We start from the raw sequence: 54,230 nt of genomic DNA, 5'->3' as shown, positions 1-54,230 counted from the left end.
GGACATCGTGGGCAACAACATCCCGGTGTTCTTCATCCAGGATGCGATGAAGTTTCCCGATTTCATCCACGCGGTGAAGATGGAGCCGGACCGCGGCTTTCCGCAGGCGGCCAGCGCGCACGACACCTTCTGGGATTTTGTGACGCTGGTGCCCGAAACCATGCACACCATGATCTGGGCCATGAGCGACCGCGCCATTCCGCGCAGTCTGCGCATGATGGAGGGCTTCGGCATCCACAGTTTCCGCCTGATCAACGCGCAGGGCGAATCGACCTTCGTGAAATTCCATTGGCGCCCCAAGCTGGGCCTGCAATCCACCGTGTGGGACGAAGCCGCCAAACTGCAGGGCGCCGACAATGATTTCCACCGCCGTGACCTGTTCGAGGCGATCGAGGCCGGCCAATATCCCGAATGGGAGTTTGGCGTGCAGCTGTTCACCGAGGAAGATGCGGCTGGTTTCCCGTTCGATCACCTGGATCCGACCAAGCTGATTCCCGAAGAGCTGGTGCCGCTGCGCATCGTCGGCCGCATGGTGCTGGACCGCTGGCCGGACAATCTGTTTGCCGAAACCGAGCAGGTGGCGTTCTGCCCCGCCAACGTGCCGCCGGGCATCGACTTCTCCAACGATCCGCTGCTGCAGGGGCGCCTGTTCAGCTATCTGGATACGCAGTTGTCGCGCCTGGGGGGCAGCAATTTCGCGCAGATTCCGATCAATGCGCCCAAGTGCCCGTTTCACAACAATCAGCGCGACGGCCATCTGCAGATGCAGGTGCACAAGGGCCGCGTGGCCTACGAACCGAGCAGTTTGCAGGCCGATGCGCCGCGCGCCAGCCTGCAGCAGGGCTTCCGCAGCTATGCCCAGTTGGACGATGGCGTAAAGGGCCGCGTGCGCGCCGAGAGCTTTGCCGATCACTATTCGCAGCCGCGCCAGTTCTGGAACAGCCAGCTGCCGGTGGAGCAGGCGCACATTGCGTCGGCGCTGGTGTTCGAGCTGTCCAAGGTGGAAACCGCGCATGTGCGCGAGGCCATGGTGGGCCATCTGCGGCACATCGATGAAGGCTTGGCGCAGCGCGTGGCCGACGGACTTGGCATGACGGAACTTCCGGCCGCACCGCCCGCGAAGGTGCCGCCGCAGGATCTGCCGCCGTCTCCGCCGCTGCAGCTGATCGGCAAGGCGAAGGACACGCTGCAGGGCCGCACCATCGGCATCCTGGTCAGCGATGGCTCCAACCAGGAGACGGTGGCCAAGGTGCGTGCCGCCGCCGAAAAGGAAGGCGCGATGGTCAAAATCGTGGCGCCCAAGCTCTCCGTCAAGCTCAAGGATGGCAGCCAGCTGGTAGCCGATGGCCAGCTGGCCGGTACGCCGTCCATGGTGTTCGATGCCGTGGCCAGCGTGCTCAAGCCGGAAGAGGGCGAGCGTCTGGCGAAGGATGGCGCGGCCGTGGAGTGGTTCGCCAACGCCTACGGCCACCTCAAGGCGATCGCGGCCTGCAAGGGCACACGCGTGATTCTGCACAAGGCCAACGTTGAGGACGATGCGGGCGTGGTGGAGATCGATGACGTGGAGGGCTTCATCGCCGCTGCGAAGACGCGCCAGTGGGAGCGCGAACCCAAGGTGCGCACCCTGGCATAAGCGGGGGCGCAGAAGAACGCAGTGGGGTCGATACGATGCCTCTGCCAAGGAGAACCGCATGGCAGACTCTGAAGCTCCCGATATTGCTCCGGGCAGCAGCCCGCCTCCGCCACGGGTGGTGTGGAAGGGCGCGATCAGCTTCGGCCTGGTGCACATTCCGGTGGCGCTCTACGCAGCCACCAGCAGTTCCGGCGTGGACTTCGACTGGCTGGACCGCCGCACCATGGAGCCGGTCGGCTACAAGCGCATCAACAAGAAAACCGGCAAGGAAATTGCTGCTTCCGACATTGTCAAGGGAGTCGAAGTGGAGGATGGCCGCTACGTCGTTCTGAGCGCCGAAGAGATCAAGGCGGCTTTCCCAAAATCGACCCAGACCATCGAGATCGAGACCTTTGTCAAGGCCGATGAGATCCCGCTGGTCTATCTGGAACGTCCCTACTATCTGGCCCCGATCAATCGGGGGGAGAAGGTCTATGCGCTGCTGCGCGAAGCCTTGCAGCAGAGCGGCCGCGTGGGCGTCGCCCGGGTGGTGATTTCGGCGAAACAGCATCTGGCGGTGCTGATGCCGACCGGGCGGGCACTGATCCTTAATCTGTTGCGCTGGGGCGGGGAAATCCGTTCCTGGGAGGAACTCAAACTGCCGCCCGCCGATGCCAAGGCGGCGGGACTGAAGGATGCGGAAATCAAGATGGCGCGCCAGCTGATCGACGACATGACGGCGCCCTGGGATGCAGACGCCTTCCGGGATTCCTTCCGTGATGAAATCATGCGGCTGGTGCAAGCCAAGGCCAAGGCGGGCGAGCTGGAGCAGGTGGACAAGGTGGAATCCGACCCAGCGTCTACTTCGCGCGGCGGAGCCGAAATCATCGATCTGACCGAACTGCTCAAGCGCAGCCTGCAGGGCGGCGGCAAGGAAAAAACACCGAGCCAGAGCAAGGATGCCGCCGATGCCGGCATGCCCAGCGGCACCGGACGTGCCAGCCCCCGAAAGACAGCGACGAGCAAGAACAAGGAGGCTGACGATGCCCCAGCCACGCGCACCACGGCAAGCCGCACGCGCAAACGCGCCTGACTTTGACAAGCCTGCCAAGCCGCAGAGTCCTGGCCGGCGCAAGCCCGCTCCGGAAACGCCAGGACGCCAGCGTCCCCAGCGGGAGATGCCGCGACGCGAAGCGCCGGATCCGGAAATTCCCGACCGGAAGGAACCGGAGCCGGAAATAGCCGACCCCGATACGCCCTTGGCGCGCTACCAGGCCAAACGCAATTTTGCGCGCACGCCAGAGCCCCGCGGCAGCGTTGCCGACACCAAGGCTGGCACGCTGCAATATGTGATCCAGAAACACTGGGCCAGCCATCTGCATTACGATCTGCGCCTCGAAATCGACGGCACCATGCACAGCTGGGCCGTGCCCAAAGGCCCCAGCCTCGATCCGCATGACAAGCGCCTGGCCATGCAGGTCGAGAACCATCCCATGTCCTACAACACCTTCGAAGGACAAATCCCTCCCGGCCAGTATGGGGCGGGCCGCGTCATCATCTGGGACCGTGGCAGTTGGGAGCCGGAAGGTGACGTACACGCCATGCTGCGGCAGGGGCAACTCAAGTTTCGCATCCACGGTGCCAAATTGCACGGGCGCTGGGCGCTGGTGCGCATGAAGAAAGACACCAATGCCGCCAAGCCGGCCTGGCTGCTGATCAAGGAAAAGGATGAGCACGCGCGCGCTGCTGCCGAATACAGCATCGTCGATGCGGAGCCTGATTCGGTGGTGCAGACCGCACTCGATCTTGCTGACTCCTCCAGCGATGACAGGGGCAGCAGCACCAGCAGTAATACAAGTAGCCGCAAGGGGACACCGGCCGACCCGCTCCCCGAAGCTCTGTCGCCGCAGCTGGCCACCCTGGTCAGCGCGCCCCCGGACGCCCTGGCCGACTGGCTCTGGGAACTCAAGTTCGACGGCTACCGCCTGCTCGCGCGCATCGACCAGGGCAAGGCACGGCTCTTCACGCGCAACGGGCTGGACTGGACGCACCGCATGCCCGAACTCGCTGCAGCGCTGGCACGCTTGCCGGTCCGGCAAGCCTGGCTCGACGGCGAAGTGGTTGCCGTGGATGACGAGGGCATGCCCGACTTCGCCGCCCTGCAAAATGCCTTTGACGGGGCAGGCACCAAGGCGCTGGTGTATTACCTGTTCGACCTGCTCCATCTCGATGGCACCGACTGGCGCACCCAGGCGCTGCGCCTGCGGCGCGAGCAGCTCGACCTGATACTGATGGACGCCGACGAAGAGTGCCTGCGCCTGTCACAGGCCTTCGAAGCTGCTCCTGCCGACCTGATCGCCAGCGCCTGCCGCATGGGCATGGAGGGCATCATCGGCAAGCGTCGCGAAGCGCACTACACCAGCGGCCGCAACCAGGACTGGATCAAGCTCAAGTGCGGCCAGGGCGAAGAACTGGTGATTGCCGGCTACACGGAAGGGCAGGGCGCACGCGCCGATTTGGGCGCCCTGGTGCTGGCTGCGCACGATGCCAAGGGGGCCCTGCGGCATGCCGGCAACGTCGGCAGCGGTTTCGATACGCGCACGCTCGCCATGCTGCAGCAGCGCCTGCAAGCGCTGGAAATCGCGGAAAGCCCCCTGACCGACAGCCCGCGCCTGCCAGGCAGGATTCACTGGGTCCGCCCTGAGCTCGTCGCGCAAGTTACTCATGCCGGCTGGACGCCGCAACGCAAGTTGCGCCACGGCGTCTTTCGTGGCCTGCGCGAAGACAAGCCCGCCGCCGAAGTGCATTTCGAACGGGCGATCGCACCACCGAAAGAAGAACCAGGACAGGCCGAACACCCGCAGGTCTCGGCAGCCACACGATCGAAGGCGCAGCGCACCGCGTCCACCGGCACAACTCGCGCAAAACCCGCTCCAGCCAGCTTCTCCGGCATCACCATCACGCACCCCGATCGCGTCATCGACAAAAGCACCGGCCTGCAGAAAATCGATCTCGCCCGCTACTACCAGACCGTCGCCCCTTTGCTGCTGCCGCACCTGGACCGGCGCCCGGTGGCGCTGGTACGCGCGCCTGACGGCGTTGCCGGCGAACTGTTCTTCCAGAAACATCTCGAACGCATCACCTTGCCCGGCGTCGTCCTGCTGGATCCCGCGCTCGATCCCGGCCACGCCAGCCTGCTCGAAATCGAGAACGAAGCCGGCTTGATGGGCGCGGTGCAGATGAACGTGATCGAACTGCACACCTGGAATGCACGCCACGACCGCATCGAACGCCCCGACCGTTTCACGCTCGACCTCGATCCCGGCGAAGGCGTGCCCTGGGAGCGCGTGCAGGAAGCGGCCCGGCTCGTGCATACGCTGCTGACCGAACTGGGCCTACAGCCCTTCCTCAAGACCAGTGGCGGCAAGGGCCTGCACGTCGTGACTCCCATCAAGCGTCTGCACGACTGGGACACCGTCAAGGGTTTCAGCAAGCTCCTCGCCGAACATCTCGCCCGCCTGATGCCCGATCGTTTCAGCGCCCTCAGTGGCCCGAAAAACCGCGTCGGCAAGATCTACCCCGACTACCTGCGCAACGGCCGCGGCGCCACCACCGTAAGCGCCTGGTCGGCACGCGCCCGGGCGGGGCTGGGCGTGTCCGTTCCCGTCAGCTGGAATGAGTTGGACAAGCTCACTGGCGGCGCTCACTGGACGGTGGCGACTGTGGAAGACCGCCTGCGTCTGGGCAACGGCCCCTGGGCGGATTACAAGCAGTCGGCTCGCTCCATCGGCGAGCCGCTGCGGCAATTGCAGGCCATCGCCAAGGGATAACATCCGGCCTTTGCTCGCCCATGTGATCCGCTCTTGGTCAAATCCCGCGTCCGGAATAAAATACACGGTTACGCCCAGCGCCGGTCCATTCCTGCGCAGGCACCCCTTTCCAGCCTCTGGATCAACACCACGAACCGCTGACGCCATGACCGACACCACCACCGCCCCCAAGAAAGTCTTCATCAAAACCTTCGGCTGCCAGATGAACGAGTACGACTCGGACAAGATGGCCGACGTGCTCGGCGCAGCCCAAGGCTACGAGAAGACCGACAACCCCGAGGATGCCGACCTGATCCTGTTCAACACCTGCTCCGTGCGCGAAAAGGCGCAGGAAAAGGTCTTCAGCGATCTGGGCCGCGTCAAGCACCTCAAGGCCAAGGGCGTCAAGATTGGTGTCGGCGGCTGCGTCGCCAGCCAGGAAGGCGAGGAAATCATCAAGCGCGCTCCCTTCGTCGATGTGGTGTTCGGCCCGCAAACCCTGCACCGCCTGCCCGAACTGCTCACCCAAAGCACCGCTCAGCAAAAGGCCCAGGTCGACATCAGCTTCCCCGAAATCGAGAAGTTCGACCACCTGCCGCCGGCACGCGTGGAGGGCGCCAGCGCCTTCGTCTCCATCATGGAAGGCTGTAGCAAGTATTGCAGCTACTGCGTCGTGCCCTACACGCGCGGCGAGGAATTCAGCCGCCCGTTCGAGGAAGTGCTGGTCGAAGTCGCCGGCCTGGCCGAGCAGGGCGTCAAGGAAATCACGCTGCTGGGCCAGAACGTCAACGCCTACCGCGGCAAGATGGGCGACAGCGACGAAATCGCCGACTTTGCCCTGCTGATCGAATACGTGGCCGAAATCCCCGGCATCGAGCGCATCCGCTACACCACCAGCCACCCCAACGAATTCACCCAGCGCCTGATCGACGTCTACGCCAAAGTGCCGCAACTCGTCAGCCACCTGCACCTGCCCGTGCAACACGGCAGTGACCGCATCCTGATGGCCATGAAGCGCGGCTACACCGCGATGGAATACAAGAGCATCATCCGCAAGCTGCGCGCCGTGCGCCCGGACATGTCCATGAGCAGCGACTTCATCGTCGGCTTCCCCGGCGAGACGGAAGAGGATTTCCAGAAGATGATGCAGCTGATCGACGACGTCGGCTACGACAGCTCCTTCAGCTTCATCTTCAGCCCGCGCCCCGGCACGCCCGCCGCCAACCTGCATGACGACACCCCGCACGAAGTCAAGCTCAAGCGCCTACAGCAACTGCAGGCCAAACTCGAAGAAAACGTGCGCCGCCTCAGCGCCAGTCGCGTCGGCACCGTGCAGCGCATTCTGGTCGAAGGCCCCTCGCGCAAGGATCCCAATGAGCTGATGGGCCGCACCGCCTGCAACCGCATCGTCAACTTCCCCGCCGGCCCGCAGCGCGACCGCCTGATCGGGCAGATGCTGGACGTGCGCATCACCAGTGCGCTGCCGCATTCGCTGCGTGGCGAAATCGTTGTCGCATAACGGCCAAGGCGCTGCACCGCGGTTGAGATAAGGGAGTTCAGTGCGCCGGCTCGAACGGATGCACCAGGATGTCTGCATCCGGAAACGAGGCCACCAGCTTCAGCTCGCCCCCCAGGGCCCTGACGTACTCGCGCAAAGTGCTGACGTACATGTCATCGCGGCGCTCCAGCTTCGAGACAGCGGCTTGCTCCACGCTCATCGCCTTGGCCAGCTGGACTTGCGTCACTTTCCGCGTCTTGCGCAACTCCTGCAGTTGCATTTCGACGAGCATTGCCTCGGCGCGGGCTGCTGCGCGTGCCTGGGATTCAGGCGACATCCCGGCACGCAATTCGCTGAATTTCCTGGCCATTGATCTGTCCCTCCTTCTTCAAAGTCTGGATGTGCGTGTCGTAGAGCCTGTCAGCGATAGGCACATGCACTGCATACCAGCGTTCGTCACCCGTCTTGTCCCCGCCCAGCAACAGGATGGCGCAGCGGCGAGGGTCAAACGCATACAAAATCCGGTACGGCCGACCTTCATGCTGAATACGAAGTTCACGCATGTGGGAATGCTTTGACCCCGCGATTCCCGAGGTGTGCGGAAAGCCCAGGTTCGGTCCTCTTTCCTCCAGAAGCCGCACTGACGCATCAATGGACTCCTGTTCGGTCTCGTCCAATCCGGCCCACCACTCACCGAGTTCATCGGTGTATTCCACTTCCCATTTATTGGGCATTATTCCTCCTGACGACTATTCCGTCAAGGGAATATCAAAATATGGAAAATAATAAAAAAGCCGTAATTATGCAATGGGCGACGGGGTCTTTTCATGGTCCATCCGTTCGCAACAGAATGTATTGCCACCGCCGCGCGCCGACAAATTCACACTGCTCCCAAAGGATGATTTCCGCCGCCAATTAGAATGCTGCGTATGTCATCCGTTTCACCCGAGTCCTTGGTCGAGCCGTCCGTGCCGCTGGTACAGCTGCAGCATGTCCATTTCGGCTACGGCGGCCCGCGCAAGATCCTTGAAGATCTCTCGCTGGACGTGCCGCGCGGCAAGGTCACGGCCATCATGGGCGCCTCCGGCGGCGGCAAGACCACCGTGCTGCGCCTGATCGGTGGCCAGCAACGTGCCCAGCAGGGCCAGGTACTGTTCGACGGGCAGGACATCGGCAAGCTCAGCCAGACCGAGCTCTACGCTGCCCGCCGCCGCATGGGCATGCTGTTCCAGTTCGGCGCGCTGTTCACCGACATGAACGTGTTCGACAACGTGGCCTTCCCGCTGCGCGAGCACACGCGCCTGCCCGAATCCATGATCCGCGACATCGTGCTGATGAAGCTCAACGCCGTCGGCCTGCGCGGCGCGCGCGACCTGATGCCGAGCGAAGTCTCCGGCGGCATGGCCCGCCGCATCGCCCTGGCCCGCGCCATCGCGCTCGATCCCGAACTGGTCATGTACGACGAGCCCTTCGCCGGTCTCGATCCGATCTCGCTCGGCACCATCGCGCGCCTGATCCGCGAACTGAACGACGCCATGGGCCTCACCAGCATCATCGTCTCGCACGACCTGGTGGAAACCTTCCTGATCGCCGACCACATCGTCATCCTGGCCAATGGCGGCGTCGCCGCGCAAGGCACGCCGGAAGAAGTCCGCAACAGCAGCGATCCGCTGGTGCACCAGTTCGTCAACGCCCAGCCCGAAGGCCCGGTGCGCTTCCACTACCCCGGCCCCACCCTGGGCGAAGACTTCGGCCTCGCCCGCCAGAAAGGCCGCCCATGAGCATGCTCAATCCCGCCGACATCGGCTACGCCGTCCGCCAGCAGATCGTGCGCCTCGGCACCGGCGCGCGCCTGTTCGCGCGGCTCATCACTTCCTTGGGCGCCTGGCGCCGCTTCGGCCTGATCCGCGATCAGGTGCACTTCCTGGGCAACTACTCGCTCTCCATCATCGCCATCTCCGGCCTGTTTGTCGGCTTCGTGCTGGGCCTGCAGGGCTACTACACGCTCAAGAGCTTCGGCTCGTCCGAATCGGTTGGTCTGCTGGTGGCGCTCAGCCTGCTGCGTGAACTGGGCCCGGTCGTCACCGGCCTGCTGTTCGCCGGCCGCGCCGGCACCTCGCTCACCGCCGAAATCGGCCTGATGAAGGCCGGCGAGCAACTCGACGCCATGCAGATGATGGCCGTCGATCCGGTGCAGCGCATTCTGGCGCCGCGCTTCTGGGGCGGTGTCATCGCCATGCCGATCCTGGCCGCCATCTTCAGCGCCGTCGGCATCATCGGTGCCTGGCTGGTCGCCGTGCAGCTCATCGGCCTCGATCCCGGCTCCTTCTGGAGCCAGATGCAGAACGGGGTCGACGTCTGGAAGGACGTGGCCAACGGCGTCATCAAGAGTTTCGTGTTCGGCATCGCCGTCACCTTCATTGCCCTGCTCGAAGGCTACAGCGCCCGGGCCACGCCCGAAGGCGTGTCGCGCGCCACCACCCGCACCGTGGTGGTGGCATCGCTCACCGTGCTCGCGCTCGACTTCCTGCTCACCGCCATGATGTTCAGCATCTGACCGCATTCCAAGGAAAGCTTCCATGCAACGTTCCAAAATCGATATCTGGGTCGGCCTGTTCGTGCTGCTGGGTGCAGCCGCACTGCTGTTCCTGGCCCTGCAAGCCGGCAACTTGCTCAGCCTCAGTGGTGGCGGCGGCTACCAGGTGCAGGCCCAGTTCCAGGACATCGGCGGCCTCAAGCCCAAGTCTGCCGTCAAGAGCTCCGGCGTGGTCGTCGGCCGCGTCAAGAGCATCGACTTCGACGACAAGACCTACCAGGCCACCGTCACGCTCGACATGAACGAGCGCTACCACTTCCCCAACGACAGCTCGCTCAAGATCATGACCAGCGGCCTGCTGGGCGACCAGTACATCGGCATCGAGGCCGGCTACAGCGACACCAACTGGAAAGCCGGAGACAAAATCACCAACACCCAGTCCGCTGTCGTGCTCGAGAACCTGATCGGCCAGTTCATGAACAGCAAGGCGCTCGAAGCCGGCACGCCGCCGGCCGGTAGCGAAAGTGCCGAGCCGGCCACAGACGCAACACCGGCGGATGCCGAAGCCGCGCCCGCAGCGTCTGCCGTGCACGGTCAGGCAAGCGCCGATGATCCGGCCACCGCTGCAGGCGCTGCCTCTGCGGCAAGTGCAGCCGCACGCTAAGCAACTGCGATCCCAGAAAGTCCCGGCGCCGCCGCTCACAACCGCGTTTCGAGCCCCATCATGAACCATCCGTCCACCGCCATCCGCCGTACAGCCCTGCGCCGCACCACCGCCGTGCTCTGCCTCGGCAGCGCCGCCGTACTCGCCGGTTGCGCCACCGGCCCCAACGCCCACCCGCGCGATCCGCTCGAGCCCTGGAACCGCGGCGTCTACAAGTTCAACGACGCCGTTGACCAGGCCGTGCTCAAGCCGGTCGCCACTGTCTACACCAAGGTCACGCCCAACTTCGTGCAAAGCGGCGTGCGCAACTTCTTCAACAACCTGACCGATGCCTGGTCGGCGATAAACAGCGCGCTGCAGTTCAAGGGCCAGGAGGCCATGGACAACTTCTGGCGCTTCACCATCAACACCACCTTCGGCCTCGGCGGCGTGTTCGACGTCGCCAGCGAGGCGCAGATTCCGCGCGTCAAGCAGGATTTCGGCCTCACGCTCGGCCGCTGGGGCGTGGGCACCGGTCCGTACCTGATGCTGCCGCTGCTTGGCCCCTCCACCGTGCGTGACACCGTGGCCCTGCCGGTCGACATGAACGGCAACCCCATCGGTGCCATCGAGCACGTGCCCACGCGCAACCAGGTCACTGCCCTCAGCGTGATCAACCAGCGTGCCCAGCTGCTCGATGCCAGCGACCTGCTCAACCAGGCCGCGCTCGACCCCTACAGCGTCCTGCGCGATGCCTACCTCCACACGCGCGATGCCGGCAAGCGCAGCGCGGCCCTGGCAGCGTCCGCAGGCGCCTCGGCCCCTGCCGATGGCGCCGACAGCGATGGCTACGAGCCGCCGCCGGAAGGCATGGAGGGCGAGGCGCCGGCAGGCGCCGCCTCCGCCTCCGTGCCAGCCACCCCGGCAGCTCCCTCCGGCCCCGGCGCGGATGCCGACGGTTACGAGCCCCCGCCGGAAGGCTTCGAACCCGAGAGCGGCGCCCCGGTGCAAAAAGGCCCGACTCCCTACTATGTGCCCGCCGTGCCGCAGCTGCTGGAGCATCTGGATCCGAACTGGGGCACCAACTTCTGGCGCCGCTGAACCACAGTATTTGTAACAATGACGGCAAGGGAAGCAACAAGGCACATCGCCGCCACGGCTGGCGTTGCACCGTGTTGCAACTCGGCCCCGCGCTGGCGGAAACCCTTGCCATGATCAGGTATCCAATGCCTGTCCGCGCAAACCGCACAGTGCACGCAACCAACAAGGAGCAAAGAACATGATGATGAATCGCCGTACCCTGACCCGTATCGCTGGTGCCGCCGCCCTGGCCGCTGCAGTGGCCACGCCGTCCTTCGCCGCCGACCTGGCTCCCGATGCCATGGTGCTGAAGGTTTCCGGCGAAACCCTGGCTGCCATCAAGGCCGACAGGGCGCTGCAGGGCGGTGACATCAACAAGATCATCGCGCTGGTCGACAGCAAGGTCATGCCCCATGTCGATTTCGCCCGCATGACGGCCTCGGCTGTCGGCCCGGCCTGGCGCAACGCCACCCCGGCCCAGAAAGGCCAGCTGCAGCAGGAATTCAAGCGCCTGCTGGTGCGCACCTATGCCGGCGCTTTCAACTCCGTCGGCAACCGTGAGGTCAAGGTACTGCCCATGCGTGCTGGCTCCGCTGGTGCCAATGACGTGGTCGTGCGCAGCCAGCTGGTCGGCTCCGGCGACCCTGTCAGCCTCGACTACCGCCTGACCCGCACCCCAGGCAAGGGTCTGGGCTGGAAGGCCTACAACCTGAACATCGGCGGCGTCTGGATGATCGACTCCTACAAGCAGCAGTTTGCCCAGGAAGTCAACACCAAGGGCATCGACGGTCTGATCGCCACCCTGGCGGCCAAGAACAAGTCCAACGCAGGCGGCAAGTAAGCATGACCACCCGCGAGCCTTCCGCCGGCAGCACGCCCGTCATCAGCCTGGCCCTGCCGGTCCGGCTGGACGCCACCAACGCCGGCACGGTCACGCAGGCCCTGATGGCGCGCCTGCGCGAGGGCGGGCAAGGGCAGCAGGCCCAGGTCGACGCAAGTGCGCTGCAGAGCTTCGACTCTTCGGCGCTGGCGACCTTGCTGGCCCTGCAGCGGCAGGCGATGGAGCGGGGCGCCAGCCTGCACCTGCACGCGGCACCGGTGCGCCTCGTCGAACTGGCGCGCCTGTATGGCGTGCATGAGTTGCTGCTCCCCGCGCCGGCCGCGCAGCCTGCCTGAGCGCCTGCCTCGCGCAACGCACGAAAAAAAACGCCCCGGTCTGCCTTGCGGCATCGGGGCGTTGTCACGTATGGCCCTGACGGGGCCGGCGTGCTTACGACTTGCTGCTGTCCTTGGCGGCGGCAGCTGGTGCTGCCGGCTCGGCTGCAGGCGGCACGGCTTCAGCCTTGGCCGGTTCTGCCGCCTTCTTCGGGGTCGCTGCCTTCTTGGCAGCAGGCTTGGCAGCCTTGGCTGCGGCTTTCACCGTTTCGGACGGCTTGGTGCTGGCGGCCTTCTTTTTCGGTGCCGGCTTGGCAGCAGCCTTCGGGGCGGCCGGAGCGTCGCCCGCCGCCGTCATGCCGGCTAGATGCATGGAGGCATCGTACAGGCGGGACTTGCCGGCAAAGTGGCGATCCAGGCGCCACTCCTGCAGGATTTCCAGGGCCAGCTTGAACTTGTCATAGTCCAGCAGATAGATGTCGGTGATCGGGAAGTCGATTTCCGACTCCAGCGCCAGCACCAGACGCGACAGGGTAATGGCGTCGGCACTGCTGGAGTTGCTTTCGATGAACTTCCGCGCTTCTTTGATGGCACGCATGTTGAAATTTCCTAGGCTGTGGGTTCTGGTATCCGATTCTCGCCGGGGCAATCCGCATTATCCAGATACCGTCCGACCGATACGGGCGGGTTAGCCGGATTTTAGGGGCAACCCTGATACGCCAGAAGGGGGTGTCATGAATCTTTCACACCGGTGTCGCAGAGAGGCCCTTGTGCGCCAAGTCCGCGCCGGAAAAAAGAAAAACCCGCATGCCTGATGAGGGTATGCGGGCTTGTCTGCTGGCTGTTGTCCAGTGCCATAACTGGTGCCGAAGGCCGGAATCGAACCGGCACGAGGTCGCCCCCGGCAGATTTTGAATCTGCTGCGTCTACCAATTTCGCCACTCCGGCAGGAGAAGTAGAATCAAGCCGATAATTATGACATAAAGCCGTTCCCACGGCGTGGCCACTACACCACTGCGAGCAGCGCATGCACTACCCCACCATCGAACATTTCATTGGCAAAACCCCGCTGGTGCGGCTCCAGCGCATCGGCGCCCAGGCCAACGCGGCACGCGGCAACGTGGTGCTCGGCAAGCTCGAGGGCAACAACCCCGCAGGTTCGGTCAAGGACCGTCCTGCGCTGTCCATGATTCTGCAGGCCGAGGCGCGCGGCGAGATCCGCCCCGGCGATGCCCTGATCGAAGCCACTAGCGGCAACACCGGCATCGCGCTGGCCATGGTAGCCGCCATCCGCGGCTACCGCATGATCCTCATCATGCCCGAGGATCTCAGCATCGAGCGCGCCCAGTGCATGCGTGCCTACGGCGCCGAACTCATCCTCACCCCGCGCAGCGGCGGCATGGAATACGCGCGCGACCTGGCCCTGCAGATGCAGGCCGATGGCAAGGGCCGCGTGCTCGACCAGTTCGGCAACAGCGACAACCCGCTCATCCACTACCAGACCACCGGCCCCGAGATCTGGCAGGACACCCGTGGCCAGATCACCCATTTCGTCAGCGCCATGGGCACCACTGGCACCATCACCGGCGTGGCGCGCTACCTCAAGGAGCAGAATCCCGCCATCCGCATCATCGGCGCGCAGCCGGCCGATGGCTCGCGCATTCCCGGCATTCGCAAGTGGCCGCAGGAATACCTGCCCAAGATCTATACGCCCGAGCTGGTGGACGAACTGGTGCTGGTCTCCCAGTCTGACGCCGAGGACATGTGCCGCCAGCTGGCGCGCGAAGAGGGCATCTTTGCCGGCATCTCGGCAGCCGGCGCCTGCTGGGTGGCCCAGCAACTGGCCGCTACCGTCGAAAATGCCACTATCGTCTTCGTCGTCTGCGACCGCGGCGACCGCTACCTGTCTACCGGTGTCTTCCCCGCCTGAGGATCCTGTTTCATGCCTACCGATGCAAGCGCAACCCCCCTGCACCACGACACCGAAATCGACACCAGCGGTCTGCAGTGCCCGCTGCCCATTCTGCGCGCCAAGAAGGCGCTGAATGCCATGGAAAGCGGCCAGGTGCTGCGCGTCATCACGACCGACCCGGGTGCCGAGCGCGATTTCCAGGCCTTTGCCGTGCAGACTGGCAACACCTTGCTCAGCCAGCAGATGTACGGCCAGCGCGGCGTTCACTATCTGCGCCGGCGCTGAGCCGCCGGAGGAGGGCCGCACACAGGCAGCCGCGCCTGCCCTCCGGGCTTGTCTCCTTGCCCCCGACGAAGCAAAAAAAAGCCCCAAGTCTTGTGGACTTGGGGCTGAATCCACCTGATAGGAGGGTGGAGGAGACAACTATTGCATGAAACTGAATAATGCAACGGTTCAAAGTTTAGCCAAAATTTTGCTGCAGTGCACATAAGCAGCGTGACCAAATGCACGGCGCTGCCCAAAAACCTCGTTTTTTTGCGAACGTCTGTGCTTTCCTGGCAACACTTTGGGGGCTAAGTCCGCATTTTTCCGAGAAATTCAGAAAAATTTCACAAATTTGTCATGGCTGAGCCTGTTTGCTGTCGATCAGGGTGAGGCTGGTCGTCATCTCTGCCGTGCGGCCGAGCATGGCGCTGGCAGAGCAGTATTTTTCGTGGCTCATCGCAATGGCGCGCTCCACGGCGGCTTGCGGCAGGCCCGCGCCACGCACCTCGAAAGCCATGTGGATGCGGGTAAATACCTTGGGATCGGTCTCGGCGCGTTCGGCCTCGATCGCCACGCTGCAACCCTCCACGGCATGGCGCCCGCGCTTGAGAATCAGCACCACGTCATAGCTGGCGCAGCCGCCCAGGCCGGCCAGCAGCATTTCCATCGGGCGCGGCGCCAGATTCTGTCCGCCATTTTCCGGACGCACGGCATCCGGCGCGCCATCCATCATCACCGTATGGCCGCTGCCGGTTTCGGCCACAAACCCCATGCCCGACCGTGTGGCCAGGCCGCCAGTCCAACTCACCCTGCATTCCATCGCGCCTCTCCTGAAAGATCCGGAGCGCTGATTGTAGGGGCCAGCCGGTTGCCCGGGCCGAAGCGGGGCTGTTCGACGGGAAAATGCCGGGGCCGGCCCGCGGCGGTCAGAGGCGGTGCGCCACCGTCGTCATCACCTTGGCGGCGAGCCGCATCAGGCCCTGCACTGGCGTGCTCAGGGGTGCGGCACCGGCATTGAGGGCGGCATCGGCATGGCGCTGTTCGTCTTCCTTCATCTGTTGCACGATCACGCGCGAAGCCGCGTCGCCGGCAGGCAGGCGTTCCAGGTGGCTGTGCAGGTGCGCTTCCACCTGGCGCTCGGTTTCCACCACAAAGCCCAGGCTGTTGCGGTCGCTCACGCGGCCCATCACCATGCCCAGGGCAAAGGCGCCGGCATACCAGAAGGGATTGAGCAGCGAGGGGCGGTCGCCCAGTTCATTCAGGCGCTGCTGTGTCCAGGCGAGATGGTCCATCTCCTCGCGTGCCGCCTCTTCGAAGTGCGCGCGCAACTCCGGATCGCGCGTGGCCAGCGCCTGCGACTGGTACAGCGCCTGCGCGCAGATTTCGCCCACATGGTTCACCCGCATCAGCGCACCGGCCAGGCGCTTGTCATCGGCGGTCAGCGCGGCGTCCTGCACCAGGGTGGACACGCCCTCGCGCTCGGGCGGATAGGGGGCGCTGGCATGGGGCGGAGCAAACAGCACGCGCAAGGTGGCATCGGCGGCGTTCAGCCAGGAGTCCAGGGGGGATGGTTGTTGCATGAGGCGCTAATAAACAAACAGGGGGTTGATGGCGCGATGCGAGGCAGCACCGCCTGTCACACCAGGCATTTTAGGGAGAACCCGGGCCGGGCGCGGCCTGCCTGACGTTGCCATTGCACCACGGATCGGTGGTGCCACCCATACCCGGACGGCAACGCTGCCCCGGCTTGCCGGCGGCCAGTCGGGAGCAGCAAGGGCCGGTTTGCCCGATGCGGTGGCGGGAGGGGCGCCACGGGGTGAACTTAAAGCAATTCCTCAAGTGTGCCCCCCAATGGCACGGTGCGTGCCGCGTTGCCGCAGTACGGGTGGGGCGCACCAGTTGGCACAAAACCGCGCCGCTTGTCCAGCGCGGGCTGTTTTTGTCGCTTCGAGGCAACAAACCTGTTGTCGGTCTGCAACGATGCGCAGATAAAAGTGTGATTTCCTTTGCTGAAGGGGGGAAGCTCTGGTGCAATAGAGACAACTTCCGAAAAGGAGGTTGGCCCGGGGAACCGGGGGCTGCGCAAAAAAGGCACAACGCCAGCGCAAGCCCACGAACCGGTGCCCTATGTTTAACCTTGGAGAAACTTGCAATGAAAAAATCTCTGATTGCTATCGCTGCTCTGGCTGCTGTGGGCGCCGCTTCCGCTCAGTCTTCCGTGACCCTGTATGGTCTGGCTGACGTGTATTTTGGTCAGAATAAATCCACCGAAGTTGGTTTCAATAACGGCGTGCTGGAAAAGACCGTTACTAAGGAGACCGGCTTCAACTCCGGCGGTCTGCAGGGCAGCCGCATCGGCGTGAAGGGTGTGGAAGACCTGGGCAACGGTCTGAAGGCCGTGTTCAACTACGAAATGGGCTTCAACGCTATCGACGGCGCGCTGGGTAGCAACGGTGCTTCCGGCGTGGGCTTCGGTCGTCGCGCTGTGGTGGGTGTGCAGGGTGGCTTCGGCTCCGTGCTGCTGGGCCGTGACTACACCCCCCTGTTCAACCTGCTGGCTGCCAGCTCTGTTGATGGCCTGTCTTCCTTCGAAACTGTGAGCGGTGCTATCCGTACTGACCGTACCAACGGTATCCACTACGCTGGCAACTTCTCTGGCGTTGGTGTGCAGGCATTCGCTGGTTACAACAAGGTTGACACCGACACGAACGAAGTTGTGTCTGGCCTCAAGACCACAGACACCACCGATAAGTACCAGGGCTACGGTCTGGGCGTGAGCTACGCCAACGGCCCCCTGATGGTTGGTATCGCTGGCCAGGAATTCAAGGGCACTACCTCCAACGCCCTGGCTTCTTCCAACGACGTTAGCAAGCGTACTGAAGCTGGCGTTGGTGCATCCTACGACTTCGGCGCAGCCAAGCTGTTCGCCAACTACGTGAACACCCGTGAGCGTAGCACCTCCAATGGCATTTCCAACGGCAAGGTCAAGGCTGAAGAAGCCAACATCGGCGTGCGCGTGCCGTTCGGTGCTGCTTCCGTGATGGCTGGCTACGGTCACAACCGTGTCAAGATCCACGACGGCGCTGGCAACCTGATCAGCAAGGCCAAGGGTAACGACTGGGTTGTGGGCGCCAACTACGCCTTCAGCAAGCGCACCGACGTGTACGCTCGCGTTGGCCGCACCGACGACCTGAAGTGGAAAGACGCTGCTGGCAACAACACCGGCGCTTCCTACAAGTCTGAGAACGTGGCTGTTGGCCTGCGTCACAAGTTCTAATTCACGGCTGGCATGAGCCAGCTTTGAATGAGCTTTACGCGAAAGCCACCCTTCGGGGTGGCTTTTTTGCGTCTGCCATCAAGCTGGGCAGTGTCCAAAACGCAACGATTTAGCACGGTCGTTCGGGATTGTCCCTATTCGAACTTTCCGCGTGCTTTTTACAATTTGATCCAGCGAATCAATGGGATACGCTGACTCGAAAAGCGTTGTTTGGACACAGTTTAGGAGACAAGATGAAACGTAATGCTATTGGCGCCGCCGTTCTGCTGGCCATGCTGCCTGTCACGGGTGCATTTGCAGCCGGCCTCGATCGTTCCGGCCAGCCGGTGGCCCCCCTGTTCCAGCAGGGCAACCTGGTGGAACTGGGCTGGACGTCCCTGTTCCCGACCGTGGAGGGCAAGGAAAACGGTGGCCAGCAGCGCGCCATTCCCAACATGGCGGACAAGTACTCCTTCCCGTCCGCAGCGGTTAAGTACCAGGCCAATGACCAATGGTCGTTCTCGTTCCTGTACGACCATCCGTTCGGTGCAGATGCTGCCTATGAAGGTACCAATATCTTTACCACCACTCCGACCGAGCGCGCGGCGGCTGCCACGCTTCCATTGGCAGCCAAGCTGGCGGCCGCCAACCCCACATGGAGCCAAGACCAGATCAAGGCGGCCGTCCAGGGTTTGCTCGCGCCCACGCCCACGCCTAGCCCCGAACAAATTGCAGCACGTCAAGCCGTAGCGAAGTATTCGACCTTGGCAACGGGTTCCGATGCGACCAACGTCAGCGTTACCACACAGAGTTTCTCCCTGATTGCCGGCTTCCAGCCCAACAAGAACTGGCACTTCTACGGCGGCCCGGTCTACCAGACCGTCAAGGGTGACTTGAGCCTGCGCGGTGCGGCTTACTCCGTTTTCAACGGCTACGACGCCACCTTCCATAACTCGGGTGCCTGGGGCTTCCTGGCGGGTGCCGCCTACCAGATTCCCGACATCGCCTTCCGCGCTGCGCTGACTTACCGTTCGGCCATCAAGCATGATGTGGACACCACCGAAAACTTCGTCAACTACCAGAAGCTGGGCGGTGCAGCCGGCACCAGCAGCACCACGCGGATCAAGACGCCGCAATCCGTCAACCTGGACCTGCAAAGCGGCGTGGCGCCCAACACGGTGGCCTTTGCCAACCTGCGCTGGGTGGACTGGTCCAGCTTCAGCATCCGTCCGGGCCAGTTCGGCGCCGTTTCGAAGGATCTTGGCCCGTACGTTGGCAAGCCCAACGGCTTCAACCTGGTCGAGTACGGAAAGGACCAATACAGTGCCACCGTAGGTGTGGGCCGCAAGTTCAACGAGCAATGGGCCGGCAACATGTCCCTGGGCTGGGACAGCGGCACGGGCGAATACGTGACCACCCTGGGCCCGACCAAGGGCAACTGGAACCTGGGCATCGGCGCGCAGTACAGCCCGACCAAGAACTTCTACGTGGGCGTCGGCGCCAAGTACTTCTGGCTGGGGGATGCCAAGGCCCAGGTCGCCTCCAATGTCGGTAGCACAACGTATCAGGCCGACTTCAAGGACAACAACGCCGTGGCCGTGGGCGTGAAAGTGGGTTACCGCTTCTGATCCCGGTCCGCTGACCCAGTTGGAAAGAGCGTCGCTTGTGCGGCGCTCTTTTTTTAACCAATCACCCTCCCCGAAACCTTGGGTGGTTCAAAATTGCGTGGCGAGATCGAATCCGCTCTGCACCCTAATGCAATGCCGGCTCGTAAGCGACGAAAAATCGTTGTGCGAGCTTGGCAAGACGTTTGTCGGCTGTCCACAGCAGGGCTCCGGCTGTGAGCAGGGTGGACGACAGCAGCAACAGATCCACCAGACCGCAGCCCAGGCCATACAAGTGTTCACGCTGGATGAAATCGAGGACTTCCGGCAAGGCTGCTTGCTGGGACTGCGGAAGGAGCAACAAGCTGCTCAGGGTTTGGTCCCGCTGGGGGGGAGTGCCGCAGGCTATTTCGCCGATCACGAGCGGGTGTGCCATGACCCGGTTGAGACTCAGCAACTCAACCAGCGTGGAGTTTCCATGCCTGAAGTGTTCGACCCAGATCGAAGTGTCAACCAGAACCTGTTTCATTGCTCGCCACTTTCGCGGCGGCGTGGAATCTCCTGCATCTGAGGGGCGGTGCCGCCCAGCGCGGCCAGCCGTTTTCCGGCCTGCACCTGGATGAAAATCTTGATGGCCTCCCGGAACAGGTCAGCCTTGTCCATGGAAGCGTCCGCAACTTCCAGCGCTTGCCTGTACAGCCGATCATCAATCGTCACGGTGGTTCTCATACTTGCTCCTGCATCAAATTTGCTATCACATTACATCATATTTGATGTGACTTCAAGTGGCTCCCGTATGTTGGAACAAAAAGAGGCGCTTGCGCGCCTCGTTCGTATTCAGGGTCGTCAATCAGGTCTCATAGCCCGGCTGCCGCCCGCAGCAGCGCCGCCTTGTCCGTCTGCTCCCAGCTGAATTCCGGCTCGCTGCGGCCAAAGTGGCCATAGGCGGCGGTCTTGGTGTAGATCGGGCGCTGCAGGTTCAGCATCTCGATGATGCCCTTCGGACGCAGGTCGAAGTGGTCCTGCACCAGCTTTTCGATGGCATGGTCCTCGATCACGCCGGTGCCTTCGGTGTACACCGTCACGTTGATCGGGCGCGCCACGCCGATGGCGTACGACACCTGGATCTGGCACTGGCGCGCCAGGCCGGCCGCCACGATGTTCTTGGCCACATAGCGCGCGGCATAGGCGGCAGATCGGTCCACCTTGGTCGGATCCTTGCCGCTGAAGGCGCCACCGCCGTGCGGGCAGGCACCGCCGTAGGTGTCCACGATGATCTTGCGGCCGGTCAGGCCGCAGTCGCCCTGCGGCCCGCCCACCACGAAGCGGCCGGTGGGGTTGATCAGGAATTCGGTGTCCACCAGCATCTCGGCCGGAATCACCGGCTTGACGATGCTCTCGACGATGGCCTCGATGAACTCGGGCTTCATCTTGTCGCCCACGCTCATGTCGGGCGTGTGCTGGCTGGAGATGACCACGGTCTGCACGCTTTGCGGCTTGCCGTCCACATAGCGCATGGTGACCTGGGCCTTGGCGTCCGGGCGCAGGAAGGGCAGGGTGCCATTCTTGCGCAGTTCGGCCTGGCGTTCCATCAGGCGGTGGGCAAAGTGGATGGGCGCGGGCATCAGCTCGGGCGTTTCATCGCAGGCGTAGCCGAACATCAGGCCCTGGTCGCCGGCGCCGGTGTTGAGGTGGTCGTCGCTGGCGTGGTCCACGCCCTGGGCGATGTCGTTGCTCTGCTTGTCGTAGCAGACCATCACGGCGCAGCCCTTGTAGTCGATGCCGTAGGCGGTGTCGTCGTAGCCGATCTGCTTGATGGTGTCGCGCGCCACCTGGATGTAGTCCACGTTGGCATTGGCGGTGATTTCGCCGGCCAGCACCACCAGGCCGGTGTTGGTCAGCGTTTCGGCCGCCACGCGCGCGCGCGGGTCCTGCTCGAGCAGGGCGTCGAGGATGGCATCGGAGATCTGGTCGGCAACCTTGTCGGGGTGGCCTTCAGAGACGGATTCGGAAGTGAAGAGAAAGTCGTTCGCCATGCGGGGAAGCTCCATTTTTTGTTGGCACGGTTGAAACAGACGCGTTGCCAATCGAGAGCCTGGCGAACGCTTTAGCAGTAGGCCGCTGTGCCGGTGGGCAGGCCCTGGATGGCTGGCTGCAGGGGTTTGCCTGCTGCCTTCCCGCATCCCCGTGCGACAATGTCGGAGGATGGATCGCCCTGCAAGTTGCTCGTTTAACTCGGCGATGGGCGTTATTGTAATGAATCCGTCAAAACCCGGCCAGAAGTGCAGGTTCTGCCCTGGCTGCAAACACTTGCCATGGATCAACTGTTTCGATTTTTTGCCCGTTTCCCTCTCTGGCTGCTGCACGGCATGGGCGCCGTGGTGGGGTGGCTGGTGTATGGCCTGTCGTCGCGCTACCGCCAGCGCTGGGCCGAGAACCGCGATCAGGCCGGCCTGAGCAAGGCGCAGGTGCGCGGCGCCATCGCGCACGGCGGGCGCATGATCTTCGAGTTGCCGCGCATCTGGTTCGGCAAGCCCGTGCCCTATCAGTGGCAGGGGGTGGAGCACGTGGAGCGCGCATATGCGGCGGGCAAGGGCGTGGTGTTCCTCACGCCGCACATGGGCTGCTTCGAGATCACGGCGCAGGCGCTGGCCGAGAAATTCGGTCCGCAGTATGGCGACCTCACCGTGCTCTACCGCCCGGCGCGCCAGGCCTGGCTGGCCGAGATGATGAAGCATGTGCGCCACCGTCCGGGGCTGAAGTCGGCGCCGACCACGCTGGCCGGCGTGCGCCAGATGATCAAGGCGCTGCGCAAGGGCGAGGCCGTGGGCCTGTTGCCCGATCACGTGCCGCCCGAAGGGCAGGGGCTGTGGGCGCCGTTCTTCGGACGCCCGGCCTACACCATGACGCTGGCGGCCAAGCTGGTGCAGCAGACCGGGGCCGAGGTGATCGTAATCTGGGGCGAGCGGCTGCCGCACGGGCGGGGATTCCTGCTGCATTGCGGTCCGCTGTCCGAACCTCTGCCGGCCGAGCTGGAGCCCGCCGTGGCGCAAATCAACCGCGAGATGGAAAAGGTGATCCTGGCTGACCCCAATCAGTACATGTGGAGCTATGCGCGCTATCGCCAGCCGCGGCCGCAGCCGGCGGTGGAGCAGGCGGGCAAGGAGCCTGTGGCATGAGCGAGCCGTCGCAGCGTGACATGACGCCCCCGGTTGCGGGAAGTACACCCGTGGGCGAGGCGCGGGCGCCCGCTCGGGCGGCGCAGGCTTCGGAGCGCCCGCTGAAGCCGCAGGAAAAGGAGTTGCCCCCGCTCGGCGGCCGGGAGCGTCTCTGGTACGCGGTGCTGGGCGTGCTGGCGTATCTGCCGCTGTGGGTGTGGCGCGCCCTGGGGGCTGCGCTGGGAAGCCTGTTGTACTGGGCCATTCCGCGTCGCCGCCATGTGGCGCTGGTGAACCTGGCGCTGTGCTTTCCGGAGTGGAGCGAGGCCGAGCGCAAGCGCGTGGTGCGGCGCCACTTCATCGTGTTCGTGCAAACCTTTTTCGACCGCATCTGGCTCTGGCATGGCAGCCCGGAGCTGTTGCGCAAGCGCCTGCGCATGGTGGGCGATGTGCAGGCCCTGCAGGGCGATGAGCCAACCATCCTGTTTGCGCCGCATTTCGTCGGGCTGGATGCCGGCGGCATGGCCTTGTCGGGGCAGTTGCCGCAGCGCGATTTCATCTCCATCTACACGCCGCAGCGCAATGCGGGGGCCGACCGCTGGCTGCGGCGCGGCCGCACGCGCTTCGAGAATGCGCGCGTGGTGTGGCGGCGGGACGGGGTGAAACCCATCATCGCGGCGCTGCGGCAGGGCGGCATGCTCTACCTGCTGCCCGACATGAACTTCGGCCCGCAGGAGTCGATTTTCGTGACCTTCTTCGGCCAGCCCGCGGCCACCGTGCCTTCGCTGTCACGCTTTGCACGGCTGGGCAGGGCGCAGGTGGTGACCACTGTCACCTTTCTCGATCCGCATGGCTACACCATGCATGTGGAAGGGCCGTGGAAGGACTTTCCCACGGCCGATGTCGAGGCCGATACCCAGCGCATGAATACTTACCTCGAGGCCTGGGTGCGCAAGCGCCCGCACGAGTATTTCTGGGTGCACAAGCGCTTCAAGACGCGGCCGGAGGGGATGCCGCCGGTGTATTGAGGGTGAGCGCGGAATTTGACTTTTGGCATCAATGTGGAATGATGCAATTGTCTTTTCGCATTCTTCTGATGACCATGCGTCCTTCCGTAGCCCTCCACGCCAGACGATATGCTGTGCTTGCAGCAACGCAGCGTTTTGGTGTGTCCAATCCGCGCGTGTTTGGCTCGGTGTTGCGGGGCACTGATACAGAGGGCAGCGACCTGGATCTTCTGGTGGATGCGAAGCCGGGAACGACCTTGTTTGACCTCGGGGGACTCAAGGACGAGCTTGAGGAGGCTTTGGGAATCACCGTGGATGTGCTGACGCCGGCCGATTTGCCCGCCAAGTTCCGCGCCGCTGTTCTGGCGGAGGCGCGGGCCATATGAGCATCAACCGGTTGCCGGACTATATCGAGCACATGCAGCAGGCTGCGTCGGACGCCTGAGTCTTTACCGCGGGGCTGTCCAAGGCGGATTGTCTTGAGGACAAGCGCACGCAGCAAGCAGTCATCATGAGTCTCATCATTCTTGGCGAAGCGGCCACCAAGGTGATGGATGGCTATCGTGATTTTACGGCCAGCCATGCAGAAATTCCATGGCGCAGCATGGGGGGATGCGTAATCGCATCGCGCATGGCTATTTCGAGATCAATCTGGAGCTTGTCTGGGATACTGTGCAGCAGGCCTTGCCCGAGCTGTTGGCGCAGCTGCCTCGGGTGCATGCCGCTGCTATGGAGCAGGGCTAGCGTCGTCTCCCATGTTGTCGGGGTCGTCAAGACATTCCGGCTCATCGGGAGCATCTGCATCAGGGAACCCGCTCTCGGATGTGGGCAGGTCACCATTGTCGTGCGTCCAGTCCCACAGCAGTTGCGCCACTTCGGCCACGCCCTGCTTCTTCAAGGCCGAGAACAGCATCACATCGCCGCCGCCAGCCTGCAGACGCGTGATGGAGAGCACCTTGGCGGCTTCGCTGCGGGTGAGCTTGTCGGCCTTGGTGAGCAGCACCAGGAATTTCAGGCCTTCCTCCACGCGCGGGCGGATGGCCTCGAGCAACAGTTCGTCCAGCTCCGTCAGGCCCAGACGCGGATCACTCATCAGCACCACGCCCTTGAGGTTCTTGCGCGTGACCAGGTAGTTGGCCATCACGCGCTGCCAGCGCTGCTTGTCGGCCAGCGGCACCGAGGCGTAGCCGTAGCCAGGCAGGTCGGCCAGCACCGCATCGGTCTCGCCCTGGCGGCCGAGCGCGAACAGGTTGATGTGCTGGGTGCGGCCCGGCGTCTTGGAGGCGTAGGCCAGCTGGCGCTGCTGCGTGAGCGTGTTGATGCAGGTGGACTTGCCGGCGTTGGACCGGCCGACGAAGGCAATCTCGGGAACGTCCAGCTCGGGCAGCTGGTGCAGCTGCGCGGCAGTGGTGAGGAAGCGCGCGGTGTGCGTCCAGCCCAGCGCGGTTGGCGTCTTGGGCGGTTTGGCGGGAGCGGCGGGCTTGCTGCGGGACGCAGACTTGGGGGAGCGCGGAGAGGCGGCCATGGCGGAATCGCTGTGAAGGGTCTTGCCCGGGAGCAAGCATTGCTGCGCGAATGGCAACAGAAAATGAAGGCAGGGTTATTTTTGGTTACCTTGCGTTGTAGAATGAAAGAGTTTACCCGGATTGAGCGGTCTTCCGGGGTCTCTGTTCACTACGGACCCATGCAACCATGAAGCCTGTTATCTCTTTTGCTGCTTCCCTGATTTCCGCCGCGATGCTGGCTGCTGCCGGTTCGGCCGTGGCTGCCACGCCCGCTGCTGCTCCTGCTGCTCCCAACCTGGAAAAGGGCAAGGCATCGTTCAATGCAGTGTGTGCTGCCTGCCACGCGGCTGACGGCAACTCCACCATTGCCGCCAACCCGGTCCTGGCCCAGCAGCACCCCGAGTACATCATCAAGCAGCTGCAGGAATTCAAGGAAAACAAGCGCAAGGGCACCGTCATGGCCGGCTTTGCCGCTCCGCTGAGCGATGAAGACATGCGCAACATCGCCTACTTCGTGCACAGCCAGAAGGCCAAGCCCCAGGCCGCCACCAACAAGGATACGCTCGCCCTGGGCGAGAAGATCTGGCGCGGCGGCATCATCGCCCGTGGCGTTCCTGCCTGCGCAGCCTGCCACAGCCCCAACGGCGCCGGCATGCCGATCAAGTATCCGCGTCTGGCAGGCCAGCACGCCGGCTACACCGAGCTGCAGCTCAAGGAATTCCGCGACGGCATCCGCACCAACGACAAGGTCATGCCCGAAGTGGTCAACGGCATGAACGATGCCCAGATCAAGGCGGTTTCCGACTTCATCCAGGGCCTGCGCTGATCCTGACGCTTTCGGCGGCCAGCAGTTCGCGCTGCCGGAGCAGCAGGTGCAGGGCTCCTGCCATACCTCAAGAGCGGGCTGCGGCCCGCTTTTGTGTTTTTTGAATCTGGTTAAGACCGGCTTCAGTGAATACCCGTATCATGTGCGCGGGTGCGGTGCGCGCCTGATGTTTGCCCCAGACCACAGATTTTCCCGAGCATGACGACTTTTTCCACACAAGGCCTGCAGGTACGCAGCGGCGGACGCTGGTGGCGCTCTGCCGTCGAACTGGTGTCGTCCATGCGCTTTGCCATTGCGCTGCTGACCATCATCTGTGTGGCGTCGGTAATCGGCACCGTGGTCAAGCAGCACGAGCCGTTCAACAACTACATCAACCAGTTCGGCCCGTTCTGGGCGCGCGTGTTCGAGGCGCTCAGCCTGTACAGCGTGTACAGCGCCTGGTGGTTTCTGCTGATCCTGGCGTTTCTGGTGGTGAGCACCAGCCTGTGCATTGCCCGCAACCTGCCCAAGATCGTGCAGGATCTGCGCAACTACAAGGAAAACATTCGCGAGCAGGCGCTCAATGCCTTCGGCCAGAAAGCCACAGCGCAGTTTGGCGAACAGCCCGAACAGGCGGCCCAGCGTATCGGCCGCACCCTGGCCAGCGGCGGCTGGAAGGTGAAGCTGCAGCAGCGCCAGACCGCGCAGGGCGCAGGCTGGATGGTGGCGGCCAAGGCGGGCGGCATGAACAAGATCGGCTATCTGGCTGCGCACAGCGCCATCGTGCTGATCTGCATCGGCGGCCTGTTCGATGGCGACCTGATGGTGCGTGCCCAGACCTGGTTCAACGGCAAGAGTGCCTACACCGGCGGCGGCATGATTGCCGACATCAAGCCCGAACACCGCCTGAGCGCCAGCAACCCCAGCTTCCGCGGCAACCTGTTCGTGCCGGAGGGCACGGCGGCCGACAACGCCATCCTCAACCAGAAGGATGGCGTGCTGATCCAGGAGCTGCCCTTCATCCTGGAGCTGAAGAAGTTCATCGTCGAGTATTACCCCACCGGCATGCCGCGTGTGTTTGCCAGCGAGGTCGTCATCATCGACAAGGAAACCGGCAAGCGCGAGGACGCCCGCATCGAGGTGAACAAGCCGGCCAGCTTCAAGGGCATCGAAATCTACCAGTCCAGCTTCGAGGATGGCGGCTCCGAGATCACGCTGCAGGCCATCGGCATGGGCAATCCCACTGCGCCGTTCGAGGTCAAGGGCGCGGTCGGCACTTCGCAGACCATGGTGGGCGGCAGCGACAAGCGCACGCTGGAGATCACCAACCTGCGCACCATCAACGTCGAGAACTTCGGCGACGATGGCAAGGGCGACCGTGGCGTGGACGTGCGCAAGGTCGACCTGCAGCAGACGCTGAAGCAGAACCTGGGTTCGGCGCAGAACAAGAAGGAACACCAGTTGCGCAACGTGGGCCCGAGCGTGACCTACAAGCTGCGTGATTCTTCTGGCCAGGCGCGCGAGTTCAACAACTACATGCTGCCGATCAACTCAGGCGAAGGCGTGCCAGAGTTCATGTTCGGGGTGCGCGCCAATACCGCCGAGCCCTTCCGCTACCTGCGCATTCCGGCTGATGAGAAGGGCGAGCTGAACGAATTCCTGCGCCTGCGCGAGGCGCTGATGGATCCGGCGCTGCGCGCCGAGGCCGTCAAGCGCTACGTGGCGGCCAATGCCGGCACCGAAAGCCCCGAAATGACCGAGCAGCTCACCGCCTCGGCCGAGCGCGTGCTGTCGCTGTTCGCCGGCGACCCGGCGCTGTTGCCGCAGGCGCGCCTCGATCCCAACAGCGAGGCCGCCCGCAGCTTCGGCCTGCAGGCGATTGCCGCCTTCATCGAGAAAACCATTCCCCCGGACCAGCAGACGCGCTTTGGCGATGTGCTGCTGCGCATTCTCAATGGCACGCTGATCGAGCTGCTGCAGGTGGAGCGTGCCAGGGCCGGGCTGCCCGAGCTGGACCTGAACAAGGAACAGAACCGGGCCTTCATGGCCCAGGCCGTGGTGGCGCTGAGCGACGCGCCACTGTATCCTGAACCCCTGCTGTTCCACATGAAGGAATTCAAGCAGGTGCAGGCCAGCGTGTTCCAGGTGACGCGCAGCCCGGGCAAGTGGGTGGTCTATCTGGGCTGCCTGTTCCTGATCCTGGGCGTGTTTGCCATGCTCTATATCCGCGAGCGCCGCGTGTGGGTGTGGATTACCCCGACAGGTGAGCAGGGACAAGCGAGCAGCGCTACCATGGCGCTGTCCAGCAACCGTCGCAATATCGACAGCGACAAGGAATTTGCAGTGCTTAAAGACAAACTGCTGGGAGTCCGATGACATGAGTACCCCTATGAGCACCACCAGTCCGCAGGCGCCCATTGGCGCTCCGGTCACCATCACGCTGAGCGAAGGCTATTTCAGCCGGCGCAACTGGTTCGACTGGCTGTTTGCCCTGCTGGTCGTGGCAGGCGGCGTGTTTGCCTTCCTGCAATACAACCACGCCATGGATGGCTACGAGAAGGGCATCCTGATCGGTACCGTGCCGGTGCTGATCTGGCTGGGCTGGTTCTGGCGCCCGGCGGCGGTGCTGATGCTGGTGGTGGCGGCATTCTCGCTGTTGTCCATCTCGCTCTATGACGGCGACCTCAAGCGCGCCGACAGCGTGTTCCTGCTGAAGTATTTCCTCTCCAGCCAGTCCGCCATCCTGTGGATGTGCATGATGTTCTTCATCAGCACGCTGTTCTACTGGGTGGGCATGTTCACCGGCAAGGTGGAAACGGCCGGCGGCGACGCCTACCGCAGCAACACCATGGAAGTGCTGGGTTCGCGCATCACCTGGGCAGCCATCGGCATGGCGCTGGTCGGCACCATGGTGCGCTGGTACGAGAGCCACCACATCGGTGCCGGCATCGGCCACATCCCGGTGAGCAACCTGTACGAAGTGTTCGTGCTGTTCTGCTGGATGACGGCGCTGTTCTACCTGTACTACGAGATGCAGTACCGCACGCGGGCGCTGGGCGCCTTCGTGATGCTGGTGGTGAGTGCGGCCGTGGGCTTCCTGCTGTGGTACACGCTGGAGCGTGAAGCGCAGGCGATCCAGCCGCTGGTGCCCGCGCTGCAAAGCTGGTGGATGAAGCTGCACGTGCCGGCCAACTTCATCGGTTACGGCACCTTTGCCCTGGCGGCAATGGTGGCCTTTGCCTACCTGATCAAGAAGCAGGCCACCGAAACCCAGTGGTACAAGCTGGCGCCGCTGTGGCTGCTGGGCATCGTGCTGTGCCTGGAACCGGTGGTGTTCCGCCAAAGCGGCATGAAGACGCTGAGCACCTACTGGGCGATCTACTTCGGCATTTCCGCGCTGATCGTGGCCGGCATCCTGCTGGGCCGCAAGGCGATTGCGGCGCGCCTGCCGGCACTGGAGGTGCTGGATGACGTGATGTACAAGTCCATCGCCGTGGGCTTTGCCTTTTTCACCATCGCCACCGTGCTGGGCGCCCTGTGGGCCGCTGAAGCCTGGGGCGGCTACTGGAGCTGGGACCCGAAGGAAACCTGGGCCCTGATCGTGTGGCTGAACTATGCGGCCTGGCTGCACATGCGCCTGATGAAGGGCCTGCGCGGCACCGTGGCGGCCTGGTGGGCGCTGGCCGGCCTGGCGGTGACGACCTTTGCCTTCATCGGCGTGAACATGTTCCTGAGCGGCCTGCACAGCTACGGTACGCTGTAAGGAACACGCCAGCACTGAGCAGGACGGGCATCCGGAAACGGATGCCCGTTTTTTCTGGCAGAGGATTTCGTCCCGGTCCTACGCGTGGCAAAGAGGTGGGTGGAGCATGCTGGATGGCGTGTTCCTGACACAAGGAGACGATCATGAAACACGGCAAGACGCTTCTGGGATCCCTGCTGGGCGGTGTAATGATGGCGGGGTGTATTGTGGTGCCGGACCATCCGCGCGTTCCCGACGGGAGCCAGCGTCCGGTGACGGAGGTGGCACGCCTGACAGGTGAGCGACAGTGCGAACGCGGCGGCGAAACGCTGCTGTACCAGCAGCGCCGGCTGGAAGCAGCGGGTGTACCGGTGCTCGCATCGACCTGCGGCACCGATGGTCGCATGTATCCGGCCGTTTGTGGCGGGGCGACCGGACATTTGGGCATCTTCACGATTCCCGCTGGACGCACGCAGGCTGCAGAGGCGGCAGGTTTCGTTCCCCTGTCCGCTTATCCTGATGCGCAGCGCACCGTTTGCCGCTGAGGGCTGATCCCTGATACGAGGGTGGGGACTCTGTCCTGCGAACGGCGCGCAGAGCCGCCGGTCTGCAAGAATGCCATGACCTATGGCAGAAGGAGCCCACCATGCATTTCCTCCGCGAACGGGGGTTCGAACACCGGATCCCGAGCGATATCACCCCGCCAGAGCAATACGCTGTGCGCCGGCAATGGCTGCGGGAGGCGGGCTTGCTGGCAACGGTGGCAGTGTCGGGCGGGCTGGGGGTTTCTGGTACGGCAATGGCAGCCCCGGCGCCGCAGGGGAGCACAGGGGCGCGCAAGCTGTCAGCCAGCGCATCCCGGGTGCCGGGCGCCAGCAGCAGCGAAACCCGGACCAGCTACCGCGACGCGACCAGCTACAACAATTTCTACGAATTCGGCACCGGCAAGTCCGATCCTGCCCGCAATGCCGGCCGTCTACGCACCTCGCCGTGGACCGTGCGCATCGAAGGGGCGGTGCACAAGCCGCTGACGCTGGGCATCGAGGACCTGCTCAGGCTGGCGCCGCTGGAGCAGCGCGTGTACCGCCTGCGCTGTGTCGAGGGCTGGAGCATGGTGATTCCGTGGGTGGGTTATTCGCTTTCGAACCTGCTGCGGCGGGTGGAGCCGACCGGCAGTGCGCGTTTCGTCGAGTTCGAGACGCTGGGCGATGCCGCGCAGATGCCGGGGCTGCGTTCGTCCGTGCTGCAGTGGCCCTACACCGAAGGGTTGCGGCTGGATGAGGCCATGCATCCGCTGACGCTGCTGGCGCTGGGCATGTATGGTGAGGTGCTGCCGGCCCAGAATGGCGCGCCGGTGCGTCTGGTGGTGCCGTGGAAGTACGGCTTCAAGAGCGCCAAGAGTCTCGTCCGCATCCGCCTGACGGAGCAGATGCCGCGCACGGCGTGGAACAAGGTGGCGCCCACGGAATATGGTTTCTATTCCAATGTGAACCCGTCCGTGCCGCATCCGCGCTGGAGCCAGGCGACCGAGCGGCGCATTGGCGACAGCCTGTGGACGCCGCGGCGCAAGACGCAGCTGTTCAACGGCTATGCCCCGCAGGTGGCCAGCCTGTATGCCGGCATGGATCTGGCGAAGAATTTCTGAAAGGACAAGAATGAGTGCAATCAAGGGCCTGCTGGCCAGCCGCAAGGCCAAGCCCCTGCTGTGGCTGCTGGGCTTGCTGCCGCTGGCGTGGATGGTGTGGCAGACGGCGCAGGGTGCGTATGTCAATCCGGAAGAGTCGCTGGTGCGCGGTGCGGGCGACTGGGCGCTGCGCTTCCTGTGCCTGACGCTGGCCGTCACGCCGGTGCGCGTGACCTTCAAGCTGCCGCAGGTGCTGCGTTTCCGGCGGGTGCTGGGGCTGCTGATGTTCAGCTATGCGGTTGTGCACCTGCTGCTCTACGCGGGGCTGGCCATGGGTTTCAGCCTGGGCGAGGTGGCGCGTGACATCGGCGAGCGCCCCTTCATCCTGGCCGGAATGCTGACCTTCGTGCTGCTGCTGCCGCTGGCGCTGACGTCGAACAACGCCGCGATCCGCGCGCTGGGTGCCTCGAACTGGCAGGCGCTGCACCGCCTGATCTATGTGGCCGCGGGCACCGCGGTGCTGCACTTCCTGTGGATGCGGGCCGGCAAGAACGATACGGCCGAGGTTTGGGTGTATACCGCGATTCTGGGCCTGCTGCTCGGCTGGCGGCTGTGGTACTGGAACCGCAACCAGCCGGCGGCAGGGGCTTGCGGGCACTGATCCGGCCGGATCGGTGCGGCTCGGATCACCACTCCGGACGAAGGCAGTGCGCAGCGCTGCACCTCTCCGGAGGTGCAGCTACAGCCCTTCGGCGGCACGCAGTGCGCATGCCTGCTCGCTTGTTACAGCAGCCGTTCGCGCGCGTAAATGGCGCTGACGGTTTCACGCTCGGCCACCAGGTGCGCCTGGCCATCGGCCACCAGCACTTCGGCCGCACGGCCGCGGCTGTTGTAGGTGCTGGACATGCTCATGCAGTAGGCGCCGGCGGAGAGCACGGCCAGCAGGTCGCCCTGCTGGACCGCCAGGGTACGGTCGCGGCCCAGCCAGTCGCCGCTTTCGCAGACCGGGCCGACCACGTCGTAATTCAGACTGATGGCCTCCGGCTGTTGCGGGCCGACCGGCACGATCTGGTGGTAGGCCTCGTACATGGCGGGGCGCGGCAGGTCGTTCATGGCGGCATCGACGATGCAGAAGTTCTTGGCTTCTGCATGCTTGAGGTAGAGCACCTCGGCCACGCAGATGCCGGCGTTGCCGACGAGCGAGCGGCCGGGCTCGATCAGGATCTGGCGTTCGCCCATGCCGCGGGCGTCCATTTCGGCCAGCAGGGCCTGCCACAGCTCGTTGGCGGCGGGCGGGGTTTCGTCGGCGTAGGTGATGCCCAGGCCGCCGCCGAAATCGAAATGCGGCAGCGGGATGCCGTGCGATTCGATCAGCTGCACCAGGTCGAGCATGCGCTGCATGGCGTCCAGGTAAGGGCCGCTCTGGGTGATCTGCGAACCGATGTGGCAGTCGATGCCCACCACGCGCAGGCCGGGCAGGCTGGCGGCCAGCTGGTAGGCGGAGAGGGCTTCCTCGTGCGCCACGCCGAACTTGTTGCCCTTGAGGCCGGTGGAGATGTAGGGATGGGTGCGGGCGTCGACGTTGGGGTTGACGCGGATGCTGATGGGCGCCTGGCAGCCCAGCTCCACGGCAACCTCGTTGAGCACGTGCAGTTCGTTGATGCTTTCGACGTTGAAGCAGCCGATGCCGGCCTGCAGCGCCTGGCGCATTTCGCTGCGTTTCTTGCCGACGCCGCTGAAGATGATCCTGGCCGGGTCGGCCCCGGCTGCCAGGGCGCGCTCGAGTTCGCCACCGGAGACGATGTCGAAGCCGCAGCCGGCCTGGGCAAACACCTGCAGCACGGCCAGCGTGGAGTTGGCCTTCATGGCGAAGCAGATCAGGGCGTTGCGGCCGGCAAAGCCCTGCTGGTAGGCCTGCAGCGCGCGCAGCATGGTGGCCTTGGAATAGATGAACAGCGGCGTGCCGTGCTCGCGCGCCAGATCGGCGACGGACACGCCGTCGACGCAAAGCTGGTTGTTGGCATCGTAGGCCAGGGAAGGGGCGCCGGGGAGTTGCAGGGTGGTCATGATGGCGGTGCTTCGCAGGAGGGAAGGGGATCGGGGCCGAAGGCCGAAAGGGGACGGGGCGTCAGCGGATGTCGTCGTGTTGCAGCGGGTCTGCTTCAACGTCTGGCGCGAGGATGGGGGCCGGTAGAGGGGCAACGGCCGGCGTGGCGCCCGAAGCCGTGACGGAAGCGGACGCCGCGCTGGCGGCGGGCGTGGCTGCCCTGGCGCGTGGCAGTACCGGGCCAAGCAGTGTTTCGGGCAGCGTGGCACGGTGGGCCGCTTCCGGCGCGGTGGGCAGATACAGAGGCCCTTTCTGGCCACAGCCCATCAGCGGGGTACAGCACAGGCCGAGCAGGGCGCTGTTTACAATGATTCGGACATTCAACATAGGCTGGAATTGTAATGACTGACCTGGAATACCTGGAAGCGGCGGAGCAGGTGTTGCGCCGTATCGAAGCAGCATGCGACCGCATCAATGACGACACCGACGCCGATATCGACAACCAGCGCGTGGGCGGCATGATCACGCTGGTGTTCCCCAACCAGAGCCAGATCGTGATCAACCTGCAGAAGCCGCTGCACGAGATCTGGATGGCGGCCCGTGCGGGCGGTTTCCATTACAAGTTTGATGGCAGCCAATGGCAGGACACCAAGGGCCATGGCGAATTCTTTGCCCACCTGAGCCGCTGTGCCAGCGAGCAGGCGGGCCTGGCGCTGGAATTTGCCTGAACCCTGCCCAGACGAATCAGGCAGCCCGCGGGCTGCCTGAAGGGGTGCGGCCTCAGTTGCCGCGGAAAACGTCATCGGTGGCCAGCGGACTGTTGGAGGGGGCGCCGGCCGGGTCGGCTCCCTGGGGTTCGCCGTCACTGCTGTCGCTGCCCTGGCCTCCCGACTTGGAACGGCCGGGATTGGGGTTGTAGTTGGAGACGCCGATCCGGCTGATGCCGCGTCCGCCGGCGTATTCCTCATAGACCCAGTCGCCCTGGCGCGTCACGCCTTCCGGCGCCTTGCGGTTGAGATCGGTGACCGGCACGCCCTTGAGCGCCGTCTGCATGTACTGGATCCAGATCGGCAGGCTAAGGCCGCCGCCGGTTTCGCGGTCGCCCAGGTTGCGCGGGTTGTCGAAGCCCATCCAGACCACCGCGACCTGGGTAGCCTGGAAGCCGGCAAACCAGGCGTCTTTCGAGTCGTTGGTCGTGCCGGTCTTGCCATACAGGTCGGAGCGGCCCAGCGTGCCGGTGGCGCGTGCGGCGGTGCCACGGGTGGTCACCTCGTTCATCAGGCTGTTCATGACGAAGGCATTGCGCTCGGGGATGGCGCGGCGGTCTTCGGTCAGTTCGACCGGCTTGACTTCGGAGATGGTGTTGCCGCGCTGGTCCTTGATCAGCGAGATGATGTAGGGATTGACGGCATAGCCGCCGTTGGCAAACACCGAGTAGCCCACCGCCATTTCCAGCGGCGTGACGGTGCCGGCGCCCAGCGCCATGGTCAGGTAGGGCGGGGTGCGTTCGGCCGGGAAGCCGAAGCGGCCGGCCCATTCCTGGGTTTTCTGCGTGCCCACGGACTGCAGGATGCGGATGGACACCATGTTCTTGGACTTGGCCAGGGCCTGGCGCACGGACAGCGGCGGACCGTTGCCTCCATCGTAGTTCTTGGGCGCCCAGGGTTTGCCGCCAGTGACGTCGGAGCCGAAGTACAGGGGCGAGTCGCTGACGATGGTGCCCGGCATGATGCCCGTTTCGAGGCCGGCCGAGTAGATGAAGGGCTTGAAGCTCGAGCCCGGTTGGCGGTAGGCCTGCGTGACGTGGTTGAACTTGTTCTTGTTGAAGTCGAAGCCGCCGACCAGGGCCTGGATGGCGCCGGTGCGCGGGTCCATGGCAACGAGGGCGCTTTCCACTTCGGGCAGCTGGCGGATTTCCCAGCCGCCCTTGCCCTTGACGATGCGGATGACGGCACCGGGGCGGATCTTCTGCGTGGCCGAGGCCTTGGACGACAGCGCAAAGCTGGCAAAGCGCAGGCCGTTGCCGGTGATGGCGATGTCCTCGTTGTCGCTGCGGCGCACCACGACCTTGCGCGGCGAGGCTTCGGTGACGATGGCGGCGACCATTTCGCCGGCATCCGGATAGTCGGTCAGGGCATCGGAGATGGCTTCTTCCAGCAGCTCCTTGTCCTTGGGCAGCGTCACGAAGTGCTCGGGGCCACGGTAGGCGCGTCGGCCATCATAGGTGAGGATGCCGCGGCGCACGGCCTCGTAGGCGGCATTCTGGTCGCGGGTGGAGATGGTGGTGTAGACGTTCAGGCCGCGCGTATAGGCTTCGGGGCCGTACTGGTCGTAGATGAGCTGGCGCACCATCTCGCCCACATAGTCGGCGTGCACGGTATCGCCGAAGCTGGCGCGCTTGTACACCAGCTGTTCATTGCGGGCTTCCTCGGCCTGTTCGGGCGTGATGAAGCGGTTCTCGACCATGCGTTCCAGGATGTAGACTTGGCGCGTGCGGGCGCGGCTGGGGTTGACGATGGGGTTGTAGAGCGAAGGGGCCTTGGGCAGGCCGGCCAGCATGGCGGCCTCGGCAATGCTCACGTCCTTGATCGACTTGCCGAAATAGGCTTCGGAAGCCGCGGCAAAGCCGTAGGCACGATTGCCCAGGAAGATCTGGTTGAGGTAGATCTCGAAGATCTGGTCCTTGGTCAGCGAGTGCTCGAGCTTGAATGCCAGCAGCATCTCGTAGATTTTGCGCGTGAAGGTCTTTTCGGAGGAGAGATAGACGTTGCGCGCCACCTGCATGGTAATGGTGGAGGCGCCCTGGCTCTTGGACTTGCTGAAGTTGGCCAAGCCGGCACGGGCCACGCCGACGTAGTCGATGCCGCCGTGCTCGTAGAAGCGGGCGTCCTCGATGGCGAGCACGGCGTCCTTCATGACCTTGGGAATTTCATTGAAGGGCACGTAGCTGCGGCGCTCCTCGCCGAATTCGGAAATCAGGTTGCCTTCGGAGCTGTAGATGCGCAGCGGCAGCTTGGGCTGGTAGTTCTGCAGGCTGGAGACGTCGGGCAGGTTGGGGTAGGCCACGGAGAGGGCGACCAGCACCAGCAGCGCCAGGGTGGCGGCTCCCGCCACGGCCAGGCCGATCAGCCACAGAAACAGGCGAACCAGCCAGTGACGCTTCTTGGGTGGGGGAGGGGAAGGAGGTTGTGCCGGGTTGGACGGCCCGGAGAAAACGGGATCGATCGGTGATGTCATGGGTGCATGGGGTACGGAGCGCAAGACTGCACACTGCGCGCATGGCAAGGGTACGGGCAGGCCCAGGCCCCCGCCGGATCACGACATTGTGCATCAGAGGGCTGGCATCTGCATCACGTCTCTGGATGGCGCTTGTAACAAGGGCTTGCGGCTGTGGGGTGATTGCCACTCGGGGGAGAAAGTGGTGTTTGGGTTGTTGGTGTTCAAATATGGGATATAAAATAGATAAAAAGTACTATTAATTTTAATCATGAAATGGATCAGGCTAGTGGCTGGGTGGCCATGGAAGCGCCAATCGGCCCCGGTGATGGCGCTGGGGCTGTATCGCGGTACGCAGGAGTGGCGCCTGCTGCAACTGGTGCGCGGGCGCGAAGGCGGCTTGCGCGTGCATGCGGCTGGCGTATTGGCAGTGCGCGATGCGGCGGATGAGGGGCGCCCCGGGGCGGAGCCCGAGGGCTTGCGCCTGCGGGCCTGGATGGGCGACTGCGGGGTGGTGGCCTCCACGGTGGTGGCAGGCTTGCCGCGCTCGGCCCTGCGCCTGTGGCGCATGCAGGTGCCGGCTGGACTGGACGCAGAGGACATGGAGCATATGGCGCTGCTGGATGCGCAGGGCCGGCACGGGCTTTCCGGGGAAGCCTGGTGTGTGGATTTTGGCGTGCTCGGGCCTGCTGCACGGATGGACGAGGGTGTGGAGCTGCTGGTGGCAGCAGCGCCCCGGGCTGAAGTGGAGGGTTGGCAGCAAGGGCTGCATTCGGCCGGGCTGCCGCTGCAGATGCTGGAGGTGGCTGCCCATGCGGCCAAGGCGGCCGTGCTGCGGGCCTGGCGCTGCCAGGCCGGGGAAGGCACGGGTTGTCACTGCATTGTGTTGTGGGAAGAGGAGGGGGTGACCCTGCTGTGGATGCTGGACGGGGTGCTGCTGGAAGAGCAAGGGCTGGAGGTACGCGAAACGCCGGAGCTGGCGGCAGGCTTTGCCCACCACTGCCGGGTGCGTGGGGTGGAACTGCAGCAGATCTGGCTGGCGGTGGATGTGCCGATGGCGGAGGCCGGGTTGCTGCGGCTGTATGAGGCGCTGCGGCAGGGGATTGGCATGGCCTGCAGGGATGAGGCGGAGCCGGCCGTGCAGTGGCTGCAGCCCTGGTGCGGCATGGCGTTCGGTGATGCGGGTGTGCACGAACGGCTGCTCGCGCAGGCATCGGGCTGGTGGACCGTCTGTGGGCTGGCCTTGCGCGGGGTGGATGCATGGTCCTGCTGAATCTGCTGCCGCACCGGGAGCAGGCCCGCTGGCGCCAGCGGCGGCACTGGCACGGCATGCTGGGGGTTGCGCTTGGCGTTGCCGTGCTGGCAGGTGTTGCCCTGTATGCGCAGGGACAGCAGCGCCTGGGCCGCCAGGAGCGGGCCACGGCGGTGCTGGAAGAGGCCGTCGCCCGGCTGGGACCGCAACTGGCCGAGGTGCGCAAGCTGGACGCTGCCCTGCGCGAGGGGCGCACGCGCCTGCAGCAATGGCAGGCCTGGCAGCAATCCGCCCGGCAACCCTTGCGCCTGCTGGAGTTGCTGGCGCGCGAGCTGCCGCCGGGCACCGGTTTGACGCGGGTGGAGCAGGAACCGGGACAGATGGTGCTGCAGGGGCTGGCCGTGTCGCGCGAGGCGGCGACTGCCCTGCGCGAGTTGATCGACGGAAGCGGCCTGCTGGCGCAACCGGCGTTGCTGGCAGATATGCGGGACGAAAAGGACGGGGTGGTATTTCGCCTGGTGCTGCCGCTGGCGCCGGTGGGCTCGGGACAGCCTCCTGTTGCCGCGGCGGATGGAGTTGCTGAATGATGGCGGATCAAGGCGAGCGCGCAGGTCTTTTGCTTGCCTGGCAGCGGCTGCAGGGGCGCCCCATGGCGCAATGGCCGGTGCAGGCGCAGTTCGGAGCGGCGCTGCTGCTGGCAGCCGGCCTCTCTGTGGCGGCGGGGCTGGTGCTGTTGCGCATGGAGCAGGAGGCCCTGGCCGGGCATGAGGCGCGGCAGCAGGCGCTGCAGTCGGACTACCGCAAGCATCTTGCCGAGGTGGCCGCCTTGCCGGCCCTGCGTGCCCGGATGCAGGCCATGGAGCAGCAACAGGCTGCACATGCCGCGCTGGCGCCCAGGGCCGCGCAGGAGGGAGAGCTGCTGTCGGCCTGGCACCGGGCGGCCGCGGCTCAGGGCTTGCAGCTGGGGCGCCTGCAGCCCGGCAAGGAGAAGCTGCAGGAAGCTTACGCCCGCCAGTGGCTGCAGTTGCGCGCCGAGGGCGGTTACCAGGGCGTGACCGGCATGCTGGCGGCCCTGCAGGGATTGCCATGGAGCGTGGTGCCGGAGCGCTGGAGCCTGGCCCCCGACCGCAGCCGTTCGGGGCGCAGCCGGGGCGCGCTGGTGTGGCAAGGCAAGTTTGCCGTGTACCGCTTTGCCCTGGCGGGAGAGCGTCCGGTGCGCAAGGGGCGCAAGACGGGAGGGAAAACATCATGAAGGTGGAGCAGGCAGGGGCGATCCTTGCAGTTGCGGCGGTGCTCGCGGGATGTTCCGGACAGCAGGATCCGGAAGCCCGGATGCGGGCCTGGGTGCAGGCGCAAAAGGCGGAACCGGCGAAGGCGCCGGAGCCGTGGCCCGATGCGGCCATCGAGGCCGAGGTTGGCGTGGCAGGACAGGACGGGGCGGCGAAGGCACAGGCTTTGCATGATCCCTTTGCTGCGGTGCAGGCCTTGAGCGGAATCAGCGATCCGGCTTCTGCGGCTTTTCCGGCTGGTGCAGCGGGGGCAGGCGGGCAGGCAGGCACGGCAGGTCCGGTCTATCTGGGCATGCTGCAGCGTGGTGCGGACAGGGCCGCGGTGGTGCGCACGGGCGAGAGCGTGGAACTGGTGCGGATCGGGCAGCGCATCGGAAAGGATGGCGCACGGGTGGCCGGCATCGGCACACAAGCCCTGACGCTGCACGCAGCGGGTGCCAGCGGGCGCGACGCAAAGGGAACGGGCGTGCAGCAATTGCCGCTGGAACAGGATGGAATGCAATGAGCGACAGGCGCAAGGCGGGGAATGGCCGCTGGATGGCTGCAGGGCTTCTGGTCCTGCTGCTGGTACAGGGACCGGCAAGGGCGAGCAGCCCTGCGACGGGCGTCCCGGGAGATACCATGTCGGCCGGTGAGGCTGTGGTGGAGCCGGCAGCGCAGCGAAAGCGTGACCGCATGCGCACTGACCGCATTTCGCTGCATTTCCAGAACATCGAGGTGCGGGCATTGCTGCAGGTGATTGCCGACTTCACCGGCCTGAACGTTGTGGCCTCCGATTCGGTGACGGGGAGCATGACGGTGCGCCTGAAGGAGGTGCCCTGGGAGCAGGCGCTGGACATCATCCTGCAGACGCGCGGGCTGGCGATGCAGCGCAAGGGCAACGTATTGTGGGTGGCACCGCAGGGAGAGCTGGCAGCGCGGCAGAAACTGGATCTGGAAGCGGGTTCGGCGATCCAGGGGCTGGAGCCGGTGCGAACGCAGGGCTTTTCGCTCAACTATGCACGGGCGTCGGAACTGGTGCGGCATCTGGCCGGGAGTGGCACCAGCGGCTCGCGCATGCTGAGTGCGCGTGGCCATGCCTTTGCCGAGCCGCGCACCAACCAGCTGTTCGTGACCGATGTGCCTTCGGTGCTGGAGCAGGTGCAGGGGCTGCTGGCGAAACTGGACATCCCGGTGCGGCAGGTGATGATCGAGGCGCGCATCGTGGAGGCGGGCGACAGCTGGGGCAAATCGCTGGGCGCACGGCTGTCCATCCTGGGGCAGGGGCAGAGTGGCGCCTCGATTGGTTCGTGGAACGGGCGCGACTACCGGGTGGGTGTGGCATCGCGGCCCGGCGCAGCGGAGACGACCCTGTACAACCTGCCGGCGATCGGGCAGAACGGCTATAGCCCGGCGACGCTGGGGTTGAGCATTTTCAGCCCGGCGGCGGCGCGCTTCCTGAGCCTGGAGATTTCGGCGCTGGAGGCCGATGGCAAGGGCAAGCTGGTGTCCAGCCCGCGGGTGGTGACGGCCGACCAGACCAAGGCGCTGATCGAGCAGGGCACCGAGTTGCCGTACCAGGTGGCGACGGCCAGCGGCGCCACCTCGCTGGCCTTCCGCAAGGCCAACCTCAAGCTGGAAGTGACGCCGCAGATCACGCCGGAAGGCAATGTGATCCTGGATCTGGATGTGAACAAGGATTCGGTGGGGCGCTCCACGCTGGACGGCTTTGCCATCGACACCAAGCACATCCAGACCAATGTGCTGATCGAGGATGGGGGCACGCTGGCGATTGGCGGCATTTTCGAGATGAGCGAGCGCAACGATGTGAGCCAGGTGCCGGTGCTGGGCGATATCCCCGTGCTGGGCAATCTGTTCAAGACGCGCACGCAGGCCACCGAAAAGAAGGAGATGCTGGTCTTCATCACGCCTAAAATCCTGTCAGGAGGCGTGGCGATGCGCTGAAGGCACAGGAGAGGCAAGAGTGATCGTACTGGTAGGCATGCCCGGATCGGGCAAATCATCGGCAGGGCGGCAGGTGGCGCGCCGCTTTGGCCTGCCCTTTGTCGATTCGGACCACCTGATCGAGGCGGAGATCGGCATGCCGATCAAGGATTATTTTGCGCGGCATGGCGAGGAGGCCTTCCGCGATCTGGAGACGGCCACGCTGCGCCGGGTGGGCGAGCGGCCGGGGCAGTGCGTGCTGTCGACCGGCGGCGGCTCGGTGCTGCGTCCCGAAAACCGTGCGCTGCTGCGCGAGAAGGGCACGGTGCTATATCTGCGCGCCTCGCCCGAGGAAATCTATCGCCGCCTGCGCCACGACACCAAGCGCCCGCTGCTGCAGGTGGCCGATCCGCGGGCCAAGCTGCAGGAACTGTTCCAGGCGCGTGATCCGCTGTACAGAGAGACGGCGCACTACGTGATCGAGACCGGGCGCAGCTCGGTGCAGGGGCTGGTGCACCATATTGCGATGCAGCTGGAAGTGGCGGGTGTCCTGCCGGCGCGTGGCCAGCGCGGACAGGCCCCCCGGAGCGATGCCCGGTAACGGTGTGCCGAACACGGCGCCCCATTGCTGACAGGGCGGCGGCTGCACATTCTTGCGTCACAATGATGGCATGAATGCTGCATCCGCCCTGACCCGTTTCGACATCACCGCCTCGCTTCCCGACTTTGATCCCGTTCCTGCCCGGGGCGGCGATACCGTACCGATTGCGCTGGATGCGCGCAGCTATCCGATCCGCATCGGCAGCGGGCTGCTGGGGCAGGCGGAAACCTGGAGCGATCTGCCGAAGGCGCGGCAGGCGGTGATTGTGACCAATACCACGGTGCAGCCCCTGTACGCCGCGCAACTGGAGCATGCGCTGGCACCGCACTACGCCCAGGTGCGCACGGTGGCGCTGCCGGATGGCGAGCAGTACAAGACCTGGGAAGCGCTGAACCAGATTTTCGATGCGTTGCTGGGTGGCCAGTGCGACCGCAAGACGGTGCTGTTTGCTTTGGGCGGCGGCGTGGTGGGCGACATGACCGGTTTTGCTGCAGCCTGCTACATGCGCGGTGTGCCTTTTGTTCAGGTGCCCACCACGCTGCTGGCGCAGGTGGATTCTTCGGTGGGCGGCAAGACGGCCATCAACCATCCGCTGGGCAAGAACATGATCGGCGCCTTCTATCAGCCGCGCCGCGTGGTATGCGATATGGACTCGTTTGCGACGCTGCCGGACCGCGAGCTGAGCGCCGGCTTGGCGGAAGTGATCAAGTACGGTCCGATTGCCGATATGGCCTTCTTCGAATGGCTGGAGCAGAACATGGAAGCGCTGCGTGCGCGCGATGCCGATGCGCTGCGCGTGGCGGTGCGCCGCAGCTGCCAGATCAAGGCCTGGGTGGTGGGGCAGGACGAGCAGGAAAGCGGCATGCGCGCCATCCTGAACTACGGGCACACCTTTGGCCATGCGATCGAGGCGGGGCTGGGGTTCGGCACCTGGCTGCACGGCGAGGCGGTGGGCTGCGGCATGGTGCTGGCGAGCGAGCTGTCGGCGCGGCTGGGGCTGGTGGATGCCGCCTTTGTGCAGCGCGTGCGCAGCCTGGTGCAGCGCGCCGGCCTGCCGGTGCTGGCGCCTCAACTGGAGGATGATGCAACTGCCGGGGCCGCGGGTGATGCCGGCGCAGGGTCGGGCATCGATGCCAACGCCGAAGCCTGGCTGCACCACATGCGCGTGGACAAGAAGGCCGAAGCCGGCCAGATCCGGTTCGTGGTGATTGCGCAGCCGGGCGAGGCGGCGCTGGCGACCGCGCCCGATGCACTGGTTGCCGAGGTGATCGCCGCGCACAGCAACCCGCATGCCTGCCTGATGCAGCGCTGAGTACGCCGTGGCGATCTTCGTTCCGGACCTGCCTGATACCATGCGCGGCAATGCGCCTGCGCAGGCGCATGCCCCCTGGGCGGCGCATCCGCTGCAATCGCGCGGACGCCGCCATGCAGAGCAGGAAGCGCCCACGCGCGGCATGTTCCAGCGTGACCGCGACCGCATCGTGCACTCCTCCGCGTTCCGGCGGCTGGTGTACAAGACGCAGGTGTTTCTCAACCACGAAGGCGACCTGTTCCGCACGCGGCTGACGCATTCGCTGGAAGTGGCGCAACTGGGCCGCAGCATTGCGCGTGCGCTGGGGCTGGACGAGGATCTGGTGGAGGCGATTGCGCTGGCGCACGATCTGGGACATACGCCGTTCGGCCACGCCGGGCAGGACGCCCTGCACGCCTGCATGACCGATTACGGCGGCTTCGAGCACAACATGCAGAGCCTGCGCGTGGTGGATGTGCTGGAGCTGCGCTATCCGGAGTTCGACGGGTTGAACCTGTGCTTCGAAGCGCGCGAAGGCATTCTCAAGCACTGCTCGGCGCGCAATGCGCGCTGGCTGGAGGAGCGCGAGCCGGGTGGCGTGGGACTGCGCTTCCTGCAGGGCACGCAGCCCAGCCTGGAGGCACAACTGTGCAATCTGGCCGACGAGATCGCCTACAACGCCCACGATATCGACGATGGCCTGCGCAGCAGTCTGCTGAGTTGGGAGCAGGTGCTGACAGTGCCGCTGGTGGCGCGCCACCATGCCAGCGTGCAGCGCGATCATCCGCAACTGACGGGGCGCCGCCTGCTCTACGAAACCATCCGCCGCATGCTGAGCGAGCAGGTCTATGACGTGATGACAGCCACGCGCGCGGCGATCAGCCGGCACCGGCCGCAGCATGTGGACGAGGTGCGGCAATGCCCGCCGCTGGTCGGCTTCAGCGCCGGCATGCGGGCCGAGTCGCTGCAACTCAAGCAGTTGCTGCTGCATGCGCTGTACCGCCATCCGCAGGTGATGCAGAAAATGGGCGTGGCGCAACAGGTGGTGCGCGAGCTGTTTGCGATCTACCTGCAGCAGCCGGGCGAGATGAAGCCGGATTTTGCCGCCCGCCCGGATACGGAGCGCGCCGTGGCGGACTATATCGCCGGCATGACCGACCGTTTCGCGCTGCGCGAGCATGCGCGCCTGACCGGCCAGCAGGTGCCGATGTGACCGCGGAGGCGCCCGGCGGCATGCGCGCCGCGTGGATCGTGATGGTCACGGGCGTCTGTGCCGCCATGATCATTGGCAAACTGCCGCCGGCCGTACCGGCCCTGCAGCGCGAGCTGGGCATGACGCTGATGGAGGCGGGCTTCCTGTTGTCGCTGGTGCAGGTGGCGTCGCTCAGCATGGGCTTGTTCCTCGGGCTGGCGAGCGACCGCTTCGGCCTGCGCCGCTCCATGCTCACCGGTCTGGGTCTGATGACGCTGGCCAGTTTTGCCGGCGGCTGGGCGCACAGCGCATCCGTGCTGCTGGTGCTGCGTGCGTTCGAGGGGCTGGGTTTTCTGCTGACCTCCTTGTCGGCGCCGGCCGTGCTGCGCCGGCTGGTGCCGCCGGAGAGGGTCACGCAGGTGATGGGCATCTGGGGCGCCTATGTGCCGTTCGGTACGGCGCTGGCGATGCTGCTGGGGCCGGCGGTGATCCTGGCGGCGGGCTGGGAGGGCTGGTGGTGGCTGATCGCGCTGCTGTGCGCGCTCTGCCTGCTGGCCGTGTGGCGCTGGGTGCCGCCCGATCCGCCGCAGTCGGCGCAGCCAGCCGGTGCCGGAGGCTGGACGGGCAAGCTGCGCCTGACGCTGTCCAGCGCGGGGCCGTGGCTGCTGTTTCTTACCTTTTGCGTCTATGCCGCGCAGTGGATGGCGGTGATCGGTTTTTTGCCGACCATCTATGCCCAGGCCGGCGTAAGCGGCTGGACGCTGGGCGTGCTGATGGCGCTGGTGCCGGCGATGAACATCTTCGGCAACGTGGCGGCGGGGCAACTGCTGCACCGCGGGGCGGAGCCGGGCACGCTGCTGATCACGGGTTTCGCGGTGATGGCGCTGGGGGCCTGGCTGGCATTTGCCGGGCTGGAGCTATCCACGGCGGTGCGCTATGGCGGCATGCTGCTGTTCTCGCTGTTTGGCGGGTTGGTGCCGGGCACGCTGTTCGCCCTGGTGCCCCGGCTGGCGCCGGACGGCAGCCTGATTTCCAGCACGGTGGGCTGGATGCTGCAGGGTTCTTCGCTCGGGCAGTTTTCCGGGCCGCCGGCCGTGGCCTGGCTGTCGGGCCTGGTGGGCGGCTGGCACTGGACCTGGGCGGCGACCGGTGCCTGCGCGGTGCTGGGCTGCCTGCTGGCCACGCGTTTCGGCAGGCTGCGCAGCGGATCGCCAGTACGCCGCTGAGGTCGGCTGTGGCGAACGCGCTCGGCGCCGAGGCAGCCTATGCCCCACCGAACCCGCTGCGTGGCACAATGCGCGCATGACTACCGAACTCGCCGCCACCGTCGTCGCAGATGTCCGCCACTGGCTGGAACAGGCCGTGATCGGCCTCAATCTGTGCCCCTTTGCCAAGGCCACCTACGTCAAGGAGCAGGTGCACTATGCCGTGTGCGGTGCGCAGACCGAGGACGAGGCGTTGCAGGCCGTGCACGACGAGCTGATCGCGCTGATGGAAACGCCGATGGACGAGCGTGAAACCACGCTGATGATTTTCCCGGCGATGTTCGACGACTTCCTCTATTTCAACGATTTCGCCGGTGCGGCCGACGACATCCTGGCCGATCTGGGGCTGGAGGGCGAACTGCAGATTGCCTACTTCCACCCGCGCTTCCAGTTCGACGGCACCGAGCCGGAGGAAATCAGCAACGCCACCAACTGGGCGCCGTACCCCATCCTGCACCTGCTGCGCGAGGAAAGCATCGACCGTGCGGTCGAGACCTATCCCGAGGTGGACGAGATTCCCGAGCGCAACATCGAGCTGCTTGAGCACCTGGGCGTGAAAGGCTGGAACAAGCTGGGCATCGTCACGCGCGTGAGTGCGGACGAGTGGGTGAAGCATTGCCCGGTGCATGGCCAGGCCGCGGGTGTGGAGGAGCCGGATACGCCGGACGAAGAAGGTCGCCATGGCTAAGCCGGAGCAAGGTGGCCGGACGCAGCGCGGCACCGGAGCTGCAGCCGCTGAGCGAGGTGCTGCTTCCGGCGCACGAGGAAAGGGGGCCAGGTTGTCCAAGAGCGACGCCATGGCCCGTCAGGTGCAGGAAGCGCTGCGGCCGGGGCAGTCGGTCGAACTGCTCAAGGAGCTGCACATCCTCACGCGCGAGGGTGGGCTGAACCAGGACTCGCGTCGCAAGCTCAAGCAGGTATACCACCTGTTCGGCTTCATCGAAAAAATCCTGCTGCAGCTGGAAAGCAGCGGTCGAACCGACATCACGCTGGCTGACCACGGCGCGGGCAAGTCCTACCTGGGCTTCATCATCTACGACCTGTTCTTCCGCCAGCGCGAGGCGGGCACCATCTACGGCATCGAGACGCGGCAGGAACTGGTCGAGAAGTCGCGCGAGCTGGCCGAGCGGCTGGGTTTTGCGCGCATGCGTTTTCTGCCGCTGACGGTGCAGCAGTCGGCACAGAGCGACGCATTGCCGGCGCAGATCGACGTGGTGACGGCGCTGCATGCCTGCGATACCGCCACCGACGATGCGATTGCCTTCGGCCTGCAGAAGCAGGCGCGCCACATGGTGCTGGTGCCGTGCTGCCAGGCTGAAACGGCCGGCTTTCTGCGCAGGCACAAGGCGCTGAACCTGTCGCGCACGCCGCTGGCCGAGCTGTGGCGCCATCCGCTGCATACGCGCGAGATGGGCAGCCAGCTGACCAACGTGCTGCGCTGCCTCTACCTCGAATCGCAGGGCTACAGCGTGACGGTGACCGAGCTGGTGGGCTGGGAGCACAGCCTGAAGAACGAGTTGATCCTGGCCGAGTACACCGGCCAGAAGAAGCGCAGCGCGGCTCAGCGCATGCACGACATCGTGCAGCAGTTCGGGCTGCAGGAGCTGCTGGCGGTGCGTTATCCGCTGGTGGCGGGCAGTGCGCCGGCGCCCGAGATGGCGTGAGCGAAGGAGTTCCGCTCGTCAGCAGGCCTTGCTTCCCGGCGCCTGCCGGCTTTTCTTGAAACTCTTGTCGGCATCCGGCATCGCGAGTATCCCCAATCTCCATGGCGTTATTGCAGGCCCGGTTTGCAGCGCCGCGTGTGCCGCCTAGTATCGGGGCATGCGCCTGTGGTGGCGAGCCCTTTGCATGGAGGAGAGCTTATGTACACATCCGGCTACGATATGCCTGACCTGTTCAAGCAACTGGGTCTGGAGCATGACCAGGCGTCCATCGATGCGTTCATCCGTCGCCACAACCCGCTGGCGGAAGGGGTGCGCATCCACCAGGCTCCCTTCTGGAACGAAAGCCAGGCGCGTTTCCTGTGCGAGGAAATCGCGCGCGATGCGGCCTGGACCACAGTGGTGGACGAACTGTCGGAGCGTCTGCGCTGCTGCCTGCCGGCAGCCGGATGCGATTCTGTCTGACACGCGGCGGCAGGACCCCCGCGTAGAGTGGTGCGTGTGACCGGGCCCGTACGGCCTGGCCGGCCATGACAAGGAGATCACCATGTATACCGACAATATCGACATGCGCGCCCTGTTTGACCAACTGGGCCTGGAGAGCAGCGCTGCGGCCATCGAATGCTTCTGCGCACAGAACAAGCTGCCCGACGGTCTGCCGCTGCATCAGGCCGCCTTCTGGAGCGAATCCCAGGCGCGTTTCCTGCGCGAGGAAATCGCCTGCGATGCGGCCTGGGCACCGATTGTGGACGAACTCAATGCGCTGCTGCGCGGCGCGCCGGAGGATACCGATTCCTGCCGGATTTGATGGCGGCAGGGACGCCGACACGGGTCCGCTTTGTTCATGGAGCCGCTGCCAGTGCAAAGCGTGGCCGGCAGAGGGTCGCTGTGCTGCGTCAGTGTGCGGCAGCCATGGCACGGCAGGCTTCGGCACAGGCGCGGCAGGCACTGGCGCAGGCCTGGCAGTGCTCCATGTCGTGGCGGGCACATTCGGCGCCACAAGCATCGCACACCTGGGCACACAGTTCGCACAGCGCAGCCGCATGCTGGCTGCCGCGGGCGGTGAAGGCGGCACACAGGCGGCAGATCTGGGCGCAATCGATATCGCTGCGGATGCAGGCCGCCATGGCGGTGACGTCGGCCTCCTGCAGGCAGGAAGCGGCGCAGAAATCGCAGGCCTGGGCGCAGGCATTGCAGGCGTCGATACAGGCCTGTATGGCGGGAGAAAGCGTATGGGGGGCGTGTTGCATGAGGGGCTCCTCGGTCGGGATAGGAGCTTCTACCGTAAACCTGCGGTGTCGGCCGGTACTGTAGGACGTTGCCGCGAGCCCGCTGCAGTGCCGTGCGGCGACTGTGCTTGGGGTTATCCTCATCCGGAAGGACAGCAGGCCACGGCATGATGTTCCCGTATCGAATCCATTGCAGGAGCTAGTCATGACGCTTGCCCATCCGATCGCCACCGAACACGACCTCCTCAGGCCCGAGCGCAACTGGGACCGCCACCCCCTTTACCTCACGGTGCAACCCGATCCGGACATTGAGGGACAGTGGGAGTGGGTCATCGTGGAGCGGGATGGCAACGAGATGATCATGCATGCCGAATCGGAAGGCAGCTATGCCGTGTTTGCCGATGCCCTGCGCGCGGGAGCCGTGGCCTTTGCCGTGCACGCGGGGCAGGATTATGAGGATGAGGCGGCCGACCCGGTGGGGAATGTGGCTGGGGTGGGGTATACCGAGTGACTGCACCTCTCGGAATGCCGTTGCCTGAACGAAAAAGCCGGAGAGCATGGAGGCTTCCGGCTTGCAGGGTGGTACCACCGACAGGAATCGAACCTGTATCTAGCGCTTAGGAGGCGCTCGTTCTATCCATTGAACTACGGCGGCATACCAGATGGCGCCGCTCGGGCGTCAACAAGCGCGTATTGTAAGGCCGTTGTTGATTGGGGAGTGAACGAACGCCATTCTGTCGTCTCAGGGTGCAGGGTCAGTGTGCAGCCGGTTTGACCATCACCCGCGCCATCAGCAGCCGGAACGGCAGCAGCAGGCCCACGCCGAGCACCAGCTTCACGCCCAGGTCGCCCAGCGCCCAGGTGACCCAGGGCTCGGCCACGCCGGCAAAGGCGATGCTCCAGAACAGGAAGGTGTCCAGCAGCGCGGCCAGCAGGGTGGCCACCAGCGGTGCGCGCCACCAGCTGCCCGCGCGCAGGCGGTGGAACACGCCTACGTCCAGCCATTGCGACAGCAGGAAGGCCGTGCCCGAGGCGACGGCAATGCGCACCGGCGCCAGCACCAGCGAGGCGGCCACGGCCACGGCAAAGCCGACCCAGACCACGCGCCGTGCCGCGTGCGGGCCGTGGGCGCGGTTCATCAGTTCGGTCACCAGGAAGGCGAAGGGATAGGTGATGGCGCCCCAGGTCAGCCAGTCGTTGATGGGGTATTGCACCAGGATGTTGGAGGCCAGCACCACTGCGGCCATGTAGGCTGCGGCGATCAGGAAGCGGGGCAGGGTGGGCGCCACGAAGGCGCCGGAAACAGCTTGCATGGGAGTATTGAAATCAAGAGTCAGGCGGCTTTGCGCGAGGTGCGCCCGTATACGTACAGAAGGGTGGCCAGCAGCATGGCCAGCGGTAGCACGTACAGGGTCTGGCTCACGGCGAGCGTATCGCCATGGCGCATCAGGTAGCCGGGGATGAAGACGAGGAAGGCACCGGCCAGGAACTGGCTGCCGTTGACCAGCGCCGCCGAGGTGCCGATGTAGCGCACGTCGACGGCACTGCCGGCGATGGCGAAGGGCAGCATGGAGGTGCCGGTGAAGAAGCCGAACAGGAACAGCACCGGTCCGGCCACGCCGATCTGCTGGATGGGCATGCCGACCAGCACCAGCAGCAGCAGGAGCTGTCCGGCCAGGCCATAGCCGAGCGCGCGCACGTCGTCATGCCAGTTGCGACCGAGCCAGCTGAAGAACGGGGCACCCAGCGCCAGGCCGAGCCAGCTCAGGGCGATGGCCACGTTGGCCTGGTTCATGGTTTTACTCCTTGTTATTGTCCGGGCGACGCCACGCGCTTACTGCGCGGCGTAGACTTCCTTGCCGGCTACGTAGGTGGCTGCGATGGCGCGGTCATCGGCCAGCGTCATCTGGATGAAGAGGACTTCTTCCAGGCTCTTGGCGTAGCGCATGCGGTAGTCGAAGATGGGCGTGGATTTGAGGTTGATCACGGCCAGGTCGGCTTCCATGCCGGGTTCGATCGAGCCGATCTTGTCGGCCAGGCGCAGGGCCTCGGCGGTGCCGCGGCTGGCCAGGTAGAAGGCGTGCAGCGAGCTGTAGGGCGCGTTGTTCATCTGCGCGGCCTTGTAGGCTTCGTTCATGGTCTGCAGGATCGAGAAGCTGGTGCCTGCGCCCCGGTCGGTGGCCAGACCGATGCGCACGGGACGCTCGGTGCTCTTGAGTTTCTTCACGTTCAGGCAGCCGGAGCCCAGAAAGAAGTTGGACGTCGGGCAGTGCGCGATGGCGGCGCCGGTTTCGCTGAACACGTTCAGTTCGCGCTCGGTCAGGTGGATGCCGTGGCCGTAGATGGCGCGGTCACGCAGCAGGCCGTATTTGGCGTAGGCGTCGGTGTAGTCCTTGGCGTCGGGGCACAGTTCCTTCACCCAGGCCACTTCGTTCACGTTCTCGGAGACGTGCGACTGGATCAGGGTGTCGGGGAATTCCATGGCCAGCGCGCCGACGGCTTCCATCTGCTCGGGCGTGGAGGTGGGGATGAAGCGCGGGGTGATGACGTATTCGGCGCGGCCGTTCTTGTGCACTTCTCGATCAGGGCCTTCGATTCGTCATAGGAGCGCTGGGCGGTGTCGAGCAGCTCCGGCGGGGCGTTGCGGTCCATGCAGACCTTGCCGGCCATCACGCGCATGTTGTGCTTGGCGGCTTCCTCGAACAGGGCATCGACCGACTGCGGGAAGATGGTGCAGTACACGGTGGAGGAGGTAACGCCGTTGCGGAACTGCTCCTTGATGAACACTTCGGCGACTTCGGCGGCATGGTCCTTGTTGGCAAAGCCCTGCTCGGCGATGAAGGTGTAGTTGTTGAGCCAGTCGATCAGCTGCTCGCCGTAGGCGGCAATCATCTCGGTCTGGGGATAGTGCACGTGGCTGTCGATGAAGCCGGGAACGATGATGCTGTCGGTATAGGCCTTGACGGGGACATCGCCCAGCGTGGGCAGGATCGCGCTGGCGGCTCCGGCCTGCACGATCTTGCCGTCTTCCATGACGACGATGGCGTCGGACTCGTACACCATGCATTCGGACATGTCGTGGAAGAACGGGTCCTTCTTGAACGTCAGCATGGCTCCGCGAATAGCTTTCTTGGTACTCATCTCTGATCTCCTGGTGTTGGTTGAATACGAACTCTGAGTGCGTTCATGATGCTCCGGATTTATCTTGATGTCAAGATAAATGGGCGGAACTTTTTATCTGCTGCTACCGGGCAACACCGGGTTGCCATGGAGCTGGAGGGCGTGATGGAGAGATGCCCCTTGTGTCTGGCCGGGTGGGGCTGGGAATTTTCGGCGCGAGGAAATGGCTGCGCCAGTGCCTGGGCAGCGAAGGAGACGGTCTGGAGACGCGGAGGGTCAGGCGGCGGGGAGCAGGCTCAGTTCGCCGGGGTTCTCGAGGGCCACAAGCAGGGTGGACAGGCGGGCATTGAGTTCTGCCAGCATGTTCGGCGGCATGACCGAAAGCAGGCGGCGCTCGTTCTCGATATGCTTTTCGACTGCGCGGTCGATCAGGTTCAGGCCTTTGTCGGTCAGCTGCACCAGCATGCTCCGTGCGTCCTGTTCGTTGGGAACGCGGGCGACCAGGCCGCGCTGTTCCATGCGCTTGAGGCGGTGCGTCATCGTGCCTGAGGTAACCATCAGTGTGGAAAACAGCGTGGTGGGAGTGAGACAGTAGGGCGCACCGCTGCGTCGCAGCGTGGCCAGCATGTCGAACTCCCAGTAGCTCAGCCCGAACTGCGACAGGCCGGCTTCGAGATACTGTTCCAGCAGGGCCGCACAGCGCTTGATGCGGCCGATCGGGCCCATGGGGCGGGCATCCAGATCGGGACGCTCACGCTCCCAGTGTTTGAGGATGAGGTCGAGCGAGTCAAACTGCTTGTGGTGTGCGGCGGGTGTCATAGTATCTTCATTTCAAGCTATTTCATTGGGCCCATGATAGACTATTTGCCCATTTTTGGGAACCATTGCCCAACACGTCAATGTGTCAATGCGTCTGTCCGTCTGCGGCCGCTCAGTCATAGCTGATGGTGTAGATCAGGTCGATGGCGCTTTCCGTGCCGGTTTCGCCACGCAGCTTGAGGCGGCGGCTCAGGTCGTAGAAGAAGTAGAGCGTGCCCATGGTGGCATCCAGTCCGCGCTCGTAGGCCACATAGAAGTTGCGCGAGAAGCGCTTGCCCAGCGTGACGCTGCCGGAGGCCACGCCGTTTTCGCCGCCCTTGAAGGAGAGTTCGTCCAGGCCCAGCGCATCCGCCAGTTCGCCGGTAATGCCGCGGCCGCTGCCCGAGAGCAGGGCGAGCGCTGCCTGCTGCAGCAGCGCGGCATCGGCCGCGCCGGCGGAGGAGCGGCCCAGCACCAGCCAGGAGAGTTTTTCGGAATCCGGCATGGCGGGGTCGGAGAACAGCTGTACCCAGGGCAGCTGCGCGGTGCCGCGCACATGCACGCCGACGCGCATCTCGTCGAGGTGCGGGCGGATGGCAATGATGTCCAGCGTGGGGTTGTCGAGCGCGCCGTTGAAGGTGATGTGGCCGCGCTCGACCTGCAGGTCCTGTCCGTAGGCACGGAAAGTGCCACGGTCGGTGCGGATGGTGCCGGTGAGGCGCGGCATGGACTGCAGCGTGGGGCCGTTCACCACGCTGAGCTTGCCGCGCAGGCGCGTGTCCAGGCCGCGGCCGCGCACGCGCAGGTCATCGCCCAGGTCGATCTCGATGTTGATGTCGGGCGTGATGGTGGCGTTGGTGCGGGCCATGCCGGCCTTGACCCTGGGATCCTGCAGCACGGCGCGGGCTTCGGAGTTGGTGGCGATCAGGGTGCGCGTTTGCGGCGAGGCGGCCTTCGAGCCAGTGCGGGGTGCAGTGCCGGTACTGGCGGCCGTGTCGGTTGTTGCGTTCCCGTTGCCGGAGGCGGCTCGGGTACCGCCACTGGTGCCGGTATTGGCGCCCGAACGGCTCGGCTTGATCACGATATCGCTGCTTTCGGCCGCGGCAGCCATCCGCTCCGCTTGCGCCGGCTGCGCCAGCACGGCCTTGGGGTGCTTGCGGCTGGGCAGCACCACCACATCATTGTCGAGCTTGGGTGCGGTATCGGTCGGCAGCTCGATCAGCGCATGGTCGACCTTCAGGCCGCCGCGCATCACCAGCCGCAGGTTGGCCAATTGTGTGCTGACGTTGCCGGAGAGCACGATCTGGCGCTCGGGCATGCTGGAGAGCTGCAGTTCGCGCAGCTGCGCGTTCAGGTCCATGCGCATGGATTGCAGCAGCGCGCCGCCCCCGCCCCATTGCACATTGCCGGTGATGGTGGCCGAGCCGCCGGCGCGGCGGTTGACCGTGGGGCCTTGCAGCGAGAATTCGTCGATGTCCAGACGCTGGCCGCTCAGGCGCGTGCGCAGGCGGCCGCGACTGAATTCGATGCCGTCCACCACCGAGCGCACGCCCAGGTCATCGGCATTGAGCGTGCCGTGCACCAACGGCGCACGCAGGGTGCCGCCCAGCGTGGTGTCGGCCTGCAGCGTGCCGCGCAGGCGCCAGCCCGGCGGCGCGAACATGCTCCACAGGCCCATGCGCGGCAGGTTGGCCTGCAGGGTACCGCTGAGCGGGGCGTTGTCGGACAGCGTCCAGCCGCCACCGGCGCTCGTGAGGCGGGTGTTGACGAGCGCATTGGCGGTGCCGGCATTGCTGCTGTCCCAGGTCAGCTTGCCCTGGATGGCACCGCCGCTGCCGGTGATGTCCAGTCGCGCGGTGCGTATGCCGGCCTGCACGCGGCCGCGTCCGCCCATGCCGCCGGCCTGCACGATCAGGTCGCCCTGGCTGCGTTGCAGCGTGGCGTTGATGCGCATGGCGTTGCCGAGCTGCACGTCCCAGTTGCCGGCCAGGGTGAGGTCGCCGGTCAGGCCGGAGCCGCTGATGGAACTGCTCATCAGTGCGTCCACCCATTCCAGCGGCACTTCGCTCAGGCGGCCCTTGCTGCTCAGCGTGTAGCCACCGCCGCTTTGCACGTAGTGGATCGGCTCGGCCAGGA

55 protein-coding genes, 2 tRNA genes and 2 pseudogenes (2 of these 59 only partly in view) are annotated in these 54,230 nt (G+C 64.9%); 39 read left to right on the top strand and 20 right to left on the bottom strand.

What is annotated here, in order from left to right; genetic code table 11:
- From ACX36O_RS11240 to miaB, 4 genes are all read left to right on the top strand, one after another.
- On the top strand, positions 1-1,633 hold the 3' portion of the coding sequence (locus ACX36O_RS11240; protein WP_488359801.1) for a catalase. It extends 473 nt beyond the left edge of the window; the window shows 1,633 of its 2,106 coding nt (coding positions 474-2,106); the start codon falls outside the window, past its left edge; its stop codon occupies positions 1,631-1,633.
- Positions 1,634-1,691: 58 nt separating this feature from the next.
- A complete protein-coding gene (gene ku / locus ACX36O_RS11235) occupies positions 1,692-2,705 on the top strand; it encodes a non-homologous end joining protein Ku (protein ID WP_488359800.1) in 1,014 nt (337 codons plus the stop codon).
- An 85-nt stretch (positions 2,706-2,790) separates the two neighbouring features.
- Complete coding sequence (gene ligD, locus ACX36O_RS11230) at positions 2,791-5,442, top strand: DNA ligase D (RefSeq protein WP_488359799.1); 2,652 nt, start codon at positions 2,791-2,793, stop codon at positions 5,440-5,442.
- Positions 5,443-5,587: 145 nt separating this feature from the next.
- Complete coding sequence (gene miaB / locus ACX36O_RS11225; protein ID WP_488359798.1) at positions 5,588-6,940, top strand: tRNA (N6-isopentenyl adenosine(37)-C2)-methylthiotransferase MiaB; 1,353 nt, start codon at positions 5,588-5,590, stop codon at positions 6,938-6,940.
- A gap of 37 nt (positions 6,941-6,977) precedes the next feature.
- Here miaB and ACX36O_RS11220 read toward each other — a convergent pair whose 3' ends face one another.
- Together ACX36O_RS11220 and ACX36O_RS11215 are read right to left on the bottom strand one after the other, a co-directional pair.
- Positions 6,978-7,289, bottom strand: coding sequence for a helix-turn-helix domain-containing protein (locus tag ACX36O_RS11220; protein WP_488359797.1), 312 nt, complete (start codon positions 7,287-7,289; stop codon positions 6,978-6,980).
- Positions 7,246-7,653 carry a type II toxin-antitoxin system RelE/ParE family toxin gene (locus ACX36O_RS11215; RefSeq protein WP_488359796.1) on the bottom strand — a complete coding sequence of 136 codons (408 nt, stop codon included), beginning with the start codon at positions 7,651-7,653 and terminating at the stop codon, positions 7,246-7,248. Before ACX36O_RS11215 ends, ACX36O_RS11220 begins: the two co-directional genes overlap by 44 nt.
- 195 nt (positions 7,654-7,848) lie before the next feature.
- Between ACX36O_RS11215 and ACX36O_RS11210 the strand changes: the two genes are divergently transcribed.
- The 6 genes from ACX36O_RS11210 (at position 7,849) to ACX36O_RS11185 (ending at position 12,354) form a co-directional block, all read left to right on the top strand.
- Positions 7,849-8,700 (top strand): ABC transporter ATP-binding protein, encoded by an 852-nt coding sequence (locus tag ACX36O_RS11210; protein WP_371686607.1) that lies wholly within the window; start codon positions 7,849-7,851, stop codon positions 8,698-8,700.
- Entirely contained in the window at positions 8,697-9,476 is a 780-nt protein-coding gene (gene mlaE / locus ACX36O_RS11205; protein WP_488359795.1) for a lipid asymmetry maintenance ABC transporter permease subunit MlaE, read from the top strand. The genes ACX36O_RS11210 and mlaE overlap by 4 nt, the downstream gene beginning before the upstream one ends.
- A gap of 22 nt (positions 9,477-9,498) precedes the next feature.
- Positions 9,499-10,119 carry an outer membrane lipid asymmetry maintenance protein MlaD gene (mlaD, locus tag ACX36O_RS11200; protein WP_213361615.1) on the top strand — a complete coding sequence of 207 codons (621 nt, stop codon included), beginning with the start codon at positions 9,499-9,501 and terminating at the stop codon, positions 10,117-10,119.
- A gap of 60 nt (positions 10,120-10,179) precedes the next feature.
- Complete coding sequence (locus ACX36O_RS11195) at positions 10,180-11,199, top strand: MlaA family lipoprotein (RefSeq protein WP_488359794.1); 1,020 nt, start codon at positions 10,180-10,182, stop codon at positions 11,197-11,199.
- Positions 11,200-11,377: 178 nt separating this feature from the next.
- On the top strand, positions 11,378-12,019 hold the full coding sequence (locus ACX36O_RS11190) for an MlaC/ttg2D family ABC transporter substrate-binding protein (protein ID WP_488359793.1): 642 nt from the start codon (positions 11,378-11,380) through the stop codon (positions 12,017-12,019).
- Positions 12,020-12,021: 2 nt separating this feature from the next.
- The gene (locus ACX36O_RS11185; RefSeq protein ID WP_213361609.1) at positions 12,022-12,354 is read left to right on the top strand and encodes an STAS domain-containing protein; all 333 of its coding nucleotides are present in this window, start codon (positions 12,022-12,024) and stop codon (positions 12,352-12,354) included.
- A 94-nt stretch (positions 12,355-12,448) separates the two neighbouring features.
- Here the strand turns inward: ACX36O_RS11185 and ACX36O_RS11180 are convergent, their stop codons facing one another.
- Both ACX36O_RS11180 and ACX36O_RS11175 read right to left on the bottom strand, forming a co-directional pair.
- Positions 12,449-12,931, bottom strand: a complete 483-nt coding sequence (locus ACX36O_RS11180; protein ID WP_488359792.1) for a hypothetical protein — start codon at positions 12,929-12,931, stop codon at positions 12,449-12,451.
- 263 nt (positions 12,932-13,194) lie between these two features.
- A tRNA-Leu gene (locus ACX36O_RS11175) sits at positions 13,195-13,281 on the bottom strand.
- Positions 13,282-13,360: 79 nt separating this feature from the next.
- Here ACX36O_RS11175 and cysM point away from each other — a divergent pair.
- Together cysM and ACX36O_RS11165 are read left to right on the top strand one after the other, a co-directional pair.
- On the top strand, positions 13,361-14,263 hold the full coding sequence (cysM, locus tag ACX36O_RS11170; RefSeq protein ID WP_488359791.1) for a cysteine synthase CysM: 903 nt from the start codon (positions 13,361-13,363) through the stop codon (positions 14,261-14,263).
- Between the two features lie 12 nt (positions 14,264-14,275).
- Positions 14,276-14,530: a sulfurtransferase TusA family protein gene (locus ACX36O_RS11165; protein WP_488359790.1), complete on the top strand. Its 255-nt coding sequence runs from the start codon at positions 14,276-14,278 to the stop codon at positions 14,528-14,530.
- A gap of 334 nt (positions 14,531-14,864) precedes the next feature.
- Here the strand turns inward: ACX36O_RS11165 and ACX36O_RS11160 are convergent, their stop codons facing one another.
- Both ACX36O_RS11160 and coq7 read right to left on the bottom strand, forming a co-directional pair.
- A complete protein-coding gene (locus tag ACX36O_RS11160; protein ID WP_488359789.1) occupies positions 14,865-15,329 on the bottom strand; it encodes an OsmC family protein in 465 nt (154 codons plus the stop codon).
- 106 nt (positions 15,330-15,435) lie between these two features.
- Positions 15,436-16,089: a 2-polyprenyl-3-methyl-6-methoxy-1,4-benzoquinone monooxygenase gene (gene coq7 / locus ACX36O_RS11155; protein ID WP_488359788.1), complete on the bottom strand. Its 654-nt coding sequence runs from the start codon at positions 16,087-16,089 to the stop codon at positions 15,436-15,438.
- 572 nt (positions 16,090-16,661) lie between these two features.
- On the opposite strand from coq7, the gene ACX36O_RS11150 reads away from it, so the two are divergent.
- Both ACX36O_RS11150 and ACX36O_RS11145 read left to right on the top strand, forming a co-directional pair.
- A complete protein-coding gene (locus tag ACX36O_RS11150; RefSeq protein ID WP_488359787.1) occupies positions 16,662-17,786 on the top strand; it encodes a porin in 1,125 nt (374 codons plus the stop codon).
- Positions 17,787-18,019: 233 nt separating this feature from the next.
- Positions 18,020-19,393: an OmpP1/FadL family transporter gene (locus tag ACX36O_RS11145; RefSeq protein ID WP_488359786.1), complete on the top strand. Its 1,374-nt coding sequence runs from the start codon at positions 18,020-18,022 to the stop codon at positions 19,391-19,393.
- A 124-nt stretch (positions 19,394-19,517) separates the two neighbouring features.
- Here the strand turns inward: ACX36O_RS11145 and ACX36O_RS11140 are convergent, their stop codons facing one another.
- From ACX36O_RS11140 to metK, 3 genes are all read right to left on the bottom strand, one after another.
- Entirely contained in the window at positions 19,518-19,898 is a 381-nt protein-coding gene (locus ACX36O_RS11140; RefSeq protein ID WP_213361599.1) for a PIN domain-containing protein, read from the bottom strand.
- Positions 19,895-20,098 carry a DUF2191 domain-containing protein gene (locus ACX36O_RS11135; protein WP_091813055.1) on the bottom strand — a complete coding sequence of 68 codons (204 nt, stop codon included), beginning with the start codon at positions 20,096-20,098 and terminating at the stop codon, positions 19,895-19,897. Before ACX36O_RS11135 ends, ACX36O_RS11140 begins: the two co-directional genes overlap by 4 nt.
- A 128-nt stretch (positions 20,099-20,226) precedes the next feature.
- Positions 20,227-21,405 (bottom strand): methionine adenosyltransferase, encoded by a 1,179-nt coding sequence (metK, locus tag ACX36O_RS11130; RefSeq protein ID WP_488359785.1) that lies wholly within the window; start codon positions 21,403-21,405, stop codon positions 20,227-20,229.
- Positions 21,406-21,684: 279 nt separating this feature from the next.
- Between metK and ACX36O_RS11125 the strand changes: the two genes are divergently transcribed.
- The 4 genes and pseudogenes from ACX36O_RS11125 (at position 21,685) to ACX36O_RS11110 (ending at position 24,278) form a co-directional block, all read left to right on the top strand.
- The gene (locus ACX36O_RS11125; protein WP_371686597.1) at positions 21,685-22,548 is read left to right on the top strand and encodes a lysophospholipid acyltransferase family protein; all 864 of its coding nucleotides are present in this window, start codon (positions 21,685-21,687) and stop codon (positions 22,546-22,548) included.
- The gene (locus ACX36O_RS11120; protein WP_371686596.1) at positions 22,545-23,555 is read left to right on the top strand and encodes a lysophospholipid acyltransferase family protein; all 1,011 of its coding nucleotides are present in this window, start codon (positions 22,545-22,547) and stop codon (positions 23,553-23,555) included. Before ACX36O_RS11125 ends, ACX36O_RS11120 begins: the two co-directional genes overlap by 4 nt.
- A 74-nt stretch (positions 23,556-23,629) precedes the next feature.
- A complete protein-coding gene (locus tag ACX36O_RS11115) occupies positions 23,630-23,920 on the top strand; it encodes a nucleotidyltransferase family protein (protein WP_091815332.1) in 291 nt (96 codons plus the stop codon).
- Between the two features lie 74 nt (positions 23,921-23,994).
- Positions 23,995-24,278 (top strand): annotated as a pseudogene (locus ACX36O_RS11110) (HepT-like ribonuclease domain-containing protein).
- Here ACX36O_RS11110 and yihA read toward each other — a convergent pair.
- Positions 24,262-25,059 carry a ribosome biogenesis GTP-binding protein YihA/YsxC gene (gene yihA / locus ACX36O_RS11105; protein WP_371686595.1) on the bottom strand — a complete coding sequence of 266 codons (798 nt, stop codon included), beginning with the start codon at positions 25,057-25,059 and terminating at the stop codon, positions 24,262-24,264. The pseudogene ACX36O_RS11110 and the gene yihA sit on opposite strands and share 17 nt — an antisense overlap.
- Before the next feature lie 167 nt (positions 25,060-25,226).
- Here yihA and ACX36O_RS11100 point away from each other — a divergent pair, with 167 nt between their 5' ends.
- From ACX36O_RS11100 to msrQ, 6 genes are all read left to right on the top strand, one after another.
- On the top strand, positions 25,227-25,865 hold the full coding sequence (locus ACX36O_RS11100; RefSeq protein WP_091813059.1) for a c-type cytochrome: 639 nt from the start codon (positions 25,227-25,229) through the stop codon (positions 25,863-25,865).
- Positions 25,866-26,063: 198 nt separating this feature from the next.
- On the top strand, positions 26,064-28,220 hold the full coding sequence (locus ACX36O_RS11095; protein WP_488359784.1) for a cytochrome c biogenesis protein ResB: 2,157 nt from the start codon (positions 26,064-26,066) through the stop codon (positions 28,218-28,220).
- Position 28,221: 1 nt separating this feature from the next.
- A complete protein-coding gene (gene ccsB / locus ACX36O_RS11090) occupies positions 28,222-29,607 on the top strand; it encodes a c-type cytochrome biogenesis protein CcsB (protein WP_488359783.1) in 1,386 nt (461 codons plus the stop codon).
- Between the two features lie 143 nt (positions 29,608-29,750).
- A complete protein-coding gene (locus ACX36O_RS11085) occupies positions 29,751-30,131 on the top strand; it encodes a hypothetical protein (protein ID WP_213361589.1) in 381 nt (126 codons plus the stop codon).
- A gap of 101 nt (positions 30,132-30,232) precedes the next feature.
- Complete coding sequence (gene msrP, locus ACX36O_RS11080; RefSeq protein WP_371686593.1) at positions 30,233-31,231, top strand: protein-methionine-sulfoxide reductase catalytic subunit MsrP; 999 nt, start codon at positions 30,233-30,235, stop codon at positions 31,229-31,231.
- Positions 31,232-31,241: 10 nt separating this feature from the next.
- Entirely contained in the window at positions 31,242-31,871 is a 630-nt protein-coding gene (msrQ, locus tag ACX36O_RS11075) for a protein-methionine-sulfoxide reductase heme-binding subunit MsrQ (RefSeq protein WP_371686592.1), read from the top strand.
- A gap of 122 nt (positions 31,872-31,993) precedes the next feature.
- Here the strand turns inward: msrQ and lysA are convergent, their stop codons facing one another.
- Both lysA and lptM read right to left on the bottom strand, forming a co-directional pair.
- Positions 31,994-33,277, bottom strand: a complete 1,284-nt coding sequence (lysA, locus tag ACX36O_RS11070; RefSeq protein ID WP_213361584.1) for a diaminopimelate decarboxylase — start codon at positions 33,275-33,277, stop codon at positions 31,994-31,996.
- A gap of 61 nt (positions 33,278-33,338) precedes the next feature.
- Entirely contained in the window at positions 33,339-33,644 is a 306-nt protein-coding gene (gene lptM / locus ACX36O_RS11065) for an LPS translocon maturation chaperone LptM (RefSeq protein ID WP_200785694.1), read from the bottom strand.
- Positions 33,645-33,658: 14 nt separating this feature from the next.
- Here lptM and cyaY point away from each other — a divergent pair, with 14 nt between their 5' ends.
- Positions 33,659-33,985 carry an iron donor protein CyaY gene (cyaY, locus tag ACX36O_RS11060; protein WP_091813068.1) on the top strand — a complete coding sequence of 109 codons (327 nt, stop codon included), beginning with the start codon at positions 33,659-33,661 and terminating at the stop codon, positions 33,983-33,985.
- Between the two features lie 52 nt (positions 33,986-34,037).
- Here cyaY and ACX36O_RS11055 read toward each other — a convergent pair whose 3' ends face one another.
- On the bottom strand, positions 34,038-36,494 hold the full coding sequence (locus ACX36O_RS11055) for a penicillin-binding protein 1A (RefSeq protein ID WP_213361583.1): 2,457 nt from the start codon (positions 36,492-36,494) through the stop codon (positions 34,038-34,040).
- Between the two features lie 250 nt (positions 36,495-36,744).
- Between ACX36O_RS11055 and pilM the strand changes: the two genes are divergently transcribed.
- The 13 genes from pilM to ACX36O_RS10990 all read left to right on the top strand — a co-directional run bounded on the left by pilM (position 36,745) and on the right by ACX36O_RS10990 (position 47,755).
- Positions 36,745-37,746 carry a pilus assembly protein PilM gene (pilM, locus tag ACX36O_RS11050; protein WP_488359782.1) on the top strand — a complete coding sequence of 334 codons (1,002 nt, stop codon included), beginning with the start codon at positions 36,745-36,747 and terminating at the stop codon, positions 37,744-37,746.
- Positions 37,734-38,312 (top strand): PilN domain-containing protein, encoded by a 579-nt coding sequence (locus tag ACX36O_RS11045; protein ID WP_213361577.1) that lies wholly within the window; start codon positions 37,734-37,736, stop codon positions 38,310-38,312. Before pilM ends, ACX36O_RS11045 begins: the two co-directional genes overlap by 13 nt.
- The gene (locus tag ACX36O_RS11040; RefSeq protein WP_213361574.1) at positions 38,309-38,977 is read left to right on the top strand and encodes a type 4a pilus biogenesis protein PilO; all 669 of its coding nucleotides are present in this window, start codon (positions 38,309-38,311) and stop codon (positions 38,975-38,977) included. The genes ACX36O_RS11045 and ACX36O_RS11040 overlap by 4 nt, the downstream gene beginning before the upstream one ends.
- Positions 38,974-39,519: a hypothetical protein gene (locus ACX36O_RS11035; RefSeq protein ID WP_488359781.1), complete on the top strand. Its 546-nt coding sequence runs from the start codon at positions 38,974-38,976 to the stop codon at positions 39,517-39,519. Before ACX36O_RS11040 ends, ACX36O_RS11035 begins: the two co-directional genes overlap by 4 nt.
- Positions 39,520-39,689: 170 nt before the next feature.
- Positions 39,690-40,958, top strand: coding sequence for a type IV pilus secretin PilQ (locus ACX36O_RS11030; protein ID WP_349772153.1), 1,269 nt, complete (start codon positions 39,690-39,692; stop codon positions 40,956-40,958).
- Between the two features lie 19 nt (positions 40,959-40,977).
- Positions 40,978-41,538 carry a shikimate kinase gene (locus tag ACX36O_RS11025; protein WP_250131045.1) on the top strand — a complete coding sequence of 187 codons (561 nt, stop codon included), beginning with the start codon at positions 40,978-40,980 and terminating at the stop codon, positions 41,536-41,538.
- Between the two features lie 70 nt (positions 41,539-41,608).
- A complete protein-coding gene (aroB, locus tag ACX36O_RS11020) occupies positions 41,609-42,850 on the top strand; it encodes a 3-dehydroquinate synthase (protein ID WP_213361567.1) in 1,242 nt (413 codons plus the stop codon).
- A gap of 40 nt (positions 42,851-42,890) precedes the next feature.
- On the top strand, positions 42,891-44,042 hold the full coding sequence (locus tag ACX36O_RS11015; protein ID WP_213362735.1) for a deoxyguanosinetriphosphate triphosphohydrolase: 1,152 nt from the start codon (positions 42,891-42,893) through the stop codon (positions 44,040-44,042).
- 20 nt (positions 44,043-44,062) lie between these two features.
- On the top strand, positions 44,063-45,247 hold the full coding sequence (locus ACX36O_RS11010; RefSeq protein ID WP_213361564.1) for an MFS transporter: 1,185 nt from the start codon (positions 44,063-44,065) through the stop codon (positions 45,245-45,247).
- 76 nt (positions 45,248-45,323) lie between these two features.
- Entirely contained in the window at positions 45,324-45,974 is a 651-nt protein-coding gene (locus ACX36O_RS11005; protein ID WP_213361563.1) for a DUF1415 domain-containing protein, read from the top strand.
- Between the two features lie 109 nt (positions 45,975-46,083).
- Positions 46,084-46,950: a class I SAM-dependent methyltransferase gene (locus tag ACX36O_RS11000; RefSeq protein ID WP_250131044.1), complete on the top strand. Its 867-nt coding sequence runs from the start codon at positions 46,084-46,086 to the stop codon at positions 46,948-46,950.
- A gap of 198 nt (positions 46,951-47,148) precedes the next feature.
- Positions 47,149-47,412 (top strand): DUF2789 domain-containing protein, encoded by a 264-nt coding sequence (locus ACX36O_RS10995; protein ID WP_213361559.1) that lies wholly within the window; start codon positions 47,149-47,151, stop codon positions 47,410-47,412.
- An 82-nt stretch (positions 47,413-47,494) separates the two neighbouring features.
- Positions 47,495-47,755, top strand: a complete 261-nt coding sequence (locus ACX36O_RS10990) for a DUF2789 domain-containing protein (RefSeq protein ID WP_488359780.1) — start codon at positions 47,495-47,497, stop codon at positions 47,753-47,755.
- A gap of 88 nt (positions 47,756-47,843) precedes the next feature.
- On the opposite strand, the gene ACX36O_RS10985 is transcribed toward ACX36O_RS10990, so the two are convergent.
- Positions 47,844-48,197, bottom strand: coding sequence for a four-helix bundle copper-binding protein (locus ACX36O_RS10985; RefSeq protein WP_488359779.1), 354 nt, complete (start codon positions 48,195-48,197; stop codon positions 47,844-47,846).
- 184 nt (positions 48,198-48,381) lie between these two features.
- Here ACX36O_RS10985 and ACX36O_RS10980 point away from each other — a divergent pair, with 184 nt between their 5' ends.
- A complete protein-coding gene (locus tag ACX36O_RS10980; RefSeq protein WP_213361556.1) occupies positions 48,382-48,687 on the top strand; it encodes a hypothetical protein in 306 nt (101 codons plus the stop codon).
- Between the two features lie 69 nt (positions 48,688-48,756).
- On the opposite strand, the gene ACX36O_RS10975 is transcribed toward ACX36O_RS10980, so the two are convergent.
- From ACX36O_RS10975 to ACX36O_RS10950, 6 genes and pseudogenes are all read right to left on the bottom strand, one after another.
- Positions 48,757-48,831: transfer RNA gene (locus tag ACX36O_RS10975), tRNA-Arg, on the bottom strand.
- A gap of 100 nt (positions 48,832-48,931) precedes the next feature.
- Positions 48,932-49,489 (bottom strand): VUT family protein, encoded by a 558-nt coding sequence (locus ACX36O_RS10970; protein WP_488359778.1) that lies wholly within the window; start codon positions 49,487-49,489, stop codon positions 48,932-48,934.
- A 20-nt stretch (positions 49,490-49,509) separates the two neighbouring features.
- Positions 49,510-49,971 (bottom strand): MFS transporter, encoded by a 462-nt coding sequence (locus ACX36O_RS10965; protein WP_488359777.1) that lies wholly within the window; start codon positions 49,969-49,971, stop codon positions 49,510-49,512.
- Between the two features lie 39 nt (positions 49,972-50,010).
- Positions 50,011-51,068, bottom strand: a pseudogene (gene guaD, locus ACX36O_RS10960) (guanine deaminase).
- A gap of 504 nt (positions 51,069-51,572) precedes the next feature.
- Positions 51,573-52,115 carry a MarR family winged helix-turn-helix transcriptional regulator gene (locus ACX36O_RS10955; RefSeq protein ID WP_213361549.1) on the bottom strand — a complete coding sequence of 181 codons (543 nt, stop codon included), beginning with the start codon at positions 52,113-52,115 and terminating at the stop codon, positions 51,573-51,575.
- 112 nt (positions 52,116-52,227) lie between these two features.
- On the bottom strand, positions 52,228-54,230 hold the 3' portion of the coding sequence (locus ACX36O_RS10950) for a translocation/assembly module TamB domain-containing protein (RefSeq protein WP_488359776.1). 2,590 nt of this gene lie beyond the right edge of the window; the window shows 2,003 of its 4,593 coding nt (coding positions 2,591-4,593); its start codon lies beyond the right edge, outside the window — the gene reads right to left on this strand; it ends in the stop codon at positions 52,228-52,230.

The organism is Brachymonas sp. KE5 (genome assembly GCF_057773645.1).
Note: the sequence above shows the minus strand (reverse complement) of the source record. Positions and strands in the feature narration are given on the sequence as shown.

What these genes read in the sequence shown, in the direction of transcription:
- ACX36O_RS11085 (WP_213361589.1), top strand. Translation starts at nt 29,751, where the DNA reads ATGAAACACGGCAAGACGCTTCTGGGATCCCTGCTGGGCGGTGTAATG.
- yihA (WP_371686595.1), bottom strand. Translation starts at nt 25,059, where the DNA reads ATGGCCGCCTCTCCGCGCTCCCCCAAGTCTGCGTCCCGCAGCAAGCCC.
- lptM (WP_200785694.1), bottom strand. Translation starts at nt 33,644, where the DNA reads ATGTTGAATGTCCGAATCATTGTAAACAGCGCCCTGCTCGGCCTGTGC.
- ACX36O_RS11145 (WP_488359786.1), top strand. Translation starts at nt 18,020, where the DNA reads ATGAAACGTAATGCTATTGGCGCCGCCGTTCTGCTGGCCATGCTGCCT.
- ACX36O_RS11040 (WP_213361574.1), top strand. Translation starts at nt 38,309, where the DNA reads ATGATGGCGGATCAAGGCGAGCGCGCAGGTCTTTTGCTTGCCTGGCAG.
- msrP (WP_371686593.1), top strand. Translation starts at nt 30,233, where the DNA reads ATGCATTTCCTCCGCGAACGGGGGTTCGAACACCGGATCCCGAGCGAT.
- ACX36O_RS11120 (WP_371686596.1), top strand. Translation starts at nt 22,545, where the DNA reads ATGAGCGAGCCGTCGCAGCGTGACATGACGCCCCCGGTTGCGGGAAGT.
- coq7 (WP_488359788.1), bottom strand. Translation starts at nt 16,089, where the DNA reads ATGCAACAACCATCCCCCCTGGACTCCTGGCTGAACGCCGCCGATGCC.
- ACX36O_RS11160 (WP_488359789.1), bottom strand. Translation starts at nt 15,329, where the DNA reads ATGGAATGCAGGGTGAGTTGGACTGGCGGCCTGGCCACACGGTCGGGC.
- ACX36O_RS11165 (WP_488359790.1), top strand. Translation starts at nt 14,276, where the DNA reads ATGCCTACCGATGCAAGCGCAACCCCCCTGCACCACGACACCGAAATC.
- ligD (WP_488359799.1), top strand. Translation starts at nt 2,791, where the DNA reads ATGCCGCGACGCGAAGCGCCGGATCCGGAAATTCCCGACCGGAAGGAA.
- mlaE (WP_488359795.1), top strand. Translation starts at nt 8,697, where the DNA reads ATGAGCATGCTCAATCCCGCCGACATCGGCTACGCCGTCCGCCAGCAG.
- ACX36O_RS10985 (WP_488359779.1), bottom strand. Translation starts at nt 48,197, where the DNA reads ATGCAACACGCCCCCCATACGCTTTCTCCCGCCATACAGGCCTGTATC.
- ACX36O_RS10980 (WP_213361556.1), top strand. Translation starts at nt 48,382, where the DNA reads ATGACGCTTGCCCATCCGATCGCCACCGAACACGACCTCCTCAGGCCC.
- ACX36O_RS11095 (WP_488359784.1), top strand. Translation starts at nt 26,064, where the DNA reads ATGACGACTTTTTCCACACAAGGCCTGCAGGTACGCAGCGGCGGACGC.
- cyaY (WP_091813068.1), top strand. Translation starts at nt 33,659, where the DNA reads ATGACTGACCTGGAATACCTGGAAGCGGCGGAGCAGGTGTTGCGCCGT.
- pilM (WP_488359782.1), top strand. Translation starts at nt 36,745, where the DNA reads ATGAAATGGATCAGGCTAGTGGCTGGGTGGCCATGGAAGCGCCAATCG.
- ACX36O_RS11115 (WP_091815332.1), top strand. Translation starts at nt 23,630, where the DNA reads ATGCGTCCTTCCGTAGCCCTCCACGCCAGACGATATGCTGTGCTTGCA.
- ACX36O_RS10970 (WP_488359778.1), bottom strand. Translation starts at nt 49,489, where the DNA reads ATGCAAGCTGTTTCCGGCGCCTTCGTGGCGCCCACCCTGCCCCGCTTC.
- ACX36O_RS11150 (WP_488359787.1), top strand. Translation starts at nt 16,662, where the DNA reads ATGAAAAAATCTCTGATTGCTATCGCTGCTCTGGCTGCTGTGGGCGCC.
- ACX36O_RS11210 (WP_371686607.1), top strand. Translation starts at nt 7,849, where the DNA reads ATGTCATCCGTTTCACCCGAGTCCTTGGTCGAGCCGTCCGTGCCGCTG.
- ACX36O_RS11100 (WP_091813059.1), top strand. Translation starts at nt 25,227, where the DNA reads ATGAAGCCTGTTATCTCTTTTGCTGCTTCCCTGATTTCCGCCGCGATG.
- lysA (WP_213361584.1), bottom strand. Translation starts at nt 33,277, where the DNA reads ATGACCACCCTGCAACTCCCCGGCGCCCCTTCCCTGGCCTACGATGCC.
- ACX36O_RS10965 (WP_488359777.1), bottom strand. Translation starts at nt 49,971, where the DNA reads ATGAACCAGGCCAACGTGGCCATCGCCCTGAGCTGGCTCGGCCTGGCG.
- ACX36O_RS11030 (WP_349772153.1), top strand. Translation starts at nt 39,690, where the DNA reads ATGCGCACTGACCGCATTTCGCTGCATTTCCAGAACATCGAGGTGCGG.
- aroB (WP_213361567.1), top strand. Translation starts at nt 41,609, where the DNA reads ATGAATGCTGCATCCGCCCTGACCCGTTTCGACATCACCGCCTCGCTT.
- ACX36O_RS11180 (WP_488359792.1), bottom strand. Translation starts at nt 12,931, where the DNA reads ATGCGTGCCATCAAAGAAGCGCGGAAGTTCATCGAAAGCAACTCCAGC.
- ACX36O_RS11135 (WP_091813055.1), bottom strand. Translation starts at nt 20,098, where the DNA reads ATGAGAACCACCGTGACGATTGATGATCGGCTGTACAGGCAAGCGCTG.
- ACX36O_RS10955 (WP_213361549.1), bottom strand. Translation starts at nt 52,115, where the DNA reads ATGACACCCGCCGCACACCACAAGCAGTTTGACTCGCTCGACCTCATC.
- ACX36O_RS11015 (WP_213362735.1), top strand. Translation starts at nt 42,891, where the DNA reads ATGCGCGGCAATGCGCCTGCGCAGGCGCATGCCCCCTGGGCGGCGCAT.
- ACX36O_RS11195 (WP_488359794.1), top strand. Translation starts at nt 10,180, where the DNA reads ATGAACCATCCGTCCACCGCCATCCGCCGTACAGCCCTGCGCCGCACC.
- ACX36O_RS11000 (WP_250131044.1), top strand. Translation starts at nt 46,084, where the DNA reads ATGGCCCGTCAGGTGCAGGAAGCGCTGCGGCCGGGGCAGTCGGTCGAA.
- ku (WP_488359800.1), top strand. Translation starts at nt 1,692, where the DNA reads ATGGCAGACTCTGAAGCTCCCGATATTGCTCCGGGCAGCAGCCCGCCT.
- metK (WP_488359785.1), bottom strand. Translation starts at nt 21,405, where the DNA reads ATGGCGAACGACTTTCTCTTCACTTCCGAATCCGTCTCTGAAGGCCAC.
- ccsB (WP_488359783.1), top strand. Translation starts at nt 28,222, where the DNA reads ATGAGTACCCCTATGAGCACCACCAGTCCGCAGGCGCCCATTGGCGCT.
- ACX36O_RS11140 (WP_213361599.1), bottom strand. Translation starts at nt 19,898, where the DNA reads ATGAAACAGGTTCTGGTTGACACTTCGATCTGGGTCGAACACTTCAGG.
- ACX36O_RS11125 (WP_371686597.1), top strand. Translation starts at nt 21,685, where the DNA reads ATGGATCAACTGTTTCGATTTTTTGCCCGTTTCCCTCTCTGGCTGCTG.
- ACX36O_RS11010 (WP_213361564.1), top strand. Translation starts at nt 44,063, where the DNA reads ATGCGCGCCGCGTGGATCGTGATGGTCACGGGCGTCTGTGCCGCCATG.
- ACX36O_RS10990 (WP_488359780.1), top strand. Translation starts at nt 47,495, where the DNA reads ATGTATACCGACAATATCGACATGCGCGCCCTGTTTGACCAACTGGGC.
- msrQ (WP_371686592.1), top strand. Translation starts at nt 31,242, where the DNA reads ATGAGTGCAATCAAGGGCCTGCTGGCCAGCCGCAAGGCCAAGCCCCTG.
- miaB (WP_488359798.1), top strand. Translation starts at nt 5,588, where the DNA reads ATGACCGACACCACCACCGCCCCCAAGAAAGTCTTCATCAAAACCTTC.
- ACX36O_RS11220 (WP_488359797.1), bottom strand. Translation starts at nt 7,289, where the DNA reads ATGGCCAGGAAATTCAGCGAATTGCGTGCCGGGATGTCGCCTGAATCC.
- mlaD (WP_213361615.1), top strand. Translation starts at nt 9,499, where the DNA reads ATGCAACGTTCCAAAATCGATATCTGGGTCGGCCTGTTCGTGCTGCTG.
- ACX36O_RS11005 (WP_213361563.1), top strand. Translation starts at nt 45,324, where the DNA reads ATGACTACCGAACTCGCCGCCACCGTCGTCGCAGATGTCCGCCACTGG.
- ACX36O_RS11045 (WP_213361577.1), top strand. Translation starts at nt 37,734, where the DNA reads ATGGTCCTGCTGAATCTGCTGCCGCACCGGGAGCAGGCCCGCTGGCGC.
- ACX36O_RS11035 (WP_488359781.1), top strand. Translation starts at nt 38,974, where the DNA reads ATGAAGGTGGAGCAGGCAGGGGCGATCCTTGCAGTTGCGGCGGTGCTC.
- ACX36O_RS11055 (WP_213361583.1), bottom strand. Translation starts at nt 36,494, where the DNA reads ATGACATCACCGATCGATCCCGTTTTCTCCGGGCCGTCCAACCCGGCA.
- ACX36O_RS11190 (WP_488359793.1), top strand. Translation starts at nt 11,378, where the DNA reads ATGATGATGAATCGCCGTACCCTGACCCGTATCGCTGGTGCCGCCGCC.
- ACX36O_RS10995 (WP_213361559.1), top strand. Translation starts at nt 47,149, where the DNA reads ATGTACACATCCGGCTACGATATGCCTGACCTGTTCAAGCAACTGGGT.
- ACX36O_RS11185 (WP_213361609.1), top strand. Translation starts at nt 12,022, where the DNA reads ATGACCACCCGCGAGCCTTCCGCCGGCAGCACGCCCGTCATCAGCCTG.
- cysM (WP_488359791.1), top strand. Translation starts at nt 13,361, where the DNA reads ATGCACTACCCCACCATCGAACATTTCATTGGCAAAACCCCGCTGGTG.
- ACX36O_RS11215 (WP_488359796.1), bottom strand. Translation starts at nt 7,653, where the DNA reads ATGCCCAATAAATGGGAAGTGGAATACACCGATGAACTCGGTGAGTGG.